The sequence below is a fragment of the Halorubrum sp. B53 genome (genome assembly GCF_059752395.1).
Genome location: NZ_MWTH01000001.1, coordinates 57,323 through 114,993, shown reverse-complemented (window position 1 = coordinate 114,993; position 57,671 = coordinate 57,323). Strand labels below are relative to the sequence as shown.

Annotated in this window: 48 protein-coding genes and 2 pseudogenes (1 of these 50 cut by a window edge); 28 read left to right on the top strand and 22 right to left on the bottom strand. The window is 55.3% G+C overall.

Annotated features, from left to right (window positions below; translation table 11 throughout):
* Positions 1-488, bottom strand: partial view of a Druantia-type antiviral defence protein DruD gene (gene druD / locus B4V06_RS00550; RefSeq protein WP_498166568.1) — the 5' portion only. The gene continues 1,348 nt to the left of window position 1, outside the view; 488 of the gene's 1,836 nt are visible here — the first part of the coding sequence; its start codon is at positions 486-488; the stop codon falls past the left edge of the window.
* Positions 485-1,939: a competence protein CoiA family protein gene (locus B4V06_RS00545; RefSeq protein WP_498166566.1), complete on the bottom strand. Its 1,455-nt coding sequence runs from the start codon at positions 1,937-1,939 to the stop codon at positions 485-487. The genes druD and B4V06_RS00545 overlap by 4 nt, the downstream gene beginning before the upstream one ends.
* Positions 1,940-2,161: 222 nt before the next feature.
* On the opposite strand from B4V06_RS00545, the gene B4V06_RS00540 reads away from it, so the two are divergent.
* The 8 genes from B4V06_RS00540 to B4V06_RS00505 all read left to right on the top strand — a co-directional run bounded on the left by B4V06_RS00540 (position 2,162) and on the right by B4V06_RS00505 (position 17,238).
* Positions 2,162-4,279, top strand: coding sequence for a Druantia anti-phage system protein DruA (locus B4V06_RS00540; protein WP_277524533.1), 2,118 nt, complete (start codon positions 2,162-2,164; stop codon positions 4,277-4,279).
* Between the two features lie 39 nt (positions 4,280-4,318).
* Positions 4,319-5,878: a hypothetical protein gene (locus tag B4V06_RS00535; protein WP_498166562.1), complete on the top strand. Its 1,560-nt coding sequence runs from the start codon at positions 4,319-4,321 to the stop codon at positions 5,876-5,878.
* Positions 5,879-5,890: 12 nt separating this feature from the next.
* Positions 5,891-7,387 (top strand): hypothetical protein, encoded by a 1,497-nt coding sequence (locus B4V06_RS00530; protein WP_498166560.1) that lies wholly within the window; start codon positions 5,891-5,893, stop codon positions 7,385-7,387.
* Entirely contained in the window at positions 7,384-11,991 is a 4,608-nt protein-coding gene (locus tag B4V06_RS00525) for a DNA translocase FtsK (protein ID WP_498166557.1), read from the top strand. Before B4V06_RS00530 ends, B4V06_RS00525 begins: the two co-directional genes overlap by 4 nt.
* Before the next feature lie 22 nt (positions 11,992-12,013).
* Positions 12,014-13,120, top strand: coding sequence for a competence protein CoiA family protein (locus B4V06_RS00520; protein WP_498166554.1), 1,107 nt, complete (start codon positions 12,014-12,016; stop codon positions 13,118-13,120).
* 182 nt (positions 13,121-13,302) lie between these two features.
* Positions 13,303-15,624, top strand: coding sequence for a DUF262 domain-containing protein (locus tag B4V06_RS00515; RefSeq protein WP_498166552.1), 2,322 nt, complete (start codon positions 13,303-13,305; stop codon positions 15,622-15,624).
* Between the two features lie 394 nt (positions 15,625-16,018).
* Positions 16,019-16,837, top strand: coding sequence for a ParA family protein (locus tag B4V06_RS00510; RefSeq protein WP_095637937.1), 819 nt, complete (start codon positions 16,019-16,021; stop codon positions 16,835-16,837).
* Entirely contained in the window at positions 16,834-17,238 is a 405-nt protein-coding gene (locus B4V06_RS00505) for a DUF8160 family protein (RefSeq protein ID WP_251344705.1), read from the top strand. The genes B4V06_RS00510 and B4V06_RS00505 overlap by 4 nt, the downstream gene beginning before the upstream one ends.
* 227 nt (positions 17,239-17,465) lie before the next feature.
* Here B4V06_RS00505 and B4V06_RS00500 read toward each other — a convergent pair whose 3' ends face one another.
* Entirely contained in the window at positions 17,466-19,229 is a 1,764-nt protein-coding gene (locus B4V06_RS00500) for a transposase (protein WP_498166547.1), read from the bottom strand.
* 197 nt (positions 19,230-19,426) lie between these two features.
* Here B4V06_RS00500 and B4V06_RS00495 point away from each other — a divergent pair, with 197 nt between their 5' ends.
* Complete coding sequence (locus B4V06_RS00495) at positions 19,427-19,822, top strand: hypothetical protein (protein WP_498166544.1); 396 nt, start codon at positions 19,427-19,429, stop codon at positions 19,820-19,822.
* 22 nt (positions 19,823-19,844) lie between these two features.
* Here B4V06_RS00495 and B4V06_RS00490 read toward each other — a convergent pair whose 3' ends face one another.
* The 4 genes from B4V06_RS00490 to B4V06_RS00475 all read right to left on the bottom strand — a co-directional run bounded on the left by B4V06_RS00490 (position 19,845) and on the right by B4V06_RS00475 (position 22,444).
* On the bottom strand, positions 19,845-20,327 hold the full coding sequence (locus B4V06_RS00490) for a hypothetical protein (RefSeq protein WP_498166542.1): 483 nt from the start codon (positions 20,325-20,327) through the stop codon (positions 19,845-19,847).
* Entirely contained in the window at positions 20,327-20,584 is a 258-nt protein-coding gene (locus B4V06_RS00485; protein ID WP_498166540.1) for a hypothetical protein, read from the bottom strand. The genes B4V06_RS00490 and B4V06_RS00485 overlap by 1 nt, the downstream gene beginning before the upstream one ends.
* Positions 20,585-20,720: 136 nt before the next feature.
* Positions 20,721-21,296 carry a hypothetical protein gene (locus B4V06_RS00480; protein ID WP_498166537.1) on the bottom strand — a complete coding sequence of 192 codons (576 nt, stop codon included), beginning with the start codon at positions 21,294-21,296 and terminating at the stop codon, positions 20,721-20,723.
* 149 nt (positions 21,297-21,445) lie between these two features.
* Complete coding sequence (locus tag B4V06_RS00475) at positions 21,446-22,444, bottom strand: Cdc6/Cdc18 family protein (protein ID WP_498166535.1); 999 nt, start codon at positions 22,442-22,444, stop codon at positions 21,446-21,448.
* Between the two features lie 195 nt (positions 22,445-22,639).
* Here B4V06_RS00475 and B4V06_RS00470 point away from each other — a divergent pair, with 195 nt between their 5' ends.
* From B4V06_RS00470 to B4V06_RS00455, 4 genes are all read left to right on the top strand, one after another.
* The gene (locus tag B4V06_RS00470; protein WP_498166532.1) at positions 22,640-23,077 is read left to right on the top strand and encodes a hypothetical protein; all 438 of its coding nucleotides are present in this window, start codon (positions 22,640-22,642) and stop codon (positions 23,075-23,077) included.
* A gap of 796 nt (positions 23,078-23,873) precedes the next feature.
* Positions 23,874-24,455 carry a DUF7342 family protein gene (locus B4V06_RS00465; protein ID WP_115803907.1) on the top strand — a complete coding sequence of 194 codons (582 nt, stop codon included), beginning with the start codon at positions 23,874-23,876 and terminating at the stop codon, positions 24,453-24,455.
* Between the two features lie 3 nt (positions 24,456-24,458).
* A complete protein-coding gene (locus B4V06_RS00460) occupies positions 24,459-24,917 on the top strand; it encodes a hypothetical protein (protein ID WP_115803908.1) in 459 nt (152 codons plus the stop codon).
* A complete protein-coding gene (locus tag B4V06_RS00455) occupies positions 24,914-26,152 on the top strand; it encodes a site-specific integrase (RefSeq protein WP_123115121.1) in 1,239 nt (412 codons plus the stop codon). Before B4V06_RS00460 ends, B4V06_RS00455 begins: the two co-directional genes overlap by 4 nt.
* A 9-nt stretch (positions 26,153-26,161) precedes the next feature.
* Here the strand turns inward: B4V06_RS00455 and B4V06_RS00450 are convergent, their stop codons facing one another.
* On the bottom strand, positions 26,162-26,929 hold the full coding sequence (locus B4V06_RS00450; protein WP_123115120.1) for an HFX_2341 family transcriptional regulator domain-containing protein: 768 nt from the start codon (positions 26,927-26,929) through the stop codon (positions 26,162-26,164).
* A 118-nt stretch (positions 26,930-27,047) separates the two neighbouring features.
* Here B4V06_RS00450 and B4V06_RS00445 point away from each other — a divergent pair, with 118 nt between their 5' ends.
* The gene (locus tag B4V06_RS00445) at positions 27,048-28,034 is read left to right on the top strand and encodes an E2/UBC family protein (RefSeq protein WP_123115119.1); all 987 of its coding nucleotides are present in this window, start codon (positions 27,048-27,050) and stop codon (positions 28,032-28,034) included.
* 199 nt (positions 28,035-28,233) lie between these two features.
* On the opposite strand, the gene B4V06_RS00440 is transcribed toward B4V06_RS00445, so the two are convergent.
* Positions 28,234-28,560: a hypothetical protein gene (locus tag B4V06_RS00440; RefSeq protein WP_498166527.1), complete on the bottom strand. Its 327-nt coding sequence runs from the start codon at positions 28,558-28,560 to the stop codon at positions 28,234-28,236.
* Here B4V06_RS00440 and B4V06_RS00435 point away from each other — a divergent pair, their 5' ends adjacent.
* The gene (locus B4V06_RS00435) at positions 28,561-29,871 is read left to right on the top strand and encodes a ThiF family adenylyltransferase (protein ID WP_158606097.1); all 1,311 of its coding nucleotides are present in this window, start codon (positions 28,561-28,563) and stop codon (positions 29,869-29,871) included. It abuts the gene before it with no gap.
* Positions 29,868-30,080 (top strand): KTSC domain-containing protein, encoded by a 213-nt coding sequence (locus tag B4V06_RS00430; RefSeq protein WP_123115117.1) that lies wholly within the window; start codon positions 29,868-29,870, stop codon positions 30,078-30,080. Before B4V06_RS00435 ends, B4V06_RS00430 begins: the two co-directional genes overlap by 4 nt.
* Positions 30,081-30,263: 183 nt before the next feature.
* On the opposite strand, the gene B4V06_RS00425 is transcribed toward B4V06_RS00430, so the two are convergent.
* Positions 30,264-31,151: a DUF8172 family protein gene (locus tag B4V06_RS00425; protein ID WP_498166524.1), complete on the bottom strand. Its 888-nt coding sequence runs from the start codon at positions 31,149-31,151 to the stop codon at positions 30,264-30,266.
* Between the two features lie 53 nt (positions 31,152-31,204).
* The gene (locus B4V06_RS00420) at positions 31,205-31,474 is read right to left on the bottom strand and encodes a PadR family transcriptional regulator (RefSeq protein ID WP_255212615.1); all 270 of its coding nucleotides are present in this window, start codon (positions 31,472-31,474) and stop codon (positions 31,205-31,207) included.
* 345 nt (positions 31,475-31,819) lie between these two features.
* Between B4V06_RS00420 and coxB the strand changes: the two genes are divergently transcribed.
* Together coxB and B4V06_RS00410 are read left to right on the top strand one after the other, a co-directional pair.
* Positions 31,820-32,596 carry a cytochrome c oxidase subunit II gene (coxB, locus tag B4V06_RS00415; protein ID WP_123115115.1) on the top strand — a complete coding sequence of 259 codons (777 nt, stop codon included), beginning with the start codon at positions 31,820-31,822 and terminating at the stop codon, positions 32,594-32,596.
* Entirely contained in the window at positions 32,593-35,091 is a 2,499-nt protein-coding gene (locus tag B4V06_RS00410; protein ID WP_066419144.1) for a cbb3-type cytochrome c oxidase subunit I, read from the top strand. The genes coxB and B4V06_RS00410 overlap by 4 nt, the downstream gene beginning before the upstream one ends.
* 312 nt (positions 35,092-35,403) lie before the next feature.
* Here B4V06_RS00410 and B4V06_RS00405 read toward each other — a convergent pair whose 3' ends face one another.
* The 3 genes from B4V06_RS00405 to B4V06_RS00395 form a co-directional block, all read right to left on the bottom strand.
* Positions 35,404-35,682, bottom strand: a complete 279-nt coding sequence (locus tag B4V06_RS00405) for a DUF7521 family protein (protein WP_080505341.1) — start codon at positions 35,680-35,682, stop codon at positions 35,404-35,406.
* Entirely contained in the window at positions 35,679-36,056 is a 378-nt protein-coding gene (locus B4V06_RS00400; RefSeq protein WP_080505342.1) for a winged helix-turn-helix domain-containing protein, read from the bottom strand. The genes B4V06_RS00405 and B4V06_RS00400 overlap by 4 nt, the downstream gene beginning before the upstream one ends.
* 179 nt (positions 36,057-36,235) lie before the next feature.
* Positions 36,236-37,195, bottom strand: a complete 960-nt coding sequence (locus B4V06_RS00395; protein WP_123115114.1) for a transcription initiation factor IIB — start codon at positions 37,193-37,195, stop codon at positions 36,236-36,238.
* Between the two features lie 173 nt (positions 37,196-37,368).
* On the opposite strand from B4V06_RS00395, the gene B4V06_RS00390 reads away from it, so the two are divergent.
* The 3 genes from B4V06_RS00390 to B4V06_RS00380 all read left to right on the top strand — a co-directional run bounded on the left by B4V06_RS00390 (position 37,369) and on the right by B4V06_RS00380 (position 39,398).
* Complete coding sequence (locus B4V06_RS00390; protein WP_123115113.1) at positions 37,369-37,884, top strand: COX15/CtaA family protein; 516 nt, start codon at positions 37,369-37,371, stop codon at positions 37,882-37,884.
* A gap of 103 nt (positions 37,885-37,987) precedes the next feature.
* Positions 37,988-38,974 carry a thioredoxin domain-containing protein gene (locus tag B4V06_RS00385; RefSeq protein ID WP_123115112.1) on the top strand — a complete coding sequence of 329 codons (987 nt, stop codon included), beginning with the start codon at positions 37,988-37,990 and terminating at the stop codon, positions 38,972-38,974.
* Complete coding sequence (locus B4V06_RS00380) at positions 38,955-39,398, top strand: disulfide bond formation protein B (RefSeq protein WP_498166519.1); 444 nt, start codon at positions 38,955-38,957, stop codon at positions 39,396-39,398. Before B4V06_RS00385 ends, B4V06_RS00380 begins: the two co-directional genes overlap by 20 nt.
* 475 nt (positions 39,399-39,873) lie before the next feature.
* Here the strand turns inward: B4V06_RS00380 and B4V06_RS00375 are convergent, their stop codons facing one another.
* Positions 39,874-40,458: a plastocyanin/azurin family copper-binding protein gene (locus B4V06_RS00375; protein ID WP_123115110.1), complete on the bottom strand. Its 585-nt coding sequence runs from the start codon at positions 40,456-40,458 to the stop codon at positions 39,874-39,876.
* Positions 40,459-40,577: 119 nt separating this feature from the next.
* Between B4V06_RS00375 and B4V06_RS00370 the strand changes: the two are divergent.
* The 3 genes and pseudogenes from B4V06_RS00370 to B4V06_RS00360 form a co-directional block, all read left to right on the top strand.
* Positions 40,578-40,797: pseudogene (locus B4V06_RS00370) on the top strand (cytochrome ubiquinol oxidase subunit I); the annotation flags it as partial.
* A gap of 254 nt (positions 40,798-41,051) precedes the next feature.
* The gene (locus tag B4V06_RS00365; protein ID WP_176329437.1) at positions 41,052-43,553 is read left to right on the top strand and encodes a heavy metal translocating P-type ATPase; all 2,502 of its coding nucleotides are present in this window, start codon (positions 41,052-41,054) and stop codon (positions 43,551-43,553) included.
* A gap of 165 nt (positions 43,554-43,718) precedes the next feature.
* Complete coding sequence (locus tag B4V06_RS00360) at positions 43,719-43,904, top strand: DUF7333 family protein (RefSeq protein ID WP_123115109.1); 186 nt, start codon at positions 43,719-43,721, stop codon at positions 43,902-43,904.
* Positions 43,905-44,051: 147 nt separating this feature from the next.
* On the opposite strand, the gene B4V06_RS00355 is transcribed toward B4V06_RS00360, so the two are convergent.
* From B4V06_RS00355 to B4V06_RS00325, 7 genes are all read right to left on the bottom strand, one after another.
* A complete protein-coding gene (locus B4V06_RS00355) occupies positions 44,052-45,176 on the bottom strand; it encodes a hypothetical protein (RefSeq protein ID WP_498166516.1) in 1,125 nt (374 codons plus the stop codon).
* 225 nt (positions 45,177-45,401) lie between these two features.
* On the bottom strand, positions 45,402-46,559 hold the full coding sequence (locus tag B4V06_RS00350) for a multicopper oxidase domain-containing protein (RefSeq protein ID WP_123115107.1): 1,158 nt from the start codon (positions 46,557-46,559) through the stop codon (positions 45,402-45,404).
* Positions 46,560-46,723: 164 nt separating this feature from the next.
* Complete coding sequence (locus B4V06_RS00345; RefSeq protein ID WP_080505347.1) at positions 46,724-47,449, bottom strand: CPBP family intramembrane glutamic endopeptidase; 726 nt, start codon at positions 47,447-47,449, stop codon at positions 46,724-46,726.
* A gap of 264 nt (positions 47,450-47,713) precedes the next feature.
* Positions 47,714-48,637: a cation diffusion facilitator family transporter gene (locus B4V06_RS00340; RefSeq protein ID WP_123115106.1), complete on the bottom strand. Its 924-nt coding sequence runs from the start codon at positions 48,635-48,637 to the stop codon at positions 47,714-47,716.
* A gap of 128 nt (positions 48,638-48,765) precedes the next feature.
* Positions 48,766-51,429 carry a heavy metal translocating P-type ATPase gene (locus B4V06_RS00335; RefSeq protein WP_498166512.1) on the bottom strand — a complete coding sequence of 888 codons (2,664 nt, stop codon included), beginning with the start codon at positions 51,427-51,429 and terminating at the stop codon, positions 48,766-48,768.
* A gap of 250 nt (positions 51,430-51,679) precedes the next feature.
* On the bottom strand, positions 51,680-52,741 hold the full coding sequence (locus tag B4V06_RS00330; protein ID WP_123115104.1) for a DUF7350 domain-containing protein: 1,062 nt from the start codon (positions 52,739-52,741) through the stop codon (positions 51,680-51,682).
* Positions 52,728-54,038, bottom strand: coding sequence for a DUF7405 family protein (locus B4V06_RS00325; RefSeq protein ID WP_123115103.1), 1,311 nt, complete (start codon positions 54,036-54,038; stop codon positions 52,728-52,730). Before B4V06_RS00325 ends, B4V06_RS00330 begins: the two co-directional genes overlap by 14 nt.
* A 144-nt stretch (positions 54,039-54,182) precedes the next feature.
* Between B4V06_RS00325 and B4V06_RS00320 the strand changes: the two genes are divergently transcribed.
* The 4 genes and pseudogenes from B4V06_RS00320 to B4V06_RS00305 all read left to right on the top strand — a co-directional run bounded on the left by B4V06_RS00320 (position 54,183) and on the right by B4V06_RS00305 (position 57,637).
* Positions 54,183-54,968, top strand: a complete 786-nt coding sequence (locus tag B4V06_RS00320) for a sulfite exporter TauE/SafE family protein (protein WP_123115102.1) — start codon at positions 54,183-54,185, stop codon at positions 54,966-54,968.
* 59 nt (positions 54,969-55,027) lie between these two features.
* A pseudogene (locus B4V06_RS00315) lies at positions 55,028-56,017 on the top strand (IS630 family transposase); the annotation flags it as partial.
* A 178-nt stretch (positions 56,018-56,195) separates the two neighbouring features.
* Positions 56,196-56,900, top strand: coding sequence for a metal-dependent transcriptional regulator (locus B4V06_RS00310; protein ID WP_498166508.1), 705 nt, complete (start codon positions 56,196-56,198; stop codon positions 56,898-56,900).
* On the top strand, positions 56,897-57,637 hold the full coding sequence (locus tag B4V06_RS00305; protein WP_498166505.1) for a TMEM165/GDT1 family protein: 741 nt from the start codon (positions 56,897-56,899) through the stop codon (positions 57,635-57,637). The genes B4V06_RS00310 and B4V06_RS00305 overlap by 4 nt, the downstream gene beginning before the upstream one ends.
* Positions 57,638-57,671: the final 34 nt, after the last annotated feature.

Here is a 57,671-nt window from a genome sequence, read left to right as displayed (position 1 = left end):
ATATTGAAGCGGATCCTGTAGCGTTTCCCACGTGCTCTTGCGTTCAGGATCTCTGCATATCCCGGTTCGCGTCCTACAACGTGCACTAAGTCGCCTTCATCTGCTTGTACTGGTCCGAGTTCGACGACTTCACCACCGGCAACGGCGAGTCCGAGGCCATACTCATCGATCTTATCCACCTCAATATAGGTTTGTTCGCCCTCTTGTGGAGGTTGGTCAGGAAGAAGGCCGCTTACATGGCGTCGAATGTGGTCTTTGTAATCGTCCGCGAGGACTTCCTCGGTCAGGCAAAGTGCGAAATGAATCGATGTTCCAGCTACTGAATCTGCCCCAAGGTACCGCAATCGAACCGAACGACCGGGTTGGCACGTCACCGGGCCGATATTAATTCCTTCTCCTTCGTATTTGACAGTACAAGTTCTCCGTTTTCTCCGTTTCGTAATCTTGTCTACTTCCGCTGTAAACTCGTCACCGGGTTCCAGATTCATTGTTCCCCCTGCGGAAAGCAGATCGATACAGCCCCAATACCATTGAACCGGATCTCGAGTTCATTACAGCCGCTCTCTACCCAGTGGATGACCTCCGAGATAATATCACTGATTGCTGTTACGTCTCGGCTGATTGTCGGACCGAGCGATGCGCCTTCAGCAAATGTAGCGATCACTTCCAGTTCAAGGTCTTCTGGCCCGACATATTCGAGGTTGGTATGTAATAAATGAGGATTGAAACCAACGGGCATACGCTTTGAGGACGGACCTTCGATAGGTGAGAGAAAGTCACGATGTTCCTCATCTTGGATTTCAATACCAATTCGTCGTGATTCTGGCTCGGTTGCGTCTATGAACGTCGATTCTTCGGATGGGTGGAGGTGAATCAGACGATGCCGATCGGAGTTCCGCTGGTGGATACTCACACGACGCGATCCATCAGAGGGTATCTCAGTTGTGTAGTAACGAGGATTTCCCGCTCCAGTCCGATCGATTTCGACTGTCTCGTTTGCATCTTTGGGGATGGAAACGACCTCGAATATTGGATCGACCTCCTCGGAGGGAGTAACTCCAACGAGAACTGGTTCCTTTGGTGGTGCGTATAGGGGTGCCTCAACGGTTGGGTTTGTGTGTGCGGGTAATACAACGTCAGCATCGAAGCCGTAGTTTTCTGTACTAAGGCCTCCCCCATAGCGGTCGAGAAATGGTTCCGTCTTTTCGGACGCCCGGAACCCGACTAAGGATACATCTGCGAAGTCGTAGACGTCCACGAACGACACTTCGGATTTCGGGGGATTCTTTGAGACCAGATATACCCACATATCCTTGCGCACTTGGTGATCCGAGTTATATCGCTGCGCCCGAGTTTCGTCACCAACAAAGAGATCACCATGTTGGAGCCCCGAAGTAGTCCAAGTGCCGGTGATACTTCCGAGGGCATCTGGACCTGAGATTTGAAGTTCGTAACTATCCGCTGTTGGGTCAAGATCAAGCGTGACCTCTGCCTCCGATGGGTGGAAGTTACTCGGTACGGGGGGATGTGTGATTCCTGTTGCCTCGATTTCGACGTTTTCTAAGAGTGTGTCCACGTCCTCATCTTCTTGGATTTGATCCCAATCGAGTGATGGAACGATGCCAAATAATTCGATGCCACCGTCATGGCGTTGCCCTAGATAGGTTCGAATCGACCGCTCACGCTCACCCTCTTCGATGTCCGAGGTACGGAGATCCTCGATCATCTTTTCAACACCCTCGTCGCTGGACAGTGAACAGGAAATGTCCTCCAGAACGCCTTGCTTATGAGCGAAGTACTGGCGCTGAGTCCCAATACGAGGGGTTAGAAATTCACCACATTCTGGGCACCGGTAGTAGTCTGACTTACGTTGGGCCTCTTCTATTGGAGTTTTCGTTCCCTCCGGGTCGAGTCCGAAGGGGATAGAAAGTTTACTCACGAATGGATCGGAGCCCTCCGGTGTAAGTCCTGATAGTTCCCTTACGCATGTGTTATCAAACCTGAGGGACAGATAGAATAAATCTATTGAAGAAACACAAACATATAATCCTCCAAACAATTGTGGCAGGACCCCTTGGGTCGTTTAGGGGTGTGGACTGATCTGAGTCGATACTCTTTTGGATTTCAGCAGAGAACGATTTGCCACATCAACCAGATTACTATGGGTGCGAATTCTGAACGAGAAGTGGATTTTTCGCCTAATCTCCCGGACCAGTACCAACGCCGATTTGAGGCTCTGACCGATGAACTGATCGAATTTCAGGAGGACCTCGACAGGGAAGTTGCCATCAAGGACGAGATTCGCTATATCGAGAACGAAATCGAGGATGAAGTAACTGAAGGCCAGATTCGATATCTCGCAGCGTTAGAGGTTCTCCTAGATCTTATTGAGATCAACTATGACATTCGCAAAAACTCCGAACTACACGTAGTTCGGCCGGATCCTGATCGCTACAAAGACGACCCAGAAGAGTTCAAGAAACAGGAACGCGCTGTCCTTCAGAAAGAACGACGGGCGCAGTTCCGAGAGGAAAGCGTCCGCGAGTTCGTCCGGAAAATGGAGCGAGACACCCGCGTAAATACGAATGGCGGGCGAAGTGTTCTTGAACTAATAACCGATGGGGAAGAACTCTACCAAGACTTAGCACCGCTTCAGGACCAGGACCAAGAGGAAATCGCCGAAGATCTAGAAGACGTTGTCCAACCCTACATACAGAAAGTAGAGACTGGGGAGAAATGTGATCACACCGAGTTGGACCTGATGGATATCTGGCGGTATTTCCGCTACACTTGGCTAACACCATATAACACGGTCCCTGGAAGAAACATCAACTTCCTTATTAGAAATGCAGCGAAGCCGAAAGACCCGGTGATGGGGATTGCGACACTGGCAAGCCCGATGATGAACCTGTCAGTCAGAGATGACTATATCGGCTGGACTATTGACGCGGTCGAAGATAAACTCCAGCGGAAGAAACGGGTTCACGAATACGAGGAGCAGCTGCCAGAAGAGAAGCGGACGCCGGACAAGAAAACTCGGACAGTCACCAATACAGAATGGCTAGAGACCGAGGAAGAATACGAAGAGAGGGTCAGCGAGTTCTGCTCCGATATACGAGAAGCCCTAGAGGACGCCATTAAGGACGCAATATCCAACATCCGACACGACGACTTTGCCGAGGAGCACCCTGAACTCTCTGAGGAAAGCTTCGTCAATCCCGACGAACGGGTTATCGAGATTCTTGAGCAGATAGAAGAGGAAGCCGAGCAGACCATTGAAAATGGTGAGGACGAGAACCCGGAGAAGATGGAGTCTTGGGAGGAAAGAAGTGAAACAGCCCTGTTCCGGAAAAAACGTGCTCGAGCACTTCAAAAGCTTCTCCGCGACCGAAAATACTTCCAAGAACACAGCGAAGAGGACGATGTCGAGTTCATCAGAACTGGGTTGAATAACGACTCCGGGCGGCGAGCTATCAAAACAGCTCTGAAGGAGATCAAAAAGGAGCGGGTCGGTGCCGGGATGATGAACATCATGGTCTGTGGCGCTATCCCTCCCTATAACCGTATTCTCGGAGGGAAGCTTGTGGCGATGGCCTTGACGGGTCCCAAGGTCATCGACATGTACCAGGACAAATACGGCGACTACCAGAGCGAAATCGCCAGCTCGATGAAAGGCGAAGCAGTGAGTAAACGGAATGAACTGGTTTTCCTCGACACCACTGGCCTGTTTGAGATTGGAAGTGCCCAGTACGACCGTATCCGGGTTCCAACCGAAAACGGCGAGATCGAATACGACCAGATCGGGTACACTGAAGGATACGGTTCAATCCAGTTCGGTCCCGAAACACGAAAACGGATTAGTCAGGTCACACAGTTAGAGGAAGGTCGCAAGGTGGTCCGAGGTCGGTTCGGAGAAGGTGTCTCTCCTCGCATCCGGAAAATCCGCCGTGGCCTGAAGAACTGCGGTTTAGAGACGGATCTCTTGAAACACGAGTCTAGACGGATTGTGTACGGAATCGATCTGGCGGAGAACTCCCAAGACTATCTACTGGGAATCGACGACAACCCAGAATACTACTGGAAGTTCGACGACCCACAGAAGGAGCAGGAGTCAATCTATCAGTATTGGATTGATAGGTGGGCAAGCATGAGAGCTCAGAAACAAGACGTCTTGGAGAATATTAGGGAATTTGACAAGCAAGAATTCAAATTGAGCAGCGAGATCGATTTCGACAAACGGCAAGCCAGTCTCAGTGAGTTCATTATAAGCAACAGTTAACATGACGGGAACATTCGGTCACCAACATCAACGATAAATATGGGAATTGAAGCATCGACACTGAATCTACGATTCCTTTCACAGCTGGCACAGGGAGGCTTCGCTGAACAGCTCACTGACGAGCAACGCAGAGAAATACACATTACAACCCGTCTAGATGGTGAGGAATACCTACAGGACGCACTAGAAGATGGGAAGCAGGTCATTCTCACTGGGAACCCTGGAGACGGTAAAACACAGTACATCCTGCAGATGAAGCCTGAGTACCCGGAACCGGACTATTTCTATCTCTCTGACGCCTCCGAGTACGACGACTATACTGTCCTACTTGACAAATGGAAAGACGCCCTCGACGACGACCGACCTGGTATTCTCGCTATTAATGACGGCCCTCTTTACGAGATGACTACCCAACACGCCGACGACTATCCCTTCCTGGAAAAAGTTCGGAGCCAGTTCCAAAACCAGATAATCTACGACGAAGATCAAGCTGGCAACGCTGATTTCGACTCTATCGTCGTCATCGATCTCAACAACAGAAACATTCTCACCCGAAAGGTCATCGGCCAAGCCATCGAGAATCTGACTTCGAATAAGTTCCTCAAAGAGAACAACGGCGACGACATCGACGGACACATCGCCTACAATATGGATAAGATGAGGAATGATCGTGTCCGAGAAAATATAATCCGGCTCCTACAGTCCGTGGGCCATCTGGACGCCCACGTCACCGTTCGTGACCTCCTGAACTTTCTCGCCTACTGCATTACTGGAGCCAAAGAAGAGAGCATCACCGAGTTTGACGAAGATCTGAAATACTACAACCTCGCCTTCAGTGGCAGCGGGAAGATCTTCACCCTCCTGAACGAATACTTCCATCCCCGTGACCTCACTCATCCATTTATCGACAGCAAACTTTGGGCTGACGCTGAAGAAGAGGTTTCACGGAGAGACGAAGAAGACTCAGAGGAAGAAGTCGACCAACGATTCATCGAGAAGAAACGTCAGTTCTACTTTGAGGACGTAGCCATCAAAGACTACGACGCTCGCGACCTCTATCACGAGACCAACTACTCCTTCCATAACCAGCGGAACAGGGACCGTTCGGCTGAAAGCGTGAAAGAGGACGTCATAGAGATGATTAACAGCTATTTCATGCCGGATTCTTCCAAGGGCTCCGATCTCCGCGTCTGGCTCTCCCACAACTATCGATCTAAAAGCTCCCTATCCCTTATCTCCCGGACAGAAATTCCCAAGCGCGAGTTGAACCGCCGAGTCCCGCAGCTCCATCCCGAAATCAGCGATGCAATGGACTACAACCACGACCACCACGTTCTCGAATACGAAGGACGTGACTCAACAGTCAGGCTTCGGATTGATCCAGACCTATCAGAGACACTCGGTGCCCTGAACGGCAACATCCCTTACATCCTACGTGGAAGGGAAGAAGAACAGCAGTTGCTCGAATTTATGGAAGAAATCGAGTACAGGGAAAGCCACGATGAAGATTACGGCACCGTCCATATCATGGACACGGAAACTGGCGAACTCGAGATTCTGACAGTCAACGATGACCGGTACCAGATGGAGCGGAGGTGAACACCAATGCCAATGAGACTTAACGACGTAAACTCCGACGCATCGGAAGCCGCATTCGGATTCAAAGCAACCTCTGCCTCTCTAAAACCGGTGCATCTCTCCCAGGTCGTCTTCAGTAACGTTCTGGGATCTACTCACCAGTCGGAGGACCTGTTCAAATTCGTCGAGAAACCTGGGAAAACCCCCTCCAGCGACTTGGACGAGAAATACCACGGCCTGTTCGAGTCCTCCCGCGATCTCAGTGACGAACAAATGGACAATCTTCGGTACAGGATGCGGAAGGTCTTGGACAACGACAACGCCCTCTACGCAAGTAGTCCACGACACTCTGCAATGACCTCTATGAGCGACTGGTTCGTCGCCTACCGCCGAATCGGTGTAACACCGTCACAGTTCATCTACACCGTACTGGACGAATCTGACAGTGACATCAATCAGAAGCTGACCGACCAGCTTCAGGATCACCACGACGCTATCTCTCTCCTGTTCCGGCCACTGGCCAAAGACGGAGGGAAAGGCAACGTCACGGTCTCACCCTGGGAAGAACCTGTCCTGGGAGACGCATTCGGGGACGGGAAGATTGCGGATGAATTCGTCGAAGGCTTCGAAACCCTGTCGAAGCATCTGAAGGACTCCAACGGCGACTACGACCTGAACTACGCCCGTGACCTTCGACGCACCATCAAATTCGGCGGGTTCCTGCTCTACGTCTATATGGCCAACCGGCATAATGAGATCCGGGATGACGAGGGCAAAGACGAACCTGTCCCAATCGTGCTGAACTACACCGGAAACAGGAACAACCCGGTAGCCGACGCCAGCCTTGAATCATTCCGCGTCGTCGGGTCGGAAATCCAGTTAGCCACTAGGCTTGGTGTCAAGCACGTCCTTGACCTGCAGGGCTTCAAAGACTACAGCGAGGAAGACGTCCTCCGAGAGCTCGAGAACCACAATTTCCTAGAACTGAACCGGAATAAGGAGGACAAGATCGAGCAGGACTACGAAAAATTCGAGCAGGTATTCCGAGCCTCGCGAGACCCCGAGAAGGATACCACCTTCCACAGGCTGGTGGATGCTGTAAGCAACGTCATCCACGACTTCTCGAACCGATTCGACACATACACACCGCAATCCACAGCCCAGACCTTCGCCTGGCGTGCCGGGATCCTCAAACCACGAGGAAACCGGGCGAACAAACGTAGGTATCGGCCCGACCCCGAGATGCTGGAACCCGTCCTACTCTCCGTAATCGAACCAGGCACGAGCATGTCTCTCCAAGATCTCTCAGAAGAACTCCGGGAACGGTACGGGATCATCGTGGGCGGAACCGAACAGGACCGTAGCCACCTGGCGGAGTGGGACATCCGCCTCGGTGCCAGCGCATCCGAAAGTGATCCGCTGAACAACCAGAACTACGAGGGCTTCAAAGAAGCAGTATCAAGCCTTGGATATGCTGAGGAATACGCGGACGGCGTTACCATCGTCTCTGTCCCCGAGGAGGAAATATGAGCGAAACCACACAGACACAAGACAGCTCATTCGAGAGCAACGAGGATCTGATCGGCAAAGCAATCGCTAACGAGACAGTCGACCAGCTGACCGAGGAAAACATCGGAGTTATAATCGAATCGCCACCCCGATTCGACGCTGAGGAGTTCGTCGATATTCTCTGCAGTAACGCACGGTACGATGTCGGCCTTGCTATGGTCAGCATCGATGAAGCAGACATCGACGATCTCCAGTCACGGACAGAGGACTCCTCCGTCAGACTCACAGACAAAGTTAGTGTCGCCGTCAACTGGCGGAATGGGACCGACACCGGATTCGAATGGGACGGACGCATCGAACCAGAGAAACTGGTGATTCTGGTTCGGGGAGACCACGCCCGCCTGAATTCGATGAAAGATTTCGAGGGTATGGTCGACTTGCCTCTGGCAGAAATCACGCGAGAAATCACCGACCAGATGCAGGCCCAGAAACAGTTCACCGACAGTCCCCCAGCCCAAGCTATCTGGGAAACCCTTGGCTCCGACCTCTACGACAGGTTCGAAATCCCTGCAGTTGCTGACTACGCAACGTCGACGCTCAAAGAATCAGAACAAGGTTCACTCGACGCCCTCGGAACCGAACTCTACAGACTGCGGCTGTTCAATGATCCGGGGCTTAACAACCCCGATGAAATCCCTGACAGGCTTTCCGATAACCTGGATCTCGTGCTGCGGGTCTCCCATATGTCGAATAGGGATCGACGCCGGCTCACTAACAGTGTCACCAAAGTCGATGACAGCGAAAGGGAAGAACGGGAACAATCTGTAGCCAAGCTTCGACGGTTCGAACGAACAGGTGACTCGGAGATCCTCGCCGACCTGACGTACAATGAGGTCAACGAGATATTCTCCACCTCCGGCCAGTCCAGCCAGCGACGTTCAACCACCAGCACTCGGAGAGACGTCGAATCCGCTAGCGTGGAGGCAGTCTTCGACGACAACAACGAGGAACTGGAACGGCTTTCAGAAGAGTTCGATGACCAATACCGAGAAGCCGTCGAGGAAGAAGAAAACCGGGTCGACATGGAGTTCACCGGAGATGAACAGTTGGCCTTTGACGTCAACGACGACCTCTACTACTTTATTGAGCACTTCGTCACCGAGGACTCCTTCGGTGGTATCATCCACAACCCAGAGGACAGGCAAAGCGCGATCAAGAACTTCCAGGCTCTGAGAACCGAGAAGTTCCAGCCACGAGGCGAAGACAGCAGCTTCGAAAAACTCCGTAGAGTGGCTGAGAACAGCGGCAAGTTCGAGGACTTAGTTGCATCCATCGACCGATACGTAACAGCCCGTAGCGAACTCGTCGACGCCCTACCAGGACTATTATCCGCACCGCTTATCCGGCTTCTCGGAGACGATGACCTGCTCGAATCCGCAGAAAACTACATAGAGGCCTACCGTGAGGTCCAGGACAAACTGGACAAGAAGTACCGGGAGATTCAGGACGTTAGCTCTGAAGGCTCCTCCAAGCTTCTCTCCGACTTCCTCCTATTCGACACCGTCATTCTCGAATACGAAGACGATAGAGAACTCGTCCTCTCCCCACTCCACCCGCTCCACCTCTGGAAGTACTCCGAACTGGCGCGGGAGATGAAGGACGAAAAAGAGTCGCTGACCGAGGAAGAACGCAACTTCCTCATCAACAGCGTCGAAGAACAGCCACACGTCCTCCGTAGCATCCACGTCGGCGGGAACTACAGACTGGCGGATGAGACCTATCTCGTACAATCCGCGGAGCTCGACAGGCTGCCTGTCTATACCCGAATCGAGAATGCTGCAGAAGGAACGAACTCCAAGTTCTACGACTACGTCCTCGACAAGTTCACGTCAGCATACCCACCGTCTCAACGCCACCTCAAGATCAGCGTCATCGATCCTCTAGATCCTGTGGACCTTCTCTCTGACATCGCTGACTTAGCGGAGAAAGAAGAAATCCAAGGCGCAACAGTGGAGTTCGCCTTCATCGAGGACGAAGAGAAACCTGTCCTCAACGGCACTGCCTCACCAAGCGTCTCCGAGGATATCACTAATCTGTTCGGCCCAGACAACGACTCTGGGGAGTTCGAGATCGTTACAACCGAACATCCCAGCTATGACTCATACGCCGAGAGCCTGAAAGGCGACCCACAGCACTTCATCCTGATTAACGACCAGAGCAACTTCAGCATCCAGACCTTTGAGCGTGATGCTGAGACCACAATCCACCCGCTGTACGTCCCGAAAGAGTTCGACTACGACCTGCTTGAGGACAAAATCAATATCTCGCCGTCGAAGGAAGGAGTCCTCTTCTCCGAATACCAGGACCTGATCAACCAGCTGTATAATCAGCGGCAGGCCATCCACAATGCTGAGGTCAACGAACTCAACGTCGAAAAGGAGACTATCGACGACCTCCTCGACTCCGCGATCTGGGTCTCCATATCCTCACCGCCGATGAACGGCAACCCATTCTGGAAGGACAACCTGATTTCCAGAGAACGACGCGGCGAACGCGACTTCGCCACGTACTCAGAGGATATCGACTACTTCCGACGGGTTCTCCGCCGCATTATTACCGAATACCGTCTCGCGCCTGACGACACCGACTTGGAGGATATCGCGGAGAGAATCGCTGACCTACAACAAAGCGGCCTTCTCCGCCTCATCACCCGGGAAACCCTCGGCAGCGGGAAATCCAGAAATACGAAGGGCCTGCTTGGCTCCATTATCGCCGTCCAGTGGCTCCAGCAGACGCTGGCAGATCCCAAGCTGATCTTCTCCATCGACAACCCGCGTACCCGGGAATGGCTGAATCTGGGGGACAGCGAAAGCCGGGCCGACATCCTTACTGTCCAGTTCGACGATGATGGTGGCCTTATCCTCGACATCATCGAAATCAAGACTCTGGAAGAAACTAGCGGCGCCTACACCGTCAAAGACGAAGATGGCACCAAGGTCGTGGAAGGAAACGCTGTCGACCAAGTCTTCGAGACGACAGACACAATCCGTGGCCTGTTCACAGGCGACAAAAACCTCACCACGTCGCCCCGGAAAGAGGCTCTCCGCGAACAACTGTACTACGAATTGACCTCCGCAGAAGGGATGGAGGGTAAGCAGGAGTGGGCAGACCGGATTAACGACGTATTCAACGGGGATGCCCAAATCGAGATCAACCCGAGGATCGTATCGGTCGAAGTCACCAGCGAAGCCACTTCGGACGAACGGATTGACGGCGTAACTCCGAACGCCCAGTCCATCAGGGTTGACAAGCTTCCCCGACAATCAATCAAGCGGCTGATTGTCAGCGGCATCGAGGACCGGGAAGACCAACGGCCGGAAGAGGATGCCGAAGAGGAAGCTGTCGCAGAAGAGGAAACGGACGAAATCGACGAAAGCGAGACGGAAGTCGACAGAGAGGAAACCGGTGGGGAAGAGGAAGACACCGTCGGCGACGACGAAAAGACAGACGTCAATACTGAATCTGCTGACCGGTTCGGCGATCCCGAAGAATACACTGACTTGGTAGAAACCCTGAAACGGGTTCTCAACGAGTTCAAGATCAACATCCGGAACATCGATCCCGACGATATCGATGTCGGACCAAACGTGGTACGCTTCAAGATCCGTCTGGCACCAGGCGAGAAACAGAGTTCCCTGGAGCAACGGACAGAGGACATCGCCCGGGAAATGGCGTTCGAGAAAGAACCGATCGTCCAGCGACTGCCTGGAACAGAGTACGTAGCTCTGGACGTCCCCCGGGAAAACAACGTTGTGGTACCTCAACGCGACTACAGAGACCGGTACAAGCCGTCCGACGAGATTGAGACATCCTCACTACCCTTCCTAGCAGGCGTTACACCAGACGGTGATGTCTACCGTTCTGATCTCTCTGAAGCACCACACATGTTGGTCGGCGGAGCAACAGGCAGCGGGAAGACCGTGTTCCTGTACTCCTTGATTATGAACTTCATGGAGCAGAAAGGCGAAGACAACGTCGAGTTCGCCTTAGTTGATCCGAAGGAGACCGACTTCATCTTCTTCGATGCTCTGCCAAACCTTTCTAACGGCGAAGTGATCACTGACGCCGAAGATGCTGCCAACCTGTTCGAGTGGCTCGTCGAGGACGAAATCCCACGTAGAAAACAGCTGCTGCGGGAAAGCGTATGCCGTGACATCGGAGAGTACAACGAGCAGAACCCTGATGACCAGATGAAGCCGATCGTCGTCATCATCGACGAATACAGCGACCTACTCCAGCAACTTGGAGAAGACGCTGACGACACCGAGGACAACGTGCGCCGAATCGCCCAAATCGCACGGGCACAGGGTATCCATCTCGTCATCTCTACCCAGCGACCTTCACACGAAGCTATCGACACGGACCTCCGTGCTAATCTGGATACTCGGGTGGCTTTCCGGCTTCCAAAGCAGTCTGACTCTCGAATTCTAATCGACGAAGGTGGAGCAGAGGAACTTGGCGGAGACGGAGACATGCTACTGAAAGAAGCGGACAGAACCACTCGGCTACAAGGTCTCTATGTAGATTCTGATGACATCCGTAACCTCATCAATCAATATCGGTGACCACTAGGAATGTAGAATTCGAATGCCGTTCTTGGCCCTCCACGACGGCACCGAGGTCATTCCGAATCAGGTACAGAAAGGGAGTCTCCTCGAGTGCCCGAAGTGCGGCGATCAATTGAAAATTCGCGATTCCCATCGCCGTAAGGGATCGTTCGTCGCACGGCATTTCTACCACGCTGCTGAAGAGGAGACTGACTGTGGCGGTGAATCTCCACCTCATTTGCGGATGAAGTCGATCGCGTATTCGAAGCTCACGACCGAGTATCCCGACGCTACAATAGGACTAGAACAGCAGCTGGGTGACCGGCGTGCCGATATTCTCGTTGAGTTTCCACAGCCTCGGTTCCCTGAGGGCCGTGGCATCGGCGTCGAAGTACAGCACAAACACGAGGACAAGGATGTCGACGCAGTAACCGCTGAGTATCTCGCTGCAGGGTACAGCGCCCTCTGGTTGGGAGAAGAGGACTTCTCCGGACTCAACGTCGATCTCTCTGGCATTCTCCCGACCTGGCCTCACGCGGTCCAACACGACTTCAGCGACGGGTATCACGGCGTCATCCACTGGCTCCGACAATCAAAGCCAGCCAATCCCTCGATGGACGTCGTCCTGCCGCGAGAATATCTAGCTGAACACAGCGAGGGTCTTCGTCGAGCATGGGAGTACGGGAAGTTCGATCAGGGAGGCCAATCGGACTGGAATGATCTCGGATTCTGGTGGTTGAGTGCCTCGTATGACCCGTACCAGAAGTGGTTCAAACTCACCGAGACGCCTGATGGGCGGACGATGCTTCAGCTCGGGAAGCAGGTCCGCGGTACTGAACACGTGCTCGCTCCAGTTCAGACTGGACACTCTCGGAATCGGGGGAAGGTTCACAGCTTGGCTTACGAGGTGGATTCAGCAGATACCTCCGCTGGCGAATGGGCAGATATCGAAAAGGCGTGGCTGGAAACCGGCTTACAGAGCACTTCAGTTATCTTCAAGCTCGTTGCAACTCCGAGCGGGGAGCTCGCTCTTTCGCTGGGAAAGTACAAGGAACACAGCGACGATGGCGAGTTCATTACCGTCTCTACCGAGTTCAAGCGCAATCTCAAAGAGAGTCTCCACGAACTGGCTAACCATCTGGGGTGACCTGACTCGCCCGGAAACCCGCCCACAACGGTAAATGGACGGACTACAAACAGCAGTCAATAATGTCGGACGAGGCTGACGATTTGTATGATAAGTACATCGACTACGATGGCAGAGATCTCGATACCCGGAATGTCGGTGATGGGAAGGTAGTTCGGCCGATTACGGCCGAGAATTTCGAGATGGAGAAACGGACTCTGGGGGAGGTCCTCACCGATCAGAAGTTCAACGTACCAGAGTACCAACGACTGTACTCGTGGAAGAACATCCACCACGAACAGTATTGGTCGGACATCGAGCAGTTCGTGAATGCCGACCTGGTCGCTGACCGACGCGAAGTGTCTGACGTGTTCTTCAGCTCGATGTACTTCGCGGTCAACGACGACAAACAGGTGTATGAGGTCATCGACGGCCAACAGCGGCTGACGACGACGCACCTGCTGTTGCGCGTCCTTATGGAGCACCTCGAGGACGTCGATCCAGCCTCTATCGAGGACGATACCCTGGCGGAGTTCCGGGACTACGGGATCGGGCGAATCACCGATATCCTCTATGTAGAGGAGTCGTTCGGCAAACGTGAGCCTCGGCTCACGCTGAACAAACACGACGCTGAATTTTTCAAAGCCCTCATGATGGGGCCGTCCGCCCAGGTGGGCTATCTCAAGAATGAAGCCGACTTCAGCATCCACGGGAACAACAGCGATGCGGTGCAAGTCTCGGAGTGTCTGGACCGGTTCGGCACCACGGACGATGACCTCGCGGACTTGGATACTGACTCGCTCTCCTTGGGGGCGTTCTTCAAACTGTACCGCTCACACCGGCGGTTGTTGAAGGCCTACGAGTTCTACGACGAGAAGATCAGCGGCGTCGTCGCCGACGCCGCCACGCCGGACGAGACGGTGCGAGCGCTCGTGAACATCCTCAACTACGTCTACAACTCCTACCACGTCGGGGAGTACCTGATTCGAGAGGCGGAGTCGGACTTCCGGATGCAGATATTCGAGATTTTGAACGACCGCGGCGTCGATCTGACGAAGATCGACCGTATCAGGGCGGCGGTTGTGAACGCCTTCTTCGATACTGACGTGAAAGACGAGTACGTCGACAAGTGGGAGGACATCGTGGTGGCGTTCGCGACCGATGGTGATGCCATCGACGACTACCTCTCGATCTATCTGAGTATCGTCGACGATGGCATCGACAGGATTGGTGACGCCAGCGCCGAACTAACCAACGCCTTCGACACGCGGAACATCGACTCGGATGTCGTCCCGCGCCTTCGGAATCTCGATGAAGCGAAGGCCTTCCTCGACTACGCGCACGACCTCGTCGACTACTACCAAGATATCACAACCACGGAGCTCGCCGCCGAGGACCTTGAGTTAGCCAGTCACCGAGAGCAGTGTCGGGAAATCCTTGTTCGCCTCAATAACCAACAGATGGACCAGTGGCGGCCATTCGTCCTGGCGCTCTACTATCACACCAATCCTGAATCGGAACCGGATGCAGCACAGTTCCACCGCGTACTAGAGACCATCGAGAAACTCAACCTGCGACGCCTCCTCATCTCTGAACGACCGAGTATTTTCCGCGAGGTCTTCATCGAGGCCGTCGAGGAGTTCAATCTCGCACCAACTGCCGACGCCACTCCAGATAGTGTATACGAGGCTTCTCGAGAGTACCTCATCACCGAGATGCGTTCCTCTACGCCGACGCTGTTCGGCGACCGGTTCGTCGATACGGTCGTTCAGACGCAGTCCTGGAGTACCGGAACGGCGCGACTGCTCTTCGGGAAGTTCGCCCAGGATCACTTCGACGACAGTAGTCGTGCCGTCGAGCGAGACCTGAACATGGGGAACATCCATCTCGAACACGTCCTCCCGCAGACTCCCGTCAGCGACCCGGAAGACCCGACGTGGCTTCGGGAGTTTTTCAAACTCGACTCGGAGCCGGACATCGAGATCGCGTCAGAGATCGAACGCTATATCGAGCTGGTGCAGCGCTCTGATCTCGACGAAGAGGAGGAGCGACTGAAAGACAATATCTCGGAGTTCATCACGCAGGGGTTCATCGACGATATCGGGAACTTCCTCCTGCTCCGTGACACCGATAATATCGGGGCGAGTAATCGGCCACTCGCCGAGAAGATGACGCAGTACTACTCCGAGATCGACGGTTTCGCCAGTATCTACCCCAATCGGTATTTCACGGCCGAATACGGCAACGTCGATCGCGACTCCCTCGACAAACTCCGTGAGCAGCACGATGGCGGTGACGTTTCGAATGTGGACGCCGATGTAGTGGCGTATTTCAACTCCTTCTGGACCTACGAGACTCTGCAGGATCGACGAATCGAGCTCCTCTTGGATATTCTGTCGACGCTTGGGTTCGATTCGTTTGAGGACGAGTTCGGGATTGAATCCGACCAAGATGAGGTACGCCACGAAATTCGAGAGAAGACGGACCAAGAGTTTGAGAAACGTCTGTCCATCCGATCGCTTTAACCCCCTCTGAGAAGTCGGTTTTGCGAGTACCTGTCGAAGCCTTCTCAGCTGACTATCCTATCCAGCTTCGCCATCCCCACAGAAGGTGTCGACCTCCTTTGCCGAAACGAAAGGAACGAACGAAACGAATAGAATGAATGGAATGAAGTAAACGAGATTGATGAATTGAACTCTTCAAACGAACTGGTTTGTCTCTGGTTGGCCTTTAGCAGAAACGAACAAAACGAACGGAACGAATTGAGTGATAGAAATGAACGCAATTAGTTCAACGAGCGAAACGAACAGTGGTTTTAACATCGTAGTAATCCTCTCACCGAGTGAAACAACCTCACCGAACGCACCGAACTAAACGAGCAAAACGAACGAAACGAACACAACGAGAGAAACGAAGATAATGACTGACACCAACACCGCACGAATCACGGTGGCGAATCAGAAGGGAGGCGCGGGGAAGACAACCGACGTCATTCATACTGGCGGCGCACTCGCTGCCCGAGGCCACGACGTCCTCCTAGTCGATATCGACTACCACGGAGGGCTCACCTGCTCGCTTGGCTACAACGATCTGTACTACGACACCGACCGTACAACGCTGTTCGACGTTCTCGACTTCGACCAGATGGAATCGGTGAACGACATCATCGTCGAGCACGAGGAATTCGACATCCTTCCCGCCAGCGAGAAACTCGCAAACAACAAGAACATCCAGACGCTGCTTGAGGCGCCGAAGAGTCGCGAGCGATTGGAGATGACTTTGGACGAGCTCGACAAGGACTACGACTACATTATCGTCGACACGCCGCCATCTCTGAACGTCCTCACCGACAACGCGCTCGTCGCGACTGGCAACGTTGTCATCCCCGTCATTCCCGAGAAACTCAACGCCAACAGCCTCCAGATTTTCGCTAAGCAGCTGAGCTCCCTCGAACAGGCGTACGGAGACATCAATCGGCTCGCAATCGTCTGTAACCGCGTCGAGCAGAACGCCGAACACCGCGACACCATCGAGGAGATCAAGTCGGCGTACTCTCTCCCGGTGTTCGAGATCCCGAAGCGGACCGACCTCTCTCAGTCGATTGGCGAAGGGGTGTCCGTCTTCGGTTTCGGCAAGGAGAACCAGCGCGTTGAGGATGCACGCGACCTGTTCAACGAAATCGCCGACCTGTTCGACGAGACGTTTGAGAAGACCGCACCTGAGGAGGTGGAAGCATGAGCGATGGCTGGGGTGATGCTTCCGGCATCGAGGGCAACTACGAGGAGGAGGACGATGAGGTCGAATCCAGCGAAACGAGTGAGGTGAGTGAAACGGTGGAAACCAGTTCATCGACCGAAACGACCGAATCGACTTCAACGAGTGAAACGAACGAAACGAGCAAAACGAAGACGAACATCAAGGACGAGTGGAATGGGCGGACGATCTACATTCCCGACGATGTCCTCGACGAGATGGAGGATACCTACCTCGAGTCCCAGCTGAAGCTCCGCAAGGCGGGCCAGGACGAGTTCAAGAAAAATCGCCACTTCTACCCGCTACTCGTCCAGTTCGGTGTTGAGGCGCTCTCTGAGGCGGATTCTGAGGAAATTCAGGCTCGGCTTTCGGAACTCGGAGACTGAATGACCTCGCGCAGACCACAACCTGATTAGGATAACTTGATACACAAATCTGGCAGCATGGAATTATCTATGCGTGTTGAATCACCGAGTCAGCGCCGGGTGTGATCGGCGCGCTACCAAACGATAAGTTGTGTTGTGAATATTCCTATCCAATCACACAGAAATATACAACTTGGATCGAGAGCAGTCGCTACACAACAACGCGTCCTGACAAAAAGTGTTCTTCGCTACCCCCCAGGGTCAAAGAGGCAGAGACCGACCAGCTCAACGATCTCTCCAGCCAGGATCGGCGGATCTTCTCCTAAGTTCACATCCACCTCATCTCGTAGGTGGTAGTTCGCCATCCGCCAAACATTGTACAGCGCCACACCAATGACAAAATAGAGGAGGCGATTACGGAAGTCAGCTGTCGCTGAGGTTGGTAGAAAGTGCTTCTTGATGGTCTTGTATTCATTTTCGATCATCCAGCGGTCGCGGTACTGCTGTGCAAGCCCTTGCGCCCGATCAGGTGACACGTGCGCATTGATCGTGAATATCGCATAATCACCTTCAATGTACTCCTCACTGTCTTTTGCTGTGTCTTTCGGCACGTAGATAAACGAGATATCGTGCGTTTCACCATCGTATGTGAGTGTCCCCTGTTCAACGCTCACATCAGATACTTCGTCTTCAATGGTCTTTTGTATCGCAATCTTATCGCTATTTGCTTGCTTACGCTTCCCGATAATGTAGTACCCGTTGTGTTGATCGATCTGATGCCTGACTTCCAGGCTGTCGAATTCACGGTCGGCAAGCACCTTATTTATATCAACGTGCTGCTTCGCCTGTTTGAGGAGGGCATCAACGAGCTCACCGCGTGTACGCGTTTCAACGCTGTCGGGCTCCCACTGCCGTTTGTCGCGGACCGGCTCGACTGCGATGACAATCGGTGTGTCGTTTGCGATGATGGTGAGCGTCGCGAACTTGAATGCACGTTGGTGCGATTCCTTGGTGCCACTCACCATCTCTGGGTAGTCCTCTTTCGGATAGACATCACGCGTTGCGCCGCTGTCGTACTCAATTGTGACGGGCTCTTCCCACCACTCGACGTCATTCTCGTCGCGAAACGGTGATGACCAGTACGGCCAGGTTGTGATGTCGAAGGCGACGTTAACTGGTTCTCGGATGCCTGGGCTGTCGCCTTCTTCAAGAGCGTTGAGAATGTTCTCGACCCCGATGTGGAAGGCGGGGAGGACTGTATCGCGAATCGCTTTCCAGTCTTGGCGTTTGTCACCGATGAAGTCCCACAGCTTCGTCTGTTCTTCGGGAGTGGCGAGTTTCTTCAAGGTACGATTGTGCGTTGTACCGTGCGGAACTTTTGAACGGTTGCTGAGTCGAGCGAATCGACGTGCTTTCGTTGTGGTTCCCGCCTTAGCAAGATTGAGGTAGCTCTGCCGCTCGAAGTACGCTTCGAGGGAATAGGTGATGTTGTCGGCGCGAGGATCGATGAAGCCGTCCAAGCCAAGGTCCACCGCGCGTTGAACTGACTCACGGATTTGCTCTTCGCCAACGTCCTCCTCGATGTCGTCCGGTGGGTGCGCGGGCTCGTACGGTTTAATAACGTCGTGTTCTGCACAGATCGTTTTGATTCGCTCGGCAGTTTCCACAATTCTGGCCCGCTCTTCACCAGTGAAGCGATTTCGCCAGTTGTGGCTGATGATCTGCTGGACCGGAGGGGACGAGAGTCTGAATCGCTGATAAATGAAGGCTACACCTTGGAGTCGGCGGGATAGCTCTGATTGGTTGACATCGCGCGCATGCTGGTACAAGAACACCTTAATAATCCCCTCCAGGTCGTACTTGGCCCGGTACTCTTCCTCGTACCCGCTGAAGGAGCTAGTAGGTATGTCGAGAGCTGCGATGACGCGTGTGATATGGTCGTGAATATGGCAGAGGTCTTCTGTCTGCTCGGCCACGGTATCGATCGGTTCCTCGGTTGTGTCTGGGGTCATCGATGACTCGTTTTCTGGATCAAGATGTAGTTTACACTTACAGTTCCGCGTGTAGTTTCCGGTAATTCCAGCTTTAGAGTCGTACTTGGGGGTGATATTGGTGGGGAGAGCGGTGAATGAGAAGGTACTTCTGAGTGTAAATTACGTCTGAGTGTAACCTATAATTGGCACGATGTGCAAGTTGTGGTAACTAATCAATGGAAGAGATAGTGGCTAGCTTCTTAGAAGAGAAAGGAACAATAGATATTCTAAGTGTAATTCCCACTCAAGGGATATCTCGCAAGGAGATCGAGCCAAAAGTTCGAATCACGAATAAGACCGTTGGCTCTCGACTCCAACGCGGGCGGGACTTGGAGATTTGGGTACGGAAACCAAGCCACCGAAAGGAGGGTGGACGGTACGACTATTTCCTTACTGAGATGGGTCAGAAAATACAGATTCTCCTAGCTTTTCATCAGTTACCACAGATTGTATCCGAGCTCAAAGCAAAAGAGAAGGAATTCGAACGTCAGAGAGAACAGATGACGAATATGATTAAGAAACATGGGATAGAAGCAGTGGTTGAGATGTACGATGAGGAACTTTCCACATAGCGAATGTAGGAGCTTAGCCTGTCTACAATTTCTTTGTTGAGATGTCTTTGCTGGGGACGTAGTGGCGGATGAGTTCGCCAAGCTCCCACGTTCGGTGGATGTCAGCGAGGTTGTGCAGAAGGACATCGAGATGGCTATCGTTGTGGTAGGCATCGACCGCGCTTGCAGATGATTTGAATGGGTCATACCACCGCTCAGCGTACCACGGGTGGTCATTCGAGACATACTCGGAAAGAGTATCTAGGCTGTGTTGAGAGGGTGCGAGGAGTTCGTGGCTGCCTGTGAGTGTATTAGCGTCCGCAGATGCGCCATGAGTCGTGACGGTGGTGTTGATGCGTTTGGCCAGCGGGTCGTAGAGATCGGCAAACTGGATGCCATCAAACACCCATTCGAGGTCGCATTTGATACAGCGGGTGCGTACGAACGGAAGGTCAAACCCGCCTTTCCACGACTCAGCATTATACGCTATCAGGCGGTCGTAGTCCTTTGAAAACCGGTCGAACATCAGCTCCCGTATTCCAACCAAGATGTCTCGTCCACCTTCACACACGTAACTGTGACATCTAATCCATCTGTTCGATCACTCAGTTGCTCTTCGAGCTCACTCTTGTCAGCGTCGGTGTCTGTATAGACGTTGAGGAATAACACTGCGTGACCGTCGGGGAACCAGAACCCCGCGACACTCAACACATCGTCTGCACCGAACCCTGTTGTTTCGATATCCCATGCAACATGATTCCGACCATTGTTTCGGTCGATCATAGAGAACGAATGCCCTGGTGATAATGAATCAATACGGGCGCACCTTCCGGAAACCGGACTCTGTTGAAATCCTCAGCAAGGGATATATTCTGACACTGTTTCGGTCAATACAGCTCAGCTAGATAACGGTCGGTGATTAGTGAGCAGGCTGAGATTCAGGGCGTGAGTCCTCCTGTGTAGATCCAGACGGGGAGGTTGATGGAGAATCATCCGCACCGGTCGGTGTGACCGGTCGCCCCTCATCCGTCTGGAACGTGACGATTGCGCCTCCAGCAATAGCGCCGATTGTGATGAGAAGTGCCACTTCAACGAGCATCCTAACGACGGTTGCGACTAATATGATGCCGGTAATGAGATTCATCGACGTTGTGCCCGACATTTGGAGTAGTATCGGAACGGCGGCGACGAGGACGCCGGTTGTACTCCCGATAGCGATTGCCTCACCGACCCGCCGATACTCTGTAGAGAAATCGACTCGTCGGGCGACGTACAAACCAAGGCCGACTGCCATAGCGAGCGTCACCAACGACCCAACGATTCCGCCCATGTCATTGTAGACCGTCACGGTCTGCCCGACACTCCCTATCATCGGGATTGCGCCCTCAAATCCACGGTCAATCCCCCGTCCGAGAATAATATCCGGTACGGACTGAATGACAAGCCCGAAGACGCCGACAAGTCCAGCTAAAACTCCAATTCTATTTCTATCCATGATGATGTATCTGGTCGCTGTAGAGAAAAGTGTTCGTAGGAGATATGTCTATATTATCGGAACCATTGCTAAATTCGCACTCTTCAGCGACCGGCTGTTTCATGCTGTATTGTGTCTGAAAAAGAGGATTTCAACAGAGCCGGAAACCGCTATACAGGCTGGTAGCGTCTTCCTCGATGTTTGCCGATCGATTCGATGAGGTTGTAGTGAGTGAGTTTCTGCAGGTAGTTTCGAACCATGCGTTTCGTTTTCGGGTTCTCAACCTCGGCGGTGTACTGGTCGTACAGGTCACCCATCGAGATCGAGTCTGTGTCGGTGATAATGTTGTAGAGGATGCGCTGGTCGCGGGTGAGGCGGCTGATGTTCTTCTGTTTGATTTCCGCTTTCGCTTCCGGAACCGCCGCCTCAAGATGCTCATCAAGAATCGTCTCGGATTCTCTAGCCGCTCGCTGAGCAGCCTGCCGGAGTGTCCCGATTGCCACGCGAGCATCACCGACCGCCGCGTCTGCAATCCACTGCAACTGCTCAGTCGTGACTGCATCCGGATGCAGCCCCCAGCGCGCTCGGTCCTCTAAAATCGCGGTGAGTGCATCAATTGAGTACGCGTCGAATTCGATGCGTGTTGCAGTACGAAGTCGGCTGTCTAGGCGGTCGTCGAACCTTGTGTACATCACGTCAGGGTCGTTCGCGATGAGAATCATCGAGAGCTTCCGCGTGCGCACGAGTTCGTAGAGGACGTCGGTGGTGTCGAGCTGGTCGGCCTCGTCGAGAATGATGATGTATGGTGGGCCGTCGTAGTCGTGGAGGCGGTCGAGGAGAACTTCTTGTGGTGTTGATTGCCGGTGGATGTCGAGCGTTTTGTCGAGGCCGTCGAGGATGCGGTAGAGAACAGAGAAGTGCGAGTGGTCTTCCCAGCAGTTCACGTACTGCGTGTTCAGTTTGAGTGTAGACTGGTGGAGTTTATCGAGTGTGTACTGTGCGATGCACGTCTTTCCGGTTCCAGAGGGGCCGTGAAGCACTGCTGAATCGGATGGGTTCCCTTCGACGGCTGGACGGAGAATACTTGATAGCAGGTTAATTTCGGCGTCTCGTTGCACCACGTCGTTCGGGAGGAATTCCGGGTCGAGAACGCGCGCGTCAGTGATCATGGTTGACACGAGCGTGATGATCGTATTAAGCGGATGGACCAGGTTTCCGGAATTTCCGGAGTGTAGAACACATGTGTCGAAACCGCGTGTCGGTGATATGGATGACAGAGCTACATATACCTACTATCTATATGTCTGATTTCCCGGGAACTCTCTAGATGAAAAGCTTATACTATTAGCGAACCATCATTATGTATGGACTCGCGGTTAAAATCGTTTCTTTTAGGCAAGTCGGTGAAACTATCTCTTCGATATCTCGGGTATTCAGTCATTCTCATGGCCTTGTTCTTCGGTCAACTCTATCTTGCTGGGAATTTTGAGATGGGAAACTCATCTAGTTTACTTATGAGTCCACTTGGAGTCACAGTATCAGCGATTATCTTGGCAGGGATACATACATATCGAAACAACGGAATACTGGTGAGCATCGCTGTCGCCGTCATCACCATGAGCGGTTATGCCCTGTATGGTGTCCTCTCGCTTAGTCACCCTCAACCTGACTATGGACTTTTAACCGGGGTGGGGACAGCAATCATGTATGGTGCACCAATAGGGATTATAACCTCCACTATTGCGTATGTGTTACGACGATCTGTCCCGAGCCTATCACCTGTAGTATCTAAGGAAAAATAGAAATATACTCGGTTCTGTTGAAATCCTCTACCTGTGACACGTTTCAGCGAGTGTGCTTGAATACGGTGCGCATCGTACAAAATTCGGTGACAGACTCTAGCTACCTTGGTTCCCAGTTGAGCCTCTGAGGTATTTCCGAGCCATGTACACGATCGCACCTACGAGAAGCGAAGCGGTGGCGATGAGCATCGAGAGTCATATCTTGTGGATGACGAAGAACCCAGCAAGTAGCGTGACTGCGTAAACAGCTACAACCACCGGGAGTAGTTTTGCAACGTTCATGGAGAGCTTGTCCTATCTTTCTTCGCTCGAATTATTAGCTCTATGATTCTGGGAACAGTTGGAACAACCCAACTTCCGGAATTTCCGATACAACAGTAGTGATCGGATCAAATCCTCTCAAAACTGTGGTGGTACATGACCTTTATCGAGAGATCGCCAACTCGAATCCCAATTTGTAGTTTCGTAAACGCGGATTGTCTGGCAGACCGGGGACCGAGTTTTTGTATAGCGATATACGATATACAATATTCTGAAGTGCGGAGTTCCGGCGCTAAGAGACTCTAGACCCCCGAATTCTCCCGATGGCTCGAAAATAACAAGTGGTTCTGATTATGCCAATAATCACGACCACTTTGAAGTACCCCGCCGCCGTCGGGTAAGCACGAATGCTGTAACCACCTCACGACGGCGCTTCCCCCGGGGTAGAGCCGCCAAGACCGGGCTCCGAGTTTGCTCTGGCTACCCTCAGCTGAGATCAGGGCGATGGCGAAAAAGAGGATTCGATATAGGACTAATGACCTCAATCTATATTAAGACACAGTCCGAAGGGTGTTGTATGACCGAAGACGAATCGAACTCCGAGGGCCTGATGGAACGCCAGACCACGGGTGAAGACCGCGTGCGGATGGTTGCTCGGCAGCTGTCGGAGCCACAGACGGCCAACTGGATCGCCTCCGAAGCGGGCTGGTCACACGAACCAACTAAGCGCGTCCTCGATCGGCTCGTCGACGATGGCATCCTCCACCGTGACGAAAGCGGTACTCACACGACGTATTACCCTGATTATCGCCGCCAAGCGATGCAGGAGGCGATGCGCCTTCGAGACAGCGGACACACTGTCGAGGAGCTTACGGACCGTCTCGCCGATATGAAGACGCAGATCCGCGACTGGGAGGACGAATTCGGCGTCGAGTCACCGAACCAGCTTCGCGGGACGCTCGCTGACGAATCCCTTGACGGTGACGAGGAAGATCGGCGCCGTGAAATCGCCCGCGAGTGGGAGCACCTTCAACGGCGTATCCAGATCGTTGGCTTCGCCATCCGCGAATGGGACTTCCTCGCTCCAACGACAGAGCCTGCCGAGGCCAGCAGCTAACGGATGTCTGTCCCGCATCCAGGTGGTGACCCGAACGCGAACCTCTACGCCCAATTGAAGCGGGACGTCCTCGACCGTGTCCCCCAGATCACGGCCGTCGAGTACGTTCCTGACGATATCGAGGCCAAGCAGCTGCGGGCGGTTTTTGATCCAGCCCGCCTTAATCCCCCAACGGGCCCTGATTCGCCGGAACTGACCGTCAAGTGGTATCGACAGGACCCACACGATTGGTTCCGTATCAACTACACCGATCCGAACACGGGCTTTCACGCCGGCTGGCACCAGGACGAGGACCATCCCGATCTCGGACGGGCGCATTTCCAGTACTCTGCCGCCAATACGGAGGACCGCTGGGGGATCACATTTGAATACGAGACTCCTTCCCTAATCCTCTGGGAAATCGTCGAAGCGCTCCTCGAGGACGTCCGTCCGACTTACCAGTACGCGAACGAAGAACCATGACACCTCGAGAACGCACTAATCAGTCACTCGCGAGTTCCTTCGAGCGCTACCTCCAGGACAAGGGGAAAGGCCGCGGTGGGGACGGTGGGAACTATCGACGTAACGCAGCCCGCGAGCTCGAGCGGTTCGCCGAGTGGGTCGCCGGCGACCGCGGCGACGACGACTGGACCGGGATCGTCCCCGACGACGTCGACCGTGAGCCAACCTTCGACGATCTCGACGACCGCGTGTTCCGGGAGTACGCCCGGCATCTCAGTGGAGATCGGGGACTCAAGCAGAACACGGTACAAACCTATTACCGCTATATCTCTGCATGGTGTGGCTGGTGCGTCAACGAGGGCTATCTAGAGGCCCACTACGCGCAGCGGGCCAGTGCGATGGCGCCGCTGCCCGAGGACGACGGCCGCAAGCCCGGTGACCAGCAGGCCTGGACGTCCGAACAGCGCCACGCCCTCACCCGCCACGTCGACGAACAGGCCCGCGACGCCGTCGAGGCGTACACGACCCTTCCAGAGGATACTGACCCCCTCGACAAGCAGCGAGCGCGCTACGCGGCGCTGAAAGCCGCTCGTGACCGAGCGCTGGTGTTCGTCCTCGCGTACACCGCCGTCCGCGTCGGGGAGCTACTCCGGGATCCGAACGATCCGCGACGGCGCGGCGTTCGCTGGGAGGACCTTTCCCTCGACGACGGGAGTATGGACGTCTACCGCAAGAAACAGCAGTGGGACGCCGCCAGCCTCCCCGACCCGGTGATCTCGCCGCTGCGGAGCTATCGTCAGCTGATGGACCCAGCGACGGAGCGGTGGCCGGTGTTTCCGACGTTCGACCAACGGACGCTCGCGGAGCTCGTCCGGGAAGAGCTCGCCGACCGAGGGGAACCCCCAGAGGCAATTGCTGAGCGGCGTGATGAGTACGCTCGCGACCTCCTGCTGGCGCTCGATGAGGATATCCGGCCGCCGTCAATCACGACGGACGGTGCACGGTCGATTCTCCAACGGCTTTCGGAGGCTGCAGAGATCGACATCGAACATCCGAAACACGATTACCTTGCTCCACACGGTGGCCGTCGTGGGATGGGCGAGGTGCTAGTCCGCGCGTTCGGGTATACCGTCGCGGCTCGATATCTCGACAACTCCGAGGAAATGGTCCGTGAACGGTATTCGCATATCGAAGCTGGCGAGTTAGGTGATGTCGCTACAGAAGCTCTCGAAGATGTCGATTCGGTAGACGGCTGAGCGAATTGGTCACGTTTCGATGAGGTGTCTAAACGCGGAAAGTGTATTTTCTCCTTCCTCGGTAAGATCTACGTCGGTCCTTCGACCCACTTCTTTGGTTTGAATGAACCCTTTCTCGGCCAGTGGTTCTAGTACGTGCGTTTCGAGTAATCGGTAGCGAGCTCGGTCTGAGTCTGCCTCGTGGTCCGTTATGAATGGCAGCCCTTCCGCGGGCGTTCCTGCTGGGATTGATTTACCGTTCCCCTGGCCGAAGTCGATTAGTTCCTTCTTCGTGACCGGGCCATTTCGGTAAATGTACTCCATCACGTAGATGAGCTGTGTCTCGGGGGCATCTATTGGGTACGCCGGCAGTTCCTTGATGTTCTTCACCCCGTGGGAAACCGGTTTGACCCGTTGAGCGTCTTTTTCACCATATCGTTCTGGCTCGACGTAGTACGGCACAGCGTCGGTTACCATACACGCGATCATCCCGCCGATTGCGGATATTTTACTCCCGGTTGCAATGTTCACGAACACGTCATCATCTGCGTGCTGTTGGATCTCTCGTGCCGTTACCCGGACAACCTCATACAGATCGAAAATGTTGCAGGATCGGATCTCTCGGTCAATCCCAGCCGCCTCGATATCCTCATACAGCTCCTCGACAAATGGCGGTCGTTCCCCTTCACCCCATTCGAGTAGGATTAATCGATCAGCTTTCAATTGTTTCGCAGCCTCGACAACACGATCGCGCTCGAACCCGAGTGGCGCGATATGGACTCGTTCACTGGGGCGCATGTCTCGCTGTTGGGGATTCTGTGATTTATGCGTTTGGTGCGGATTGTGCGCTCAATGCTGCTACTGATGGTAGAGTCCGCGTGGTGCTTAAGGGGATGACGCTGTTAGGCGAAAGTGCATGCAACCAACTGATCTCGAGGAAGCAACTCAGCATGCCCAAGACCGCTACCGAGGACTGAACGATCAGCTCGAGTCTCTCGACGAAGGGACGGCCGACGACCTCCGTGCCGCACTCGAAGCCGCAGAGGACGCTATCGACGAGGCTCAAGATACCGACGAGGATCAATCCCGCTACGACGCGCTCCATCGGGCAGCCGACTACATTCAGTCAGCACAAGACGACATCGACACCCTCCAGGACGCGGCTGGGTTCGATGTTAGCTACGCCGAGGAACTCGAAGCACTCGAAGAGGCCATTGAAGAAGTCGAGGACGGTCTTGACGAGGCGCTCGAAGATGTTGATGAAGGTGATGATGATGAGGATGACGAGGAGACTGACGGCTACGAGGTGACCGTCAGTGGGGAAACGAAAGTACTCGATCAGCAGTACATCGAGCCGATCGAACTGCTGCGCACGTTCGAGTACGATCCCAACCAATACGTCCTCTACCCTCCAGACGAGGACGATCGAGTCCCCAAAGACAGCGACATCAACCTCGCCGAAGAGAACGTCTTCGACGCGATCCCCGTTGATACTGCCTACGGGAGCACCCAGCTCGACGACGTGCTCGCAGCGGACATCGAAGCCCTTCGAGAAAACCACGAGGTCGATGTCGATACCGAGGCCGAGGCGCAGTTCGTCCACGTCACCGTTCGGGACTACCAGATCCCGTCGGATGCCTACAGTGCGGACACGACAGACGTGATGATCCGCGTCCACGAGAACTACCCCCAGAAGGCTCCGGACTGGGTCTACGTCGACGAGGATCTCCGGCTTGAAGGAGGCGGCGAGCTTCGGAAATCTCGCGACGACCAAGTCCGGGGCTGGTTGGCTCTTTCCTGGCACATCAACAAACTGGACGGTATCGAGTGGGAACCCTACGAGACCGATCTCGAGTGGTATCTGGAGACCGTCGCGAACGGACGACTCCGACAGGGTGACTGACGCGACCCCTCCCGCTGGCGATCACCCCTCCGATAATACATCTATGCAGGGACATGAGACTGACGGCAGCCGAGAGCGGGCGACGGGGAGCAGGTCACGAGTATCTCACTGGCTTCGCTCTGTGCTAGAAGACCCTGATCACGAGTGGCCGGTCGCTGACCGGATACGGGTTCGGATCCGAGGCTCCGACTACCAGCGGCTACGCGAGCACCTCGTACGTCCAGAGCAGAACTGTCCGAAAGAACATGCCGCCTATCTCGTTGCCGGTACACAGGAGTACACTCATCGTGGGCAGCGGGTCTTCGAGTATCTCATTCGAGAGGTTCACCTGCTGGATCGGGATGAATATCTCGACCAGTCGACCGGAATCGTCCGATTCGATCACACAACGATACGGTCGATGATGCGGGGGAGCGAGACTGACCACCGGTATCTCGACGATATGGCCCTCCTGATGTGCCATAGCCATCCCCGCTCGAGCCAGCCGTGCTACTCCGGCACCGACGACGAGAACGAACCGGCCCATATGGCATCACTGACCGGTCGAACTGCTGGTCCGCACGGAAGCCTCATCTTTGGCCAAGGAGGTCTGACCGGCCGGGCGTGGCTCTCTGACGTCCCGACGATCAGGCATGAGCCAATTACGGCCGCCGCGTCGCCGATTGATGAACTCGTTGTTATTCACGACCGTGAACTAGAGCGGATTCGGACGACGGATTCACGACTCTCTCCGGTTTCAAACCGTGACGACGAGATGCGCGACCGGCAGGCGTTGCTCCACGGAGACGGCGGTAACAATCGGCTACGGGACGCTCACGTCGCCGTAGTCGGTGCTGGTGGACTTGGTGCACCAATAGTCCAGACGCTCGCTCACCTCGGCGTTGGCGCAATCACGGTCGTTGATCCCGACGTCGTGGAAGAATCCAACCGCTCGCGAATCGTCGGCGCACGCCCGGCTGATGCTGGTGATCCCAAGCGGACGCCCGACGAGGATGGTGTCGTCCCAGCTGCGTGGGCCGAGGCCATCGACGGATGTGGGACGCCCAAGGCGGAGGTCTTGGGCCGCGTTGTCTCCGATATTGATCCGTCGATCTACTATCACGGCATCCACGAGGAAGTACAGGCTCCGAGAGCTCTGGAACAGGTCGTCGCTGCAGACGTGATTGTCACTGGCACCGATACCGCCACGTCACGTCGATTCGTGTCGGAGGCCGCCCAGCAGTACCTTCGGCCACTGTTCAACGCAGGCACGGATATCGATGTTGACGACGACGCTGGACTCCGAAGCATCGCGACCAGCTTTCAGGTGTCCGGCGCGAACCGGGCGTGTCTGGACTGCTTGGATGCGATTAACGAAGATCGAATTGATGCCGAAGGCGAAGACGAAGACAATCTCGAGTACGGGCTTGAACTCGTTGCCGGAGAGCAACCGTCGGTCATCACGATCAATCAGGAACCAGTACAACGGTTGACGTTCGCGCTGCACCGGTTCCTCACGGGACTCCTCGCCGACCGGCACGGATTCCGAACCGGCACGTACAGCGCAACTTCAGACCGCCTTGTGAGCGACGCAGAGGCTGCTCCCGACTGCCAGTTCTGTAATGGGGCGTTCACAGCTGCCGGCGATCGTGGCGTTCCAATAGCGAAGACAGGACTCTATCGGACAACGCCGTCGACTGTCGAGACGGGGAGTGTCGCAGAACTGGGTCTCGATGCTGTCGTCGAGAAAGAGCCAGCCGAGGACAAGGCTGAACCTGAAGGTGCTGACTCGTCCAAAGAGGATAGCCTACTCGCTCGTATCAAGAGTACGGTAGCCCGCTATATCCCACAGCTATGAACCGAACACCCGTTTCGTCGAGTAACCTGAAAAGTGTCGGCTACGATCAGAGTTCGAACACCCTCGAGATCGAATTCCACAGTGGCCGAGTCTATCAATACTACAACGTCCCTAAGAGAATCTATCAAGGACTGATGGCGGCATCCTCTCACGGAAAGTATCACCATCGCCGAATCAAAGACAGCTATCGATATTCTCGTATTCGGTAGATGATGGATTGATTACAACCAGCCTGTGCTGAAGCGTTCAGCACTAGGTTTATACCTCTTCGCGGACTTTCTTCGCATATGAGCCTGGAAGAGACAGTTGACTACCTCGCTGAGGAACTTGACCTCGAGCGAAGTGAACACGTCCGTGAGGTCGGTCAGTCGGTCGCTGAGCTTCGCGACTGATCAGAACATTTCTCTGAAGTCTCGTTCGACGAGTCCGTCCTCCAGATACGTGATGAACTCTTGTTTCGTGGGTCCCTGACGAGCGAGCAGATCGTCCCGTTCTGCGCGTTGGAGGACCGCCTGAGCGAAGTCCGTACAGTGCGATTCGTGCTGCTCAACGTATTCTGAGAGGGCTTCTCGCCAGTGCATATCCAGCTCGAACTCGGCTAATCGGATTTGGATCCCGTCTTTCCGTTCAACGACGTCGACGTCCAAGTCTTCGAGTTGCTTGAAACGGAGGTTATTCCGGCGGACCGTGATGAGCCGCTTGGAATCAACGATGTAGGGATCGACCCACTCTCGCCAGGTATCGTCGTCGACGTGTGTTCGTGGCATCTCAAAATCCGGGTCCACACTCTCAATACAGAACTGCAGCATCGCGATGCCAGTTCGATGATTCGCATTCGGGAGGGAATGGCGGAGGATCAAATTTGACATCACCTCTCCAGCGACGGTCGGAAGTGGGGCTCCCCAGGACACGTGATCGAGTGCCTGTTGGATTTTTTGCGGTTCGAACTCCTTGTAGAGCCGAAACTCATCCTCATCTCGAACATCGACAGCTGCCTCGAGCAACTCCACTAACCGGAAGGCGACAACTTGCCCAGGACGGGGGAGGTCACGAATACGGTCGCTTAGCCATTCCTGATCGAAGTCGATATCTTGGGCAGATTCGATCTCTGAATCGCCTTCGTAGAGCACATAGACCGGTGTTTCGAAGGGGTACCCGATGAGTTTTGTCGACTCGTCGGATTGCTCTCGCTGAGACAGGATTTCTGCTACCGATGCCGAGCTATATTTGAGTGAGAAATTCTCGGCCTGTGGGTGGTGATAGAAGACGAGCCGAGCCATCTTACTGTGTATTCGTGGGAAGTGGGTAAAGCAGTCCCGCTTTTATAATGATTCTACGACGTAGCGGGTGCGTTCACGTCTTCTAAATACTGACTTTCCCACTCACGTCGCGCCTCGATCTCCCGCAATCCGCGTTGCGTGACCGTGTACACGTTCGTCCGCTTGTCGAGTTCACCTTTCTCGAGCAGTCCTTTGTTGACGAGGTCGTCGAGGTTTGGATAGAGCCGCCCGTGGTTGATCTCTTGTTCGTAGTAGTCGTCGAGTTCGGCCTTTACTGCGAGCCCGTGTGGTTCCTCTTCCTGTTCACTCCTTCCCCTCGTCACGAGTTTACAACTCAAAATCGGGAGGAGGTCAGACCCAGTCCGTGAAATCAACTACACGTATTCCACTGAGCTCGTGTCGGATGTCGCTCCTGTTCCAGTCAAAGCGAAATAATATACTCTCGACAGCTCGGACCAGCTGCGTATCGTAGGTAGATGCGTTGAGGTGTTTTTCGTGACCGAGGACGATGCGGTCCCGCGAGGATTTTTCGTCGTCGACGTACTTGATATCCTATTCGTGATAGACGGCAACAGTGTCTTGGCGCCGTGATCGGATTGAATAACGCATTCGAAACAAAGTAATAAGTGAATCCTCGTGAAGCGCCCCGCAAGAGTCGTGAGACACGTATGATAAACCCAACCGTCCTACAACAGGGAAGTGACTGGCGGGCACAGGCTGAGGTCTTTGACGAGATCTTTCTCGTCTTCCTCACACTCGGGACGCTCGTCGGTACGATTGTCGTCACGTACACACTGTGGAATGTGTATAAGTACCGTGACGATGGGAGTGAACCAAAAGCGGACTTCGACGCGCCCACAGTCGGAGAGCTTCCGACAGGACAGGGCGGTCCCAAAGCCAAGAAGCTCTTCCTGTCGTTCGGGTTGAGCGCGATCGTCGTCATCAGCCTCGTGGTGTACGCGTATGGGCTTCTCCTCTACGTCGAAGAGGGGCCCGACACGAGCGACGAGGGTGACATTGAGATTCTCGTTGAGGGGTACCAGTTCGGCTGGGAGTACGAGTACCCGAATGGTCACACCACGACCGGCGAGATGATCGTGCCGGCCGATCAGCGTGTTGATCTCAATGTGACCTCACGCGATGTGTGGCACAACTTCGGATCGTCGGAGTTGCGGATAAAATCTGATGCCATCCCCGGAGAGTACAGCAATGTCTGGTTTTCTGTAAGTTCTGAACAAGTGGAAAAACAGGGAGGCGAAGCAACGTACAGGGTTGAGTGCTTTGAGCTATGTGGTGCCGGTCACTCCGCGATGACTGGTCAAATCACGGTGCTCCCGCAAGAGGAGTGGGAAGAGTGGTACGCTGGAACTCAAAGTAAAAACGCATCTAGCGGCACGAACGCATCCAGCATCGACGCCGCGCCCACCGGAGGTGTCCCTGTATGAGTGATCTTCCACCCACGAGCTCGGTGAAACGCTGGCTCATCACGACGAATCACAAGGATATCGGAATCTTATACACGATCACCGCGCTGTTCTTCCTGCTGTTCGGCGGCGTGCTCGCGCTGTTGATCCGCATCCAGCTGTGGGAGCCGACGAGTCAAATCTTGTCTGGGCTCGCGTATAACGAAGCGGTCACAGCCCACGGGCTGATAATGGTGTTCTGGTTCCTTTCCCCGTTTGCCTTCGGGTTCGCGAACTACTTCGTCCCGCTCCAGATAGGCGCCGATGACCTTGCGTTCCCGCGACTGAACGCACTCTCGTATTGGATGTATCTGTTCTCTGGCGTGCTGTTATCAATCAGCTTCTTTCAGGGCGGCACACTGAGCGCTGGATGGACTATATACGCACCGCTCAACATACCCGCGTACACGCCGAGCATCGGTTCGACGGGAGCGATACTCGCGCTTGCAATGTTCACTATTGGGGTCACCGCCTCTTCAGTGAATTTCCTTGTGTCAATTCATCACTCCAGAGCCGAAGGGATGGGTATCATGGATATGCCGATGTTCACTTGGACCATCCTTGCGACGGTGTGGATGATGCTGTTCGCGTTCGCTGCGCTGCTTGCCGCGGGACTTATTTTGGCGTCCGACCGTGTACTAGGGAGCGTCTACTTCTCGGCCACTGAGGGTGGGTCCCTCTTGTGGGGGCATCTGTTCTGGTTCTTCGGACATCCAGAAGTGTACATCGTCTTTTTCCCTGCACTTGGTGCGATGTTGGAGTTGTTCCAGACGTTTTCCGGACGCCGGCTTGTCGGCCGAAAATGGGTTATCATTGCTATCTGTCTTGTTTCGGTCCAGTCGTTCCTCGTGTGGATGCACCACATGTTCCTCACCACGATCAATTTGGAAATCAAGACCCTGATGATGGCAACAACGATCGGAATCTCGTTACCCTTTGACCTGATCGTGTTCTCGCTGATCTATACACTGATTAAGGGGCGTATTCAGGTTACGACGCCGTTCCTCTTTGCGTTCGGGGCGCTACTGTTGTTCATTCTCGGTGGCATTACCGGGGTGTTCCTCGGTGCTATCGTCCTCGACTACGAGTTCCGTGGCACCTACTGGGTGGTCGCACACTTCCACTACGTTATGTTTGGCGGTGCCACGGCACTAATTGGTGCCGCGTACTACTGGTTCCCAAAAATAACTGGGAAGATGTATAATGAACTTCTTGGGAAGATCCATTTCGTGTTGTTTTTCATCGGATTTAATGCCGTCTACTTCTCAATGTTCCTCGGATGGGAAACCCCTCGCCGCGTCTTCGAGTACAACCCTGAGCTCCAGATTTACCATCAGTTCGGCACAATCGGTGCATTCGTCCTCGGGTTCTCCTTTTTCATCATGTTTTATAATTTTGCGAAGTCGTACGTTTCCGGTCCTGATGCTGGGGCGAACCCATGGGATTACTCACGGACGGCAGAGTGGGCGGTCTCCTCGCCGCCGCCGCTAGAGAATTGGCCGAACCGGCCGTCGTATGCTTCTGGAAAGCTGGAGTTCGTAAAAGACTATGTTCCGGACGGTGGTCCTGCGGTAAAGACCGACACGGATGGGAACAGGGCTACTGACGGTGGTGACACACATCCAAAGCATATCAAAAAGTACCCATACTGGGATAAGCATCCGAGCCACGCAAGTATCTGGCCGCTTGCTCTTTCGCTAGCTGTTGGTGTGTTATTCCTAGGCCTCACCGGGTTCCGCGATAATGTTGTCTTCGAGCTGGGTGAATCGCTCGCATCGACGGGCGTAACAATCTCAAACCCGATATACCCGATACTCATAGTTATCGGATTAGTCGGAGTTATATGGACCGGCGTGAAGTGGGGGCTCGAAGACTTTTACGCTCCACCGACCGAGTTTGCAGAGCGATGGCCGTTTGAAAGCGTTGAAAAAGTAAAACTGGGAGTGTGGTTTTTCATCGCGTCGGACGTGATCGTCTTTGGCGCGTTCCTCTCAGCAGCTATCTTCGTCCGGTACAACGCTGGATGGATGACTTGGGAGCCGCTGACGGATGCACTTCCAGGACTGATCAACACGTTCGTCCTGCTCACCTCATCGTTCACCGTGATTTTGGCGCTGGTGGCCGCTCGCCGGGAAAGCCGGAAAGGATTGCTCGCATCCCTCGGTACAACCATTGTACTTGGATTTGCGTTTTTGGGCATCAAACTATGGGAGTGGAACAAAGAGATCTTTGAACGTGGTGTGACGATTTCGGCCAACGCCCACGGTGACCCGATTCAGGCGTCGATCTACTACGTCACAACGGGGCTCCATGGAGTCCACGTCGTCATTGGCCTCCTGATCGCTATCTTCCTGTTCGTCAGGGCGTATCAGGGTCACTACCTCGACGACGAGCGGCCGATCGAATACTTCGGCCTCTACTGGCACTTCGTGGACATCGTCTGGGTGTTCATTTTTCCGCTGTTCTACCTCTTCTGAGAGTCATAAACGCACTCACTGTTTTTCGGCTTTGTTCTGCTCTGTTGAATCCGATGACGGCACAAGGATCACGATCTCTAAAAAGACGATTACTTCGCGATTCGACGTCGAGGAGTTGGATAGATCCTCTCAGTGGTCTCGATCTATTCCCTCTCTGCTAAGTACTAACTCTGAATTCTCTCCGCAGTGTTCTTGAGCCGAGCACAGAGTAGCCCAATTTCGACGTCTTCTGCGGATTCCACTGAGCAGTTCTATCTCAACCGCCAGTACAGAGTATAACGACTAATCTGGGTCAATCGTTTGCTATCGCGATTATTTCTGGATATACAGAGAGTATACGATCACTGCGAGGCCTGAAGCGACAAACAAGCTATTAATGAGTACAACGTGCGCCAACCCAACAGAAAATAACTGATTTGCTATACCGGTCAGAGCGGCTCCTAGTGTAAGAATCCCGAAACCAACGCCCATCATCTGTAGTGACTCCTCACCTGTGTGTCGATACGCTTTAAATGCAATATACGTAATACTACCACCAAGAATCAGGATGACGAACTTGACGACTGCGATCGCCGTTACAATGGCAGTCATATTTCATCTCCCATCATCGACCAGATGTCTACAAGATGTTTATCGGTAGATCGTGATCTGTGTTGGATATTCACTGAAAAATCACCCATATCATCAATAGAAATCATCACATCATTAAATGATCGCTCATAGTAGGTTACTCGTCCTCCCTCGGTTCCGATCGTATCTTGTTCTTTGACAAGACAAGCAGAACTGAGAAGATCTAACTTACGATACAGCGTTGATTTCGGGATGTCACAAATTTCGCTCAATTCTTTTGCTGTCATGGGTTCATGAATTTCTCGAAGGATGGATCGACAATCAGGATCATCAAGTGCATCGAGCACATCCTGTAGTGCCGGCTTATCTTCGGCCGGTACTGAGTTGTCTTCCATTGTTCGATTACCGTCTCCTGAAAAATCTTATCTTTCGTAGAATTGGTCATTCTCCAGCAATTCCGTGGAACTCTTGGAACTAGTTATTGATTTGTGTACAGAATCGTTTATTACTAAAGCTAATACTCTATCCATTTTAATTCTACTTGTAGGAGCACGTTGTTCTTACAGGCTTCAAATTAGTCATGCTCCGAGTACACCTCTAGAAGTTCCTTATACCGATTTTGAATAGTTACTTGACTAACATGGGCGATCTCACTCACGGTTTCCTGAGTCTGTTTCTCGTTGGTTAGGTGGGTTGCTGCATACAGAGCAGCAGCAGCCATTCCTGCCGGATTCTTTCCACTATGAATTCCCTTCTCTGTTGCCACTTCAAGGAGTTCACGAGAGCGGCGTTCTGCCTCGTCGCTTATGTCAAGTGCTGACGCAAATTGAGGTATATATTGGGCCGGATTTTCGGGCTCAATCTCCAAATTGAGTTCACGTGACAGGTATCGATACGCTCGCTGTATCCGAATCTTTTCAACACGGCTCACCACAGCAAATTCATCAAGTGGTCGTGGAGTTCCATGCTTCCGAGTAGCTGCATATAATGATGCAGTTGACATCCCCTCAATTGATCGGCCAGGTAGCAGATCCTCTTCTACAGCACGCCTATAGAGCATACTGGCAGTTTCCTGTATCGGTTTTGAAATTCCCAGAGCAGATGCCATTCGGCTAATTTCACCGAGTGCTTGCTTAAGATTCCGCTCATCCGCATTTTTTGCTCGAAACCGCTCATCCCACATCCGAAGGCGGTGTAGTTGAAACCGGTTGCGCTCGGGAACTGCGTGTCCGTACGAATCTTGATCCTGCCAGCCAATCTTTGTACTTAATCCTTTGTCATGTATTAGTTGCGTCATTGGGGCACCGACTCGACCCTTTTCATCCCGATCGTCTGACATGAATGTGCGCCATTCTGGGCCGTGATCGATTGGATCGCTTTGAAAAACCAGGCCACAGCTTTCGCAGGCCGCTTCACTACTATCGGCGTTCCGGGTAATCTGACCCTGACATTCGGGACAGATATTGTCGTTGACAGACGTCTCGTCACAGGCACTTTCTTCTGCCGGCTGTTCTCGAGTGTGTTCTTTGGACATGATAATGTTGACGCATTTGGGTTTCCCCACAACGGCGAGTTTCCTTGATAATTCCATGGACATACTCAGGGATGAACATCGGGCGGTGTCCCATTCAGTAGGAATTCGGCCTACCACTTTGTTTCCAAGATATCAACTTGGGATATCGCCATTTAGACTATCCACCCACTATTATGTCTCAAGTCCGACTCCGCTGGCACGACGTCCGAACCACGATTTCAAGGATTCCGGTCGAGTACAGGCATGTCGCCGGTTTCACGCTACTAGTGACGTATATCGTGATGCTTCTCGGAGCCTACACTAGTGCAATCGGTGCTGGACTTTCCTGTCCCGATTGGCCAACCTGCTACGGGACGTGGGTTCCCTTCCTTCAACCCGAGATCATTGCTAACTCGCCATACTCTGCACTACAAATCTTCGCAGAGTGGGCTCACCGTGGACTGGCGATGACGGCCGGAGTTCTGATCGTCGGCACGACCCTTGGAGCGTGGGTGAAACACCGGAATACCCCGACTATCAAATGGTCGGCCACGGCCGCTCTCGCCCTCCTTCCGTTACAGGTTATCCTCGGAGGATTGACTGTCACGGAAAATCTCCAACCGATTATTGTGACGACCCACCTGGGCGTGGCAATCCTCATTCTCCTCTGTCTCCTGACGACCTGCCTCGTCGCATATCTCCGCCACTAATGACACCTTGCGTATAAAAATGCCACAGATACCGACGGTTCAGCTCACTATGAGAGAACAGCACGGTGCCTATGAAATCTGCCACCTGGAGCTGTGATCACGAATGACTGCTCATACCTGCCCGATCTGTACTGATCAATTCGAAACAGCTGGAGCAGCGCGTGACCACACATGGAACGCTCACAGCGCCTGCCATTATTGTGGTGAACAACTCGGTGACGAAACTGACGAGCAGCTCTACAGACACTGGCTCGCCGCGCATCCCGATGACCTCTCACGTGTGGACTACAAACGGGCGGATACAGCCGTTGATTCACTCACGTTCTCAGAGCGGCTCTCCGAGGGAGGTGTCGGAGCTGCTGTCGGAGGATTGACCCGCCGACAACTTCTCCTCGCCGGTGGTGGTGCCGCCACTGCCGGTGTCGTGATCGGCGCCACCGCTCTCTCTAACAATACGAGTACTGAACCAAATAGCGGCGCGAATGCTGGAGGTGATGCGGGTGCCGTCGCCACTGCCCCAATTCCTGACTCGCCTAGCGAATTCCGGTATGCGACGATGGGATCCGCTGATGCCGATGTCACGGTGACATACTTCGGGAGCTGGAAGTGTCCGTACTGCGCCCAGTTCAGTACGGGGATGCTCTCACAACTCGTGACGGACTACGTGGAACCAGGAACGATCGCGCTCGAGTTCCGCAATCTCGCATATTTCGGTGGCGACCCATTTTTGGGCCCCGATGCACCGGCAGCCGGGCAGGCCGGATTAGCCGTCTGGAACACCGACCCAGCTTCGTACTGGGCGTTTCACGAATACGTGTTCCGGAATCAGCCACCCGAGAGCGACCAGTGGGCGACCACCGAGAGATTGGTCGAGTTTGCTCAGGCCGCAGGCGTCTCCGAGACAGCGTCGATCCGCACGGCGATCCAAGAAAATCAGTACGACGACGCGCTTCGGGCGACTGACAGTGCTGCAAGCGATGCCGGTGTCGACGCCACACCCACGCTCCTCATCGATGGCACGACGGTCAATCCACTCGGGAACGAAGAGCGAACAAGACAGTTGATCGAAGATGCAACTGAATCAAACTGAATCATGGATGTCCGAGGGACGATTCTGGCTTGCAGGTGGGACAGTCGTCGCGGCGGTTGCGACCTTGGGAAGCCTCTGGTTCAGTCTCGGCCTCGATCTCATTCCGTGTACCCTCTGCTGGTACCAACGTATCCTCATGTATCCGCTCGTCGTCGTTCTCGGTGTTGCCGCCCTCGAGAGTCACAACACGGTCTGGCGAACAGTTGTGCCACTATCCTTGGTGGGTGCTTTAATCGCGGGATATCACTCCGTGCTCCAAGCAACGACGGCTTCATGTACCCTTGCTGGCCCCTGTGCAGTCGTCCAGTGGCAGGCTCCGATGCTCGGACTCACGATTCCGAATCTCTCACTGATCGCGTTCGTGCTCGTGACGATTACAGTCTTCGCCGGATCGAATCTCGCCGAACCTGTGCGTAATTATTGATCTCCTCTTCCGCGTAAACGCGAAGAAATCCCGAGTGGTGAGAGTCCCAAGTTTGTAGTCCAGCCATAGGTAGTCCCACAGCATCGGACTAGTGGATTGCTGGTGGTGCCAAGCCGCCGTCCCTATTCTGGACTGTGTACAGTATCCCTGCGTTGCTTTTGTCACGGCGGTGTACGGCAGGCGCCAGCAGAATCGGAAGTATTTTATTGTATGCTTTGAGTAGTCGGTATTCGGGCATACTCTTCGAAGATGTTGCGCTCACCGATTTCGTTTTCGGATATTGCTTTGTTTTGTGGGCGGACAGACCTCCTCTGAAAACTGGCTGGGAATTCGCTATGTTCTGACCGAGTCCTACTCTTCGGTACAGTTGCCCGTTAATTAACCCTCACCGTGGGAACTCTGGAAAGTCGTTTGAAGATGGTTCGTTGTCTGGTGTGACGGCTCGTATAAATACACCAACTATACTTAAGACCAATTATTTACTCAGAAATGAATTGTACGAAACGCTGTCTTGATCGACGATGGTCTGGCTTTCGGGAACATTTCCGTCCGGCGGCATACCCCCCTCCGCGGGACCGCCGGGTTCGCCAACGACAATCCGCCCAACCATTCCCAAGGATTTGTGCGGGATACAAAAATAATCGTACGTGCCCGTGGTCTCGAACGTATGCTCAAACGTTGCCCCCTGTTCACTCAGGATTTCGCTATTGAACGCTTCTGCTCCCTCGGGAATCCGTGTCACCTCTGCTGAACTCGTTCCTTGTTTGTAGACAGTTGCCGAGTGACTCCCACTCTGGTTTTTGAATGTCACGGTTTCCCCGGGTTCGATGAACAACCCGATGGGATCGAAATAATACTCGCTCCCTTCGGTGACCATCATTACCGTGTTTGAGCCACCCGATCCAGCATTCGTTTCTCCTCCTGAATCTCCATTTGTATCCTCTGTCGTCGTCGCCTCACTCTCACCGTTTCCGTTCCCTGAACCACTGCATCCGGCAAGACTAGTTACACTACCTGTAGCGAGAATCCCAGCGGTCTTGAGAATCTGTCTCCGCTCCATACTTAGCGATTAAACACCCCAATATAAGTGGCAAAGGTGGATTCCCAATACATAGGACGCCGCCCTCGTTTGACCTGTCGAAGTCATAAAATTATTTCTCAGGATAAGTATGATACCTACCGTTTCTCATTTGTTTCACGTGGAAAGACATTCGTATTGAACAGCCAGTGAACGAACAGTTACGTTAATTCTGGACCCACATCTTTGCGGTCAGCTTTGGCGTTGGAACAGCGACCAAATTAGTCTTTGAGTTCGAATTCGGAACACACTTCGCTGCGTTCTCAATGACCGCTAAGGAGCTATTCAGCGGCTCGTTTTTCCTCGAAGAGATGCTGGCCTGTCTAATTGAAACGATGTTGCGTTGGGCCTTCATTTTTAACTGCGACTGTACTGAGAACCTGATTGACTCTACATTGATCTCAAAGAGAAATTCTATACAATAGATAGCGACAGCCACATAAACATAACCTTCGTAATGCTACACAATTGATTGGCTCCTTATTATGATACTCGTTTCATAGAAATATGTATAGTAATACCCAATTGAGATGGAGTGCTGTCAAAATAATAGAACGTATCATTCCCATCACAGTATGACTGAAAAGTGTTCCCTGTGCGGCCGACCGATTCAACCTTCCACATTCGAGGCTCCCGGTGACCGCGGGTTCTGTTCGAGTGGCTGCTACGATGTGTACACGACACTCGGAGCTGTCGGTTCCCTCGACGACACCCAATCCCCACCTGGGGGCGAAAGTACACAGACAGGAGACGCAGATCCGCCCGAACGAGACGGTTCTCGGACGTTTCTACGGATCGATGGGATGTACTCTGCGACATGTGAGGCATATCTCGAATCGGTCGCTGAGAGCCAGGCGGGAGTGACCGCCGCTGAAGCGAGCTACGTTACAGAGACGATCCGCATCGACCACGACCTAGAAACCGTATCGAAGGATACACTGCGTGACGCGTTGAGTACGCTCGGGTACACAGCATACCTCCGTGACGACGCCTCGACAGAGGCGGATACAGCCGGCGGAACGACGCGCCGGTCGCGGGAGATGGGTGGCATTCGAAAGCGGCGAGACGACCAACTCTTGGGGATGCGGTACTCCGTTGGCTTCCTCTTTGGTGCGTTTCTGTTGGTCCCGTACGTCGCGATTCTGTATCCCGCGCAGCTCGCGTCAATATTCGACTGGCAAGCGCTCGCGATATTCGAGGGCGCGTTCCGGCTGGACAGTCAGGGCGCGTTCGTGTTCCTCCGACTCTACTTCGTGATGACCGGGATCATCCTCGTCTTCACCGGGCTTCCGGTGTTGCGGGGTGCGTACATCAGTCTGAAAATGCGTCGGCCGAACACCGACCTATTGGTCGCGATCACCGCGGTAAGCGCGTATCTGTACAGTACGGCCGCCGTCATCCTCGGGCAGAACGATATCTTCTACGACCTCGCGATCGTCGTGACGGCTGCGGTCACCGCGATGGTGTTCTACGAGTCGTCGATCAAACAGCGCGCACTCAACCGGCTCACCGAGCTCACGATATCGCAGGTCGAGCAGGCGCGGACGTACGACGCAGACGGAACCACTCAGGACGTTCGCGTCGAGGACCTCGAGGCGGGTGATGTCGTCCTTGTTCGACAGGGGGAACGTGTGCCGGTCGACGGCGAACTCGTTGAAGACAGCTGTACCGTCGACGAAGCGATCGTGACCGGTGAGTCGCTTCCGGTGGTGAAACGCGCCGGCGACGACGTGATCGGGGGGTCGATCGTCACGGACGGCGCCGCGTTGGTCCGTGTCGGCCCGGACGTGACGAGTAGCATCGACCGGATAACGACCGCCGTCTGGGACTTACAGAGCGCGACGCACGGGGTCCAGCGGCACGCCGATCAACTCGCGTCGTACGCCGTGTTCCTCGTCGTCGGAGCCGCCGTCACGGTCGGCAGCGTCGGGGCGCTCGCATTCGGGATGGCCCCACCGGACGCTGCCCTCCTCGCGCTGTTGGTCCTCCTCGCCGGCTCGCCGTGGGCGCTCGGACTCGCGACGCCGTTGTCGGTCGCGAAGAGCCTCTCCAGTGCGCTCCGCCGCGGGATCATCATCTTCGACGAAACGGTCTTCGAACGGCTCCGCGACGTCGACATCGTCGTTTTCGATAAGACGGGGACGCTCACGACCGGAGAGATGGAGGTGATCGAAGCGGACGCGCCCCCCGAGTTGCTCGACGCTGTTGCCGCGCTCGAACAACGAGCGTCACACCCCGCCGCGAACGCGATTGTGACGGCGTTCGCCGGCAGAGATGGAGGCGACGACACGGAGGATCAGTCGGACTCGGCAGACGATGCGGTCGGAACGGAAGGCGACAATCGGATACGGGAGTTCACGAACCACCGGTCCGGTATCGAAGGCGTGATCGGCGACACGTCGTATCTCGTCGGGAACCTTGAGCTGTTCGCGGAACAGGGGTGGACCGTCGACGACGATATCCGGTCGCGGGTCACCGACGCTCAGGGATTCGGTCAGCTGCCGGTCGTGATCGGTCGTGACGGGGCAGCAGAGGGGCTGATAGTTGTCGGCGACGAGCCGCGGGACGGCTGGGATGACACCGTCTCTCGGCTCGGAGAACGAGGCACGGAGGTCGTCGTCCTGACCGGCGACGACGAGGAAGCGACGGACTTCTTCAAGCGACACGACGCCGTGACGCACGTCTTTGCGACGGTTCCGCCGGAGGGGAAGACGGCGACGATCCGGCGACTCAAATCCGACGGGCAGGTCGCGATGGTCGGTGACGGCACGAACGACGCCCCGGCGCTCGCCGCCGCCGATCTTGGCATCTCGCTGGGCGGGGGGACGGCGTTGGCCGCCGACGCCGCCGACATTGCGATTGTCGATAACGACATCCGCTCCGTCGAAACCGCGTTCGACCTCGCGGGAGCGGCTCGCCGTCGTGTGAAACAGAACAACCTCCTCGCGTTCTCCTACAACGGTATCGCCCTCGCGGCGTTGGCCGTCGGGTTCTTCAATCCGCTGACGGCAGCGGCCGCGGTCATCGCTGGCGGTGGGTTGATCGCGGTAAACACTCGACGAAAACTCCTCGGGTAGCGAGGCTCGGCCGCCGACAGAACTCGGAGCCGAGTTGTACTACTGACATAGAAGAGTGGCTATCTATCATTCGAGCATCGTTGATCCGATCGGTACGGCCGTCACCAAAGATCCGAATCGCTTCTGTTTCTAAAGGACTATCCTTGTCTAGACACTACTACAACCATGGAGTTCGACTTCGTGCGCTCGGTGGTTCCGCTCGCCGTGATCGTCGCCGTCGCAACGGTCGGGCTAACCGCCGTGATGGCACCTTCGACCGTCTTCATGATGGTTCTCCCCTCGATGATCGCGTTCTCGGTGGTCGCGTACTTCCTCGGGATGAAACACGGCGAATTCCGCGCTAGTCCGTAGCGCCCCTGTCCGGCACCGCCCCCAAAATCACAGTGTCACTCCGTCTGAAGCGTCCTCATTCGGGTTACTACGTCCAGTGGTCCGTATTTCGTGTTCAATAAGGCTCCATGAGCGATCAGCAACCGAGAATCGACATGGCCGGTACCTCTATTCTGTGACCCCCGCACTGATCTCAGACGCATCTTGCCGGACGGGTGTCGGGGAGTCGATCGAATACACGAGCGTGCCGGTGAACAGTGCGATGCTCCCTAACAGGAATATCGAACTGAGTGGCGACGCCGAATCGACGAAGATCCAGTATATCGGCGCCGCGATCGTCGGGCCGGCCGCGATGACAGCGACTTGGGAGACGAGGGGGCCACAACACCCGCACGTACACGCACCGACGACCGTCGCCGTCCCGGCCGTACTCTGTGTCGCTCCCGCCTGCTGATCGAGACGCCACGAGTGAGCGACGGCGGCCGCGTTCAACCCCACGAGGGCGCCGAGGAGTCCGAGCACGATTACCACACCGGGAGAGATCGCGATGAAAAACGGAACGTCGGGGAGCAGGACCTCGAGGGTGGGCCACCGCACGATCTGATACAGTACGTTCAGGACCGCCACGGTCGTCTCTTGCGGAGCGCCCTCCTCACTAAAGAAAGATAGGTATCCCGATGTCGCCATAAAAAAGAGGCTTACCATAGCTCCGACGCTGAATCCGAACCGACGCGCCACCGGATCCCGAAGGATCGTCGACAGTGCCGTGCCAACGTCTTTCCAGAGGATGTAGCCGACGAGCAGCGGTGTCGCGAGGACAATTCCGTACCCGATCGGGTTGGTGTAGCCGCTGAATCCGGGCAGCAGATACGGGTACAGTATCCAGCCACCAAGCAGCATGCCGAGAGCCATGTACCGGGGACGTGTCGTCCATCGAACGAGTCCGGTAATGAAACTCGCGACCACGACCAACAGGCCGGTTCCGATCGCGAGCGGCTGATACCACGACCGCGGGAACGGCATCGAGCCCGCCTGATACGTCGGATCCGGAGCCAGACCCTCGAAGAGGATCGCGCCGGTGATAGCAATACCGATACCGACCGCAATCCCGTACAGAGCGGTTCTCGGCGAGATCCGCTCCCTTCGCTTGAGGAGGACGAGCGCACTGACTACGAGGGCACCGATACCAGCGATCGCCAACCCGTGCGACTGTGAGAGTCCCGACGACTCAGCACTACCGTGGGCCGAAACTGTCGGGACCAGAGAAAGGAGACTGATCCCGACAGCAACCAAGACGAGTAGGCGGATCGACCTCTGTTGAGGTTTCGGTCTGTCGGCATCAGCGTTCTCGCTTCGGCCTTTCTGAGTCATTGCGAGGGGTTAGTGACTCACACACAATTATCTGTCTCTCTCGTTTCCCCTCGAGATGCACCTCGTGACCGGCCCGAGGGTCTACATACGCGTGGAACCGTCCTGTAGAGTCCTTCGGGACGGTTCAAAAATGCGTATCAGATCACGTCAGTTCGGTTCGTAGCCGGCGTACTCCATGAGCTGACTGAAGATGTCCGAGTCCATGACGGAGCGGTACACTACCCCCGTAAGCATGCCGCCGGGGTAGAACGACCCGTTCATCACGTGGTTGACCTTGTGGCAGTGCATGAGGTAGATCCCGGGGTCCGCGTCGGCCGTGAACTCGATCGTGTGCCGTTCCGCGGGGGCGATGTTCGTGACGTCCATGTCGTGTCGGGCCGCCTCCGGGACGACTCCACCGTCCTTTTCGACGCGCTGGAATCGGTGGTTGTGGATGTGCATCGGGTGGGACATGTATCCGCCGTTGACGAGGTGAATGCGCACCTGGTCGCCCTGATCGACGATGATCGGCGACCCCTGTTCGGGATGGAGCGTCCGGGGCGCGCTCTTCCCGTTGACGGTGAAGACGTCCGGCGTCCGCGAGGTCGTATCGTACGTGAAGTTCCCCTCGCCGGCCCATGTCTTCGGGATCCGCGAGTCCCAGTCTTTGATCGTCATGAAGTACTCCCGGTCCGCCGGCTCGTAGCCCTCGGGATCGACTCGGAAGATTCCGTACATCCCCATGTCGATATGCCGGTGTGTCTGGAAGTGACAGTGGTACAGGTGCGTCCCCGGAACGTTCGCCGGAATCTCGTAGGTGTGCTTCTCGCCCGCCGGGACCTGTACTCCGGTCGATGTCGGGACGCCGTCGTTCTTCCACGTCTTGGTGACGCCGTGGAAGTGGATCGTGTGCGGCCGGCGTCCGTTCGTGTTGTCGAGCGTCACTTCCATGTCGTTCCCCTCGGTCGTCCGGAGGATCGGACCCGGGACGCTCGGGTCGTGGTCGTCGGCCTGCCAGGCCCAGACGCGCGGGAACTCGACCGGGCCGCCCATCGAATCGAGCGGGTGAACGGCGTGTCGCGCCGGCTGCGTCCCCATCGTCACCGACCCGCCCTGCTCGTCGACGTTGACGACTGTCGGAGGGCTGGTGTAGGGGAGATCTGACGACGATGTCTGTGCCTCGTTCGGGGAGTTCGTGGCCGCCGTCGGCGCGTTAATCGTTTTCGATGAACAACCTGCCAACGCCGAAAGGCCTGTCGCGCCGGTCGCGGTGAGGAATTCTCGTCGAGACAGTCCGGTTCCAGGAGCACCGAAGGATCGAGTCATAGTACAGTTGGAACACTCTGTTGTACGGCTAAAAGAGGACCGCGAAATCCCTGTACCTGAAAAAGCGAGCAAACATGTTCGGTATTAGCCGAACAGGTCTTACAAGCAGACCGGTATTTTCCGCCACGAAAATCGGCATTCGGAGTAAACGGTCTGGGGAACAGTTACATTCCGCCCGTGGCGGTCAGATATGCGCTTGCGAACTGTATCGCATTGTACGCACCGTGTATCACGGCTGGAACCGCGAGGTTGTCCGTGTACTCGTACGCTGCTCCGAGTACGAGGGCCAGAAGGAACGCGATACCGATGTACACCAGTTTGCCTTCTCCTGACAACGAAAAGAGATGGATCGACGCGAAGAGGGCGCTTGCGAGGACGATTGCACGGGCCGGATGGAGAGTTTCACGGAGAGTCCCTTGTACGAGTCCTCGGAAGAGTAGTTCTTCCCCTGGGCCGACCAACAGGAATTGGAGCGGAATAAGTAGGAGGAATACGCTGGGGTTCTGTTGCCCGACCTCGACGATTTGGTTTTGGGCTGTGCTCAGACCGAGGGCCGCGATCACGGAGGACGCAGCAAAGAGCAACCCCAGGATTACGATACTCCCCCCGACGATAACCGCCCCGTCACGTTTGTCAGGCAGACGGACTGGCACGAATCCGAACCCGAGGTCACGGCCTTTGAGATAGAGGACGGTGATGCCCCCGAACGTCACCCCTTGAAGGAAGAGTGTACTCACAACCAGCCTGAGTGCTGGACGTGACGCGAGGTCGACTCCGAACAGCCTGACGACTGTCACGACGGCCAGAACTATGACTGTCCCCGCGACGTACGATCCATACGTGAGACTGATCGCCGAGGCGACGGATCGGAAACGAGATATCGATGACATTATTCAGATGTTATCGTAGGGTTCTATCCCACAAGTCGGCTTTGGTTGGTCGATTTCGATGCGGTCCGTCCCCATACGTCTCATAGTTGTGATTTGTTACGACTGACCTGGTGGGTACGCCCGTGCTGGTCGGTCCTCTCAACGAGGAACGAGTATAGCTCCCGGTCTTCTTTCGCGTCTCTCGACCGACGCGAATCACTACATGGTTCTCGCCAGTTTCGTCTGGTATCTCGAACATTCGACTGAATGCGGTCGTAGCCATCATTAGTGGGTGTGATTCGTGGTATCGATCTGGTCGTTCCGCTCGCCGAACTCGACGGTTGCGTGGTCGATGCCCTGGTCCGTGAGATGGTCGTGGACCCGCGACCGGACCGTCTGTTGCTCCTCGATCGTGGTCGCCGTATCGGTGAGGCGGACGGTCGCGACGGTGAGTTGACTACAGACCTGCCAGACGTGGAGGTCCTCGACCCCGTCGACGCCGTCGAGTGTCGTCAATTCATCTCGGAGGTCCGCTGGCGACACGGGGCTCCGCTCCAGCAGGATGGCTGTGCTTTCTCGAAGGACGTTCTCGGCCGACGCGAGCACTAGCAGTCCGATGAGTACGGCAGCCACAGGATCCGCGATAGGGAGATCGAAGACGGCGACAGCGACCGTGGACACGATCACAGCGATGGAACCACCGGCGTCACCGAGCAGGTGATAGAACGCCCCGCGCTCGTTGAGGCTCATCTCTCCGCCCTGTAACACGTACACCGAGCCGATGTTCACCAGCAAGCCGCCTGTGGCGATGATCAGCGTTAACTCCGGGTCGATCGCCACCGGCTCGAGGAACCGCTGGTAGGACTCCCAGACGATGTATCCGACCATCGGAAGGAGCAAGACGCCGTTCAGGAAGGCCGCAACCGGCTCCAGTCGGTGGAGACCGTACGACCACGCCTCGCCGCCCTCGAACCGCTCGGCGGTGTAGCTTGCGCCGTACGCCACCGCGTACGCGAGCATATCGAACAACATGTGAATCGCGTCGCTGATGAGCGCCACCGAACCGAACAACAGTCCGCCAGCAAGCTCTACGACAAACCCCACAAAGTTGACGACGGCGACGAGTGCCAGTCGGCGGGTACTATTACTCGTGTCAGACGGAGGGTCGCGCTCTGACGACTCTCCGTGTGTATGCTCGTGTACGGTCATCACTCTACGTTTGCGCTGCTGTTTCGACTCGGAAGCCACTGTACTTTCGCGGACGGATCTCCTCGACCGATCTCCACCTGTCGACACCGAGCCCTGTGCCGGACACGCGAAGGATCTGGGGTTTCAAACTACCCATCCGAAGCGGTGGTTTCGTCGTCTGCTGTCGGCGTGATTCGAGAGAGACGCATCGCATTGCCAGTGACCCCGAGCGTCATCCCGGCGTCACCGATGAGGACGGCCGCCCAAATCGGAACCAAGCCGAACGGGACGCCCAGTGCGAGCAGGCCCTTGGCACCGAGACTCGTCCAGATGTTCTGCCGAATCACGCTGTTCGCGTCGTGAGAGAGGTCGTAGAGGTACGGCAGCTTCGATAGGTCGTCGCTCATGAGCGCGATATCCGCTGTTTCGAGCGCGGTATCCGTTCCGGCCGCGCCCATCGCGACGCCCACAGTCGCCGTTGCGAGTGCCGGCGCGTCGTTGACGCCGTCGCCGATCATCGCGACTCCGTCGTACTTCTCGTCGAGTTCCGTGATCGCCTCGACCTTCTCATCAGGCAGGAGTTCCGCCCGGAACTCGTCGACGCCGACCTCGGTCGCAATCGCACGGGCGGTCCGTTCGTTGTCCCCCGTGAGCATGACGATGTGTTCGACACCGAGGTCGTTGAGTCGCTGGATCGCCTGCTTCGCTCCGGGCCGGATCTCGTCAGCCACGGCGATGACGCCCTCGAGTTCGTCTTCGGTACCAACGAGCACGACGGTCTTTCCCTGTGACTGTAGCTCGGGAACCGTCTCCTCAAGCAGGTCGAGACAGTCGTTGCGCTCGCATATCCGACGGCTCCTCGTTGTCACGACACCGCCGTCGGTCGTCGCATGGACGTGCTCGAGGTCGAATCCGAGTTCCTCGAAGAGACCAGGCTTGCCTGCGTAATGTTTCTCGCCGTCGAGATCAGCCTCGACCCCCTTGCCGGTGATACTCCCGAAATCGTCGACCGAAGGGGCATCGACGTCGCTCTCCTCGGCAAATTCGACGATTGCGTCGCCGATAGGATGTTCCGACCGCGACTCCAGCCCGCTGGCACACCGGAGGACGTCTCCCTCGCTGTTGCCGTTGAGCGGGACGATGTCCGTGACCGTGAGTTCGCCCTTCGTGATCGTCCCTGTCTTGTCCATCGCGATCGCTTCGACCGCGCCCATCGCTTCGAGGTGGTTGCCGCCCTTGATGAGAACGCCGTTCTTCGCGGCGCTCGTGATCCCCGAGACGACCGAGACGGGCGTCGAAATGACGAACGCGCACGGACACGCCAGCACGAGCAGCGTGAGTCCGTAGACGATGAACGTCGGCCACGACGCGCTGAACAGGAGCGGCGGAATAACCGCTACCACGATCGCGAAGCCGACGACGACCGGCGTGTAGTACGAGGAGAACCGCTCGACGAACTGCTCGCGTTCCGTCTTGTTCGATTGCGCGTCCTCGACCATCTGGACGATGCGGGAGAGCGTGTTATCGCCCGCTTCGGAGGTGACCTCGACCTCGAGATACCCCTGCTCGTTGATCGTCCCCGCGTACACCTCGTCCCCCGGCGTCTTGTCGACGGGCACGCTCTCGCCGGTAATGGGGGCCTGATTGACGGCACTCTCTCCGTCGATCACGTTCCCATCCATCGGAATTTTTTCTCCCGGACGCACGACGACGGTGTCGCCGACCGCCACGTCATCAACGGGAAGCGTCACCTCCTCGCCGTCCCGTTTCACCGTCGCTTCGTCCGGAGACAGATCCATTAATTCTCTGAGGGAGTTGCGCGCGCGATCCATCGAATACTGTTCGAGGAGTTCGGCGATACTGAACAGGAACGCGAGCGTGGCGGCCTCGAAGTAGAGCGATTCGCCGAAGACGAGGCTCGCGACGATGGCACCGCTGATGGCAATGCTCATCAGCAGGTCGATGTCGAGGTTCCGATTGAGCGCGGAGTAGTAGCCGTTACGGAAGATGACCTGCCCGGCGGTTCCGACGGCCACGAGGAAGAAGAGATCCGCGATGAGCAGCTCGCGACCGACGACCTCGGCTACGAGAGCGTTCTGGCCGGTGAGGAAGAACTCGAAGAAGAGTCCAAGCGCGACGAACCCACCGCTGACCCACGTTTTGAGCGCGCGAGAGCTTGTCCAAATGCTCTCACGATCTCCGGCCGCGTTTTGACGTTCCGATCCGTCGCCTGCTGTGTCTGTGATCTTATACCCAGCGCTTTCGATCGCGTCGATGACATCCGCTTCCCCGCCCCTCGACGAATCGTACGTGACAACGACGGTTCCGGTCGTCGGCTGTGTCTCGTACGTTGTCACTCCGTCGACCCTGTCGAGGGCGTTTTCGATCTTGCCCGCGCACGATGCGCAATCCATCTCCGGGACGGTGAATTTCGAGGTCAGTTCGCCAGCGTTCTCCACCGCGTATCCCGCTTTCTCAACGCGTTCAGTTATCGCGGTGGCGCTCGTTTGCTCGCGATCGTAGGAGACTGTCAGCGTCCCCGTCGTCACCTGCGGATCGACGCTGTCGATGCCGTCCAGCTTTCCGACGCTGCTTTCGACCTTTCCGGCACAGGATGGACAGTCCATCTCCGGGACCGATAACTGCGCAACGTCCTCACTATCTACCGATGAAACAACATCTTCGTCATCTTGTCCGGTGTGATGACCGTGTTCGTGATCTCCATAATCGTGGTCGTGCGTATGACCATCCTCGTGGGTCTGACCCCGTGGTTCACCAGTTTCGTCGTGGGATCTTTCGTCAGGTTGGGTCATTACACGCCGCTAACGACTACAAACTTATTAAATTAGCTGCCATTCAGCCCCCCTAATATAATAATCTCTAACAAAAAATAAAATTGAATTATTAATTCATCCGTTAATCCGTTCCTTTTCGGGTTTTAGTTCGGTCTGCTCGGTCGAATCCGATGACGATACGGGAATCCGATCTCTCGACAGCGCTCCTGAGTCGAGTACAGCGTGAACCGACAACGACGCCTTCTGTGGATTCAACAGAGCAAAAAAGTCACAATGTCATCTGTATCTCCGGCATATCAACGAAGGCTGTCTCGTATCCCTCATGGCGAGCCGTTTGTGGGGGCGAATCGACTGTGATCGTCAGCTCATCTCCCGTCTGTACGTCCGAAACTGTTGTCCCGTAGTGATAGCGGAGCTCTGGATTGATGGTTGACTGTAGAATTCCGTCGAATACTGACGCACCATCGCGCCGTAATGTTACAGATAATGACATCATCGGCAGCATCGTCCGATTGTACGGCGTGCGCGGAGACACAGCGAGGTACTTCTGTTCCCCGTCACCACCGAAACGCGACGCGTCTTCGAGGACCGTAACCACGAACCTCGCGTCTCCGGTCATCTCCGAGCCACGCACGTCACCAGGGAGCGCGTCCGGCGTCGGCACCTGCGAGTCTGGTATCATCACCATGTCCATTAGGTCGACAGCACCCCTCGTGCCTTCCTTGTCGTCGGAGATGTCTGTGTACGAGATCTCATCGAGCGTCGATTCGCTGAACTCGAATTCGAACTCGAACGAGGCGTTCCCCTGGTTCTCGGCCAGCGATCCGGTCCGCCGCGTCGACGGCCCGCCGATACTGACCTCGACAGTGTGTGTGCCGTCGCCCTGAAGTTGGGCGTTATCGCCGAAGTGAAAGCCCATCGGCTGAGAGAGCATCGGCCACGGCGCGAATTGATCAATCGATTCCCCATTCTGTGTGATCGTGAGCTGCGGATTGATATCGGGCGGAATGATCCCTGTCTGTGCGTCCCAGACGACCGGCATTATATGAACGGAATCCGCCGACTGGATGTCAACCTTCGTGGTCCCGTTTGGCTTCATCAGCCAGAAGCGATGCGGATACGAGTACGTGAGCGCACACTTGTACCCATCCTGCTGTTTCATTCCAGCCATTTTCATTCCCTCGTAGTGGGTGGGATGGTAGACTGTATCCGGCCGATTCCCGGCCATTGGTGGGGCAGAAGCAGAAGGTGTCTCGAACACGCTGGCACACCCAGCGAGGCCGACGATCGAAGTGCTCCCGGCGACCCGGAGCACATCACGACGACGCATACGTCACCTCCTCCCCGTTGCTGCCGGTTGGGTATACAGGCGGAAGCGCGCGCAAACCCCGCGGGGGCACGAGGTAATTGCCGCGACGCTCCGTCCGGATATACTGGAGGATACCGTTGTTGTTTCGCTGCCCGACGGCCGACTTCTCGGAAATATCGGTTCCGTTCATCGCCTCTTTCGTGTCGACGAAGTCGCTGATCCGCCGTTGGAGCGAGAGGAAATGTACGCCCGCTCGTCCTCCGTCAGTCGAATCAAAGTCACGACGAAGCAGCAGCGGCGAGCCGTCATCGTCGCGAACACGGGCGTTCTTCTGCGCGTGACCGACGACACCCATCTCGCGGGCGGTTTTATCGGTCGGCTCACACTCACCGACTCCGTTGCTGTCGCCGAGGTTGTCTCCGGCACCCTTGACGACATCGTTCTCGGCGTGATATGGGCAGAACATCTTCGCCTCGCGCTGCCAGCGGTCGTCCTGATTGTACCACTGGTTGAGGTTGAGCCGGAGCTTGGAGATATGCTGAGTCGTGCCACCGGCGAACGGCCCCGACTGGATCGTCACACGATCTTCACTGGCCTGGTTCTTTGTGAACCCTGATTTGAACCCCATAAACAGAGGTGCGTCCTCCGGAACTTTGTCGGCTGGAACACCCTCAGCGTCACCTACATTCTCCGCCGGTAACCCGTTCCCGATAAAGCCCGTCCGCCGGTCGGCGAGTGAGAAGACATCGGTCAATGTAGCCTTAGGCTGATCGACATCGTTGAGGGTCGGTTTGTTCCCTTTGAGAGCTTCTTCGGCACCGATCACCGCCTGCGCCGTGTTACTCGCGAGATGGACGACCGCATCCGGTGTATCTAATTCGGGCTCCTCGAACGGAGCAAGTGCTTCCGGATCGGGGAGGTCAACGCCATCAGGAAGTGATTCGTCGAACCGGTCGAAGTATGCCGGAGAATAACTCACCGTGAACAATAATCCGTCTCCGCTTCGCTCGTAGGCGTGTTCGATGCCACGGAGAGCTGTTTCAACCCGATCGCGGTGGTCTTCGTTCGGTTGTCCGTCTCGTCGGTAATTCAGATAGAGAAGCACCCGATGGCTCGGGGCGATGACGTTTCCGTGGTCGTCTCGTGAGAGGACCTCATTCCAAGCGTGTTGATGCTGTGGATACGATGAGAGATCATCCGGGGCCGTCGGGATATCGACTTCTTCACGGCCTAAACAGGCACTAAATCCTGCTACTCCGCCGATAGCGACGGCCGACTTGAGAAATTCTCTTCGGGGGATTCCCCTCTCGTCAGTCATCACTCGACAGTTGGGAAGTCACGCTCAAGCCCGTTCTGGTATGATTCTCGAACCCGTCTTCAACGGTTTTACAACGGAATCTATGTTCGGCAATTGAACCAGAATTAGTAATAGAGAGCGTAGTAAAGGGTTGATCGACCTACGATGTTTGACGCAGTCCTCCGTGTTGATCTTCTTCTCTTTTTGACTATTGGTGTGCTTGGTGGGGCACACTGTATCGGTATGTGTGGGCCGCTGGTGACCATGTATGCCGAGCGGATGGCTCCCCGTGGAGACGCCGGGACGGTGAGGTCAGGTACCCCGGGTCAACGTGGACATCTTACCACATATGAGGTTCGTCAACACGCTCTATTTAATTTGGGGCGGACGGTCAGCTACGCGCTCATCGGTGGGGTGTTCGGCGCGCTTGGTGGTTTCGTGTTTATTTCAGCGGACCAAATAACCGCAATCGCCGATTCCGTCCGGGGCGGCGTCGGTATTTTGATCGGGATATTCATCATCGTATCCGGTGTGAAATATCTTCTCGGAGGTGCTGCTGGTCTCGGAATTCCTGGAGTACAGAGAGTAACCAATTGGATCGCTGTTCGCGTTGACCGATACGTAAATACTCCTGGAATCGTTGGCCTCGGTGCGCTTCATGGGTTGCTCCCCTGTCCGATACTGTATCCCGCGTACCTGTTCGCATTCGCGACGGGATCTGCTGTATCCGGTTTTCTCGCGTTAGCGACGCTTGGTATTGGGACGATACCAGCCGTTTTCGCTTATGGAACGCTTATTGAGTCCGTCGATGCCATTCATCGCCGACGACTCCATCGTCTCCTCGGTATCGCCTTCATTCTGCTGGGATACGTTTTGTTGGGACATGGATTGATGGCAATCGGCATCACTGTTCCAACGCCGATGCTTCCACGATATCAACCGCTGGGGTGACCATGGCTTAATTATAGTAGAAATTAGAACTATCCGCACGGAGTGCTGTACAGTATCTAATGGATCATCTCGACGAGATCTCCGTCGAAGAACTCTAAGACGCGCTTGACAACGTCGACGGAAACAAGCCGACGCAACGTTGTTAGCTGCGATCGCGTACAAAAACGGCGTCACACAGACTGAACTTGCCGAGTGGCACGACACCGGCCGACGAACGATCTACAGCTGGCTCAACCGACTCGATACTGACGAGCCACTTGAACAGGCTGTAACTGATGCTCATCGATCTGGTCGAAAGCGAAAATTATCAGAAAAACAGAAGCAAGAATTTGGACACACTGTCCACGCATCACCCAAAGAGATCGGTTTTGACGCGCCGGCGTGGACGCCGGTGCTTGTCAAAGAATTTCTCGAAGAAACGTACGGCGTCGAGTATTCACTTCCGAGTTGTCGGCGGTTGTTGAAAGAGGCAGGATTGAGCTATCAAAAGCCACGCCGTTCAGCCACTGAATCCGACGAAGACGATCAAGAAGCGTTTCACGACGAGATCAAAAAAAGCGGCGAGAGATAGACGCCACAGTAGTCTGTATCGATCAAACCAAGAAATCCGTCCAAGTCGAGCCGCGTGGTTTCCGCGCGGCACGCGGCCTTCTGTCGAATTATCCGGTCAACGGAAGTGGACGTGCTTGCTCGGCGCGATCACCGAGGACGGCGATCGCTTTTTCTCACGGCTTCCCGAGTACGTCACCGCTGATCACGCAAAACATTTCATTTTAGCACTATGTGACGAATTTGAAGAGGATCTGATCGTCGTGCTCGATAGCGCACCGTATTTTCAGACATCGGCTGTCACGGACCTCGCGGCCCGTGACGACCTCGCCTTTGTGACGCTCCCGTCATATTCGCCGGAGTTGAACCCTGTCGAGGAATGTTGGAGACAGCCCCAAGCAGCTCTCAGCAACCGGTTCTTCGACTCACTCAACGAACTTACAACAGCGATCGATACTGCTCTTGACCAAATTTCTATCCCAACTGTGTTCGTAGGCTTCCTAATTAATGTCTCAAAAGACGGTCAACATCTTTTCATCAACTTTCCCTCAGTGTACGCACTTCACCTGCTGCTAATGGAATGAATTCTCCCGATGGCTTTTCGTGAAACTCGACTGAATCGGGATCCTTCACGATGGTTCCCAAATATTAAATTAGACGAATCTAAATGGTAGTTATATGTCTCCGAGTCCAGTTGTCGAGGATACCCTCAAAACGATCTACCATCTCCAGCAGGAGGAGGATCCACCGGTTGCGACATCCGCTATCGCCGACCGTCTCGACAAGGCACAGGCGACGGTCACGAGTACGCTCGACCGACTTGAAGCGCAGGGACTGATCGCACGCGAACCGTACCAAGGAAGCGAACTCACTGACGACGGCGAAACCGTTGCAGTCGAAGTACTCCGGCATCACCGGCTCCTCGAAACCTATCTGGCCGACCACCTCGATTACCCTTGGGAGCAGGTCCACGAAGAAGCCGACAGACTCGAACACCACATCAGCGAGGAGTTCGAACGGCGGCTCGCCGAGACACTCGAAAATCCCCGGCGAGACCCCCACGGCGATCCGATTCCAGGTGAAGATCTAGAGCCACCGAATCAGGACCCCATGAGACCCCTGTCAGCCTGTGAGGTCGGCGATCGAGTGGTCATCACTCGTGTTAGCGATCGCAACGAGGATGATCTTGCGTACTTGGCCGATGTCGGGATCACGCCGGGCACAGCTGTACGTATTGTCGATGTCGCCCCGTTCGGCATGATTACTCTGGATGTCGACGACACTGAGCAAGCTATTCCCGAAGGGGTTGCGACGTCGATCCGCGTGACCTCCCTGAACGACGTCGACGACTCGGTGAGCGTCGACCACCGGGGTGATGCATGACGCCGTTTCTGGAGATCGTCGTAATCGCGGCCATCGCGCAGCTCACCGTCCTGCCGGGCGAGAAGGTCCAGTTCATCATCGCCGGGCTCTCGACCCGGTTCAAACCACTGCTGGTCGTCGCGGCAGCTGGGACAGCGTTCGCGGGCTGGACCGTCCTCGAGATCCTGTTCGGTCAGGCGCTCCAGCAGGCGCTCCCGGGCGTCGTCCTCGACGGGATTACGGCGGCGCTCTTCCTGCTGTTCGCGGTGTTACTCGTCCGGTCAGCCCCTGGTGGGCACAACGTCCCAGTTGAGAGCGGCACACAGACGGATGGTGGCGTCGTCGGGACACGAATCACGGACATCAACCCGGAGTTCGAAGCGTTCGGCTACACGATCGGCGGGCAGCTGGGCGAATTTCTCACCATCTTCGCGATGATGGCTGCTGGAGAGTTCGGTGATAAGACCCAGCTTGTCACCATCGGGCTGGCGGCACAGTACGGGGCTAGTGCCGCGATCTGGGCGGGTGAAATGTTGGTCATCATCCCGGTGAGCCTTGCGAACGCGTACTTCTTCCACACGTTCTCACACCGCTTCGACGTCCGGAAGGCCCACTACGCCGGGGCGGCACTATTTGCGTTCTTTGGGGTGGATACGATCTTAGGGATAGCGACCGGCCCGGAAGCGGTGTTCGGTCACAACAGCCTCTGGGAGGCGATCGTCAGCGCCGTTTCGGATGCGCTCCTCGCAGTCGTGTGACCACTTCTCGCTTGCCGTACTACGGTGGAACTGT

What these genes read in the sequence shown, in the direction of transcription:
- B4V06_RS00405 (WP_080505341.1), bottom strand. Translation starts at nt 35,682, where the DNA reads ATGACTGCCATTGTAACGGCGATCGCAGTCGTCAAGTTCGTCATCCTG.
- B4V06_RS00535 (WP_498166562.1), top strand. Translation starts at nt 4,319, where the DNA reads ATGGGAATTGAAGCATCGACACTGAATCTACGATTCCTTTCACAGCTG.
- B4V06_RS00430 (WP_123115117.1), top strand. Translation starts at nt 29,868, where the DNA reads ATGAACCGAACACCCGTTTCGTCGAGTAACCTGAAAAGTGTCGGCTAC.
- B4V06_RS00530 (WP_498166560.1), top strand. Translation starts at nt 5,891, where the DNA reads ATGAGACTTAACGACGTAAACTCCGACGCATCGGAAGCCGCATTCGGA.
- B4V06_RS00340 (WP_123115106.1), bottom strand. Translation starts at nt 48,637, where the DNA reads ATGACCGTACACGAGCATACACACGGAGAGTCGTCAGAGCGCGACCCT.
- B4V06_RS00465 (WP_115803907.1), top strand. Translation starts at nt 23,874, where the DNA reads ATGACCTCAATCTATATTAAGACACAGTCCGAAGGGTGTTGTATGACC.
- B4V06_RS00515 (WP_498166552.1), top strand. Translation starts at nt 13,303, where the DNA reads ATGGAGAAACGGACTCTGGGGGAGGTCCTCACCGATCAGAAGTTCAAC.
- B4V06_RS00525 (WP_498166557.1), top strand. Translation starts at nt 7,384, where the DNA reads ATGAGCGAAACCACACAGACACAAGACAGCTCATTCGAGAGCAACGAG.
- B4V06_RS00395 (WP_123115114.1), bottom strand. Translation starts at nt 37,195, where the DNA reads ATGTCCAAAGAACACACTCGAGAACAGCCGGCAGAAGAAAGTGCCTGT.
- B4V06_RS00475 (WP_498166535.1), bottom strand. Translation starts at nt 22,444, where the DNA reads ATGATCACTGACGCGCGCGTTCTCGACCCGGAATTCCTCCCGAACGAC.
- B4V06_RS00325 (WP_123115103.1), bottom strand. Translation starts at nt 54,038, where the DNA reads ATGACTGACGAGAGGGGAATCCCCCGAAGAGAATTTCTCAAGTCGGCC.
- B4V06_RS00510 (WP_095637937.1), top strand. Translation starts at nt 16,019, where the DNA reads ATGACTGACACCAACACCGCACGAATCACGGTGGCGAATCAGAAGGGA.
- B4V06_RS00540 (WP_277524533.1), top strand. Translation starts at nt 2,162, where the DNA reads ATGGGTGCGAATTCTGAACGAGAAGTGGATTTTTCGCCTAATCTCCCG.
- B4V06_RS00365 (WP_176329437.1), top strand. Translation starts at nt 41,052, where the DNA reads ATGACTGAAAAGTGTTCCCTGTGCGGCCGACCGATTCAACCTTCCACA.
- B4V06_RS00485 (WP_498166540.1), bottom strand. Translation starts at nt 20,584, where the DNA reads ATGATCGACCGAAACAATGGTCGGAATCATGTTGCATGGGATATCGAA.
- B4V06_RS00435 (WP_158606097.1), top strand. Translation starts at nt 28,561, where the DNA reads ATGGCATCACTGACCGGTCGAACTGCTGGTCCGCACGGAAGCCTCATC.
- B4V06_RS00470 (WP_498166532.1), top strand. Translation starts at nt 22,640, where the DNA reads ATGGACTCGCGGTTAAAATCGTTTCTTTTAGGCAAGTCGGTGAAACTA.
- B4V06_RS00460 (WP_115803908.1), top strand. Translation starts at nt 24,459, where the DNA reads ATGTCTGTCCCGCATCCAGGTGGTGACCCGAACGCGAACCTCTACGCC.
- B4V06_RS00480 (WP_498166537.1), bottom strand. Translation starts at nt 21,296, where the DNA reads ATGGATAGAAATAGAATTGGAGTTTTAGCTGGACTTGTCGGCGTCTTC.
- B4V06_RS00385 (WP_123115112.1), top strand. Translation starts at nt 37,988, where the DNA reads ATGACTGCTCATACCTGCCCGATCTGTACTGATCAATTCGAAACAGCT.
- B4V06_RS00495 (WP_498166544.1), top strand. Translation starts at nt 19,427, where the DNA reads ATGGAAGAGATAGTGGCTAGCTTCTTAGAAGAGAAAGGAACAATAGAT.
- B4V06_RS00400 (WP_080505342.1), bottom strand. Translation starts at nt 36,056, where the DNA reads ATGGAAGACAACTCAGTACCGGCCGAAGATAAGCCGGCACTACAGGAT.
- B4V06_RS00345 (WP_080505347.1), bottom strand. Translation starts at nt 47,449, where the DNA reads ATGTCATCGATATCTCGTTTCCGATCCGTCGCCTCGGCGATCAGTCTC.
- B4V06_RS00350 (WP_123115107.1), bottom strand. Translation starts at nt 46,559, where the DNA reads ATGACTCGATCCTTCGGTGCTCCTGGAACCGGACTGTCTCGACGAGAA.
- B4V06_RS00440 (WP_498166527.1), bottom strand. Translation starts at nt 28,560, where the DNA reads ATGGGCCGGTTCGTTCTCGTCGTCGGTGCCGGAGTAGCACGGCTGGCT.
- B4V06_RS00305 (WP_498166505.1), top strand. Translation starts at nt 56,897, where the DNA reads ATGACGCCGTTTCTGGAGATCGTCGTAATCGCGGCCATCGCGCAGCTC.
- B4V06_RS00335 (WP_498166512.1), bottom strand. Translation starts at nt 51,429, where the DNA reads ATGACCCAACCTGACGAAAGATCCCACGACGAAACTGGTGAACCACGG.
- B4V06_RS00520 (WP_498166554.1), top strand. Translation starts at nt 12,014, where the DNA reads ATGCCGTTCTTGGCCCTCCACGACGGCACCGAGGTCATTCCGAATCAG.
- B4V06_RS00410 (WP_066419144.1), top strand. Translation starts at nt 32,593, where the DNA reads ATGAGTGATCTTCCACCCACGAGCTCGGTGAAACGCTGGCTCATCACG.
- B4V06_RS00450 (WP_123115120.1), bottom strand. Translation starts at nt 26,929, where the DNA reads ATGCGCCCCAGTGAACGAGTCCATATCGCGCCACTCGGGTTCGAGCGC.
- B4V06_RS00380 (WP_498166519.1), top strand. Translation starts at nt 38,955, where the DNA reads ATGCAACTGAATCAAACTGAATCATGGATGTCCGAGGGACGATTCTGG.
- B4V06_RS00505 (WP_251344705.1), top strand. Translation starts at nt 16,834, where the DNA reads ATGAGCGATGGCTGGGGTGATGCTTCCGGCATCGAGGGCAACTACGAG.
- B4V06_RS00310 (WP_498166508.1), top strand. Translation starts at nt 56,196, where the DNA reads ATGTCTCCGAGTCCAGTTGTCGAGGATACCCTCAAAACGATCTACCAT.
- B4V06_RS00425 (WP_498166524.1), bottom strand. Translation starts at nt 31,151, where the DNA reads ATGGCTCGGCTCGTCTTCTATCACCACCCACAGGCCGAGAATTTCTCA.
- B4V06_RS00330 (WP_123115104.1), bottom strand. Translation starts at nt 52,741, where the DNA reads ATGCGTCGTCGTGATGTGCTCCGGGTCGCCGGGAGCACTTCGATCGTC.
- B4V06_RS00445 (WP_123115119.1), top strand. Translation starts at nt 27,048, where the DNA reads ATGCAACCAACTGATCTCGAGGAAGCAACTCAGCATGCCCAAGACCGC.
- B4V06_RS00455 (WP_123115121.1), top strand. Translation starts at nt 24,914, where the DNA reads ATGACACCTCGAGAACGCACTAATCAGTCACTCGCGAGTTCCTTCGAG.
- B4V06_RS00320 (WP_123115102.1), top strand. Translation starts at nt 54,183, where the DNA reads ATGTTTGACGCAGTCCTCCGTGTTGATCTTCTTCTCTTTTTGACTATT.
- B4V06_RS00500 (WP_498166547.1), bottom strand. Translation starts at nt 19,229, where the DNA reads ATGACCCCAGACACAACCGAGGAACCGATCGATACCGTGGCCGAGCAG.
- coxB (WP_123115115.1), top strand. Translation starts at nt 31,820, where the DNA reads ATGATAAACCCAACCGTCCTACAACAGGGAAGTGACTGGCGGGCACAG.
- B4V06_RS00490 (WP_498166542.1), bottom strand. Translation starts at nt 20,327, where the DNA reads ATGTTCGACCGGTTTTCAAAGGACTACGACCGCCTGATAGCGTATAAT.
- B4V06_RS00360 (WP_123115109.1), top strand. Translation starts at nt 43,719, where the DNA reads ATGGAGTTCGACTTCGTGCGCTCGGTGGTTCCGCTCGCCGTGATCGTC.
- B4V06_RS00375 (WP_123115110.1), bottom strand. Translation starts at nt 40,458, where the DNA reads ATGGAGCGGAGACAGATTCTCAAGACCGCTGGGATTCTCGCTACAGGT.
- B4V06_RS00390 (WP_123115113.1), top strand. Translation starts at nt 37,369, where the DNA reads ATGTCTCAAGTCCGACTCCGCTGGCACGACGTCCGAACCACGATTTCA.